Source organism: Methylobacterium ajmalii, from assembly GCF_016613415.1.
Lineage (GTDB): Bacteria > Pseudomonadota > Alphaproteobacteria > Rhizobiales > Beijerinckiaceae > Methylobacterium > Methylobacterium ajmalii.
On record NZ_JACWCT010000042.1, the window covers coordinates 25,697 to 83,367 of the forward strand.

Sequence of the window (57,671 nt, forward strand, 5' to 3'; positions counted from 1 at the left end):
GGTTTCCCCTCTCCCCGCGGGCGGGGAGAGGCCTTCACCCCCCTTGTCGGGGGTGAAGGAAGCCCGCAGGGCGAGGGTGAGGGGGTGTTTCCGGAGGAGTCTCTTCCGGGGCCACCCCCTCACCCTCGCTCCGGCTACGCCTGCGCTCACTTCATCGACGACAAGGTCGATGAAGTCCTCTCCCCGCCCGCGGGGAGAGGAGATTTCTTGCGCCATACTTTTTTTCAAACAGCCCTTCGCAGAGGGGGGAGGGTCATGGGCGGCGCCTCGCACTTTGCGGCGGCGATCGTTCTCCCCCTGGCGCTCGCCGGCTGCCTCGTCGGCCCCGACTATGCCCGCCCCACCGTCGAGACCCCGCCCGCCTTCAAGGAGGGCGGCGCGCGGCCGATGCCGCCGCGCAACTGGCGGCCGATCCGGCCCCGGGACGAGGTCGATCGCGGCGACTGGTGGCGGGTGTTCCGCGATCCCACCCTCGACCGGCTGATCCGCCTGGTCGACGTCGACAACCAGACCCTGCGCGGCCAGGTCGCCGCCTACCGGCAGGCCCGCGCCCTGGTGCAGGAGGCCCGTGCCCAGCTGTTTCCGACGGCGCTCGGCGCCCCCTCGATCGGCCGCACCAGCACCGGCGGGGTCGAGCGCACGGTCCTGACGCTGCAGGGCTCGGCGACCTGGGAGCTCGACCTGTTCGGCCGCATCCGCCGCACGATCGAGAGCGACGTCGCCGCCGCCCAGGCGAGCGCCGCCGACATCGCCTCGGTGCGCCTGGCGCTCCAGACCCAACTCGCCACCGCCTATTACCAGCTGCGCTACCAGGAGGCGCTGCAGCGGCTGCTGGAGCGCACCGCCCAGGCCTACCAGCGCTCGCTCGACATCGCGCAGAACCAGTACGCGGCCGGCGTCGCCGCCCGCTCCGACGTCATCACCGCCCAGACCCAGCTCCAGACCACCCAGGCCAACGCCATCGCGGTCGGGCTGCAGCGGGCGAACCTGGAGCACGCCATCGCGACGCTGATCGGCCGTCCGCCCTCCGAGGTGTCGCTCGCCCGCGGCACCCTGCCGTCGAGCCCGCCGGCCGTGCCGGTCAAGCTGCCCTCCGACCTCCTGGAGCGCCGGCCCGACGTGGCGCTGGCCGAGCGGACCGTCCAGGCGCAGAGCGCCCAGATCGGGGTCGCGGTCGCGGCGTTCTATCCCACCGTCACCCTGTCGGCGAGCGGCGGCATCACGGGCGATCCGGCGCGCAACTTCTTTGCCGCCGCGAACTCGTTCTGGTCGGTGGCGGCCTCCGGCAGCCAGGTGCTGTTCGACGGCGGTGCCCGCACCGCCGCCCTCCAGGCCGTCGAGGCGGCCTACGACGCGGCGGTCGCCAACTACCGCCAGACGGTGCTCACCGCCTTCCAGCAGGTCGAGAACGGGCTCGCCGGCCAGCGCATCCTCGCCCGCCAGCAGGGCGCGCAGGACCTCGCGGTGCAATCCTCGCGCCGGGCGGTGGAGATCGCGCTCAACGAGTACCGGGCCGGCACACAGAACTACACCACCGTCGTCACCGCCCAGGCGCTGGAACTCAACAACGAGGTCACGGCGCTCCAGGTCCGGCTCAACCGCTTCACCAACGCGGTGTCGCTGATCGGTGCGATCGGCGGCGGCTGGGACACCCGGAGCCTGCCGAGCGGCGAGGAGCTGAAGCAGTTCCAGCCCCTGCCGATCGACAGCGGCCAGGCGCCGCGGGTGGATGAGTGAGAGGGGGTCCACCTGATCCGCGCCGAGACCAGTTAAACGCGGGGTTCTCCTCTCCCCGCGGGCGGGGAGAGGCCTTCGCCCCCCTCGTCGGGGGTGAAGGAAGCCCGAAGGGCGAGGGTGAGGGGGTGTTGCCGGAGGAGCCTCATCCTGAAACACCCCCTCACCCTCGCTTCGGCTGCGCCTCCGCTCACTTCATCGACGACAAGGTCGATGAAGTCCTCTCCCCGCCCGCGGGGAGAGGGGTTTGCGGCGATTTACCTTTTCCGGACCGCTCCACCCCCCGGTTCCCGCCCGCGCGCGAATGACCTAAACCGGTCCACCGGCGCACCGCCGCCCTATCTCCGAGCCGATGACCGACCCGCTCCTCTCCGTCCAGGACCTCTCCGTCGCCTTCCGCCAGGGCGGGCGCGAGACCCGCGCCGTCGATCGCGTCTCCTTCGCCATCGCCCCGGGGGAGACCGTGGCCCTCGTCGGCGAGTCGGGCTCCGGCAAGTCGGTGACGGCGCTCTCGATCCTGCGCCTCGTCGACGGCGCGGTCCCTGAGGGACGCATCCGGTTCAAGGGTCGCGACCTGCTGACCCTCCGCGAGCCCGAGATGCGGGAGATCCGCGGCGCCGACATCACCATGGTGTTCCAGGAGCCGATGACCTCCCTGAACCCGTTGCACCGCATCGCCGAGCAGGTCGGCGAGGTGCTGCGGCTGCACAAGGGGATGAGCGGCGAGGCGGCTCGCGCCCGCACGCTCGAGCTCCTGACCCTCGTCGGCATCCGCGACGCCGAGCGCCGGCTCGGGGCCTATCCGCACGAATTGTCCGGCGGGCAGCGCCAGCGGGTGATGATCGCCATGGCGCTCGCCTGCGAGCCCGACCTGCTGGTGGCCGACGAGCCGACGACCGCGCTCGACGTCACCGTCCAGGCCCAGATCCTGTCGCTGCTGGCCGACCTGAAATCGCGGCTCGGCATGGCGATGCTGTTCATCACCCACGACCTCGGCATCGTGCGCCGCGTCGCCGACCGGGTCTGCGTGATGCTGCAGGGCCGCATCGTCGAGACCGGCCCGGTCGCCGAGGTCTTCGCCGATCCCCAGCACGACTACACAAGGCGCCTGCTCGCCGCCGAGCCGCGCGGCCGCGGCAACCCGGTCCCCAAGGGCGCGCCGATCCTGGTCGAGGCCGGGCCGATCCGGGTGCACTTCCCGATCAGGACCGGCCTGCTCCGGCGCACCACCGGCCACGTCAAGGCGGTGGACGGGGTGAGCCTGACCGTCCGCGAGGGCGAGACCGTCGGTGTGGTGGGCGAATCGGGCTCCGGCAAGACCACGCTCGGCCTCGCCATCCTGCGCCTCATCGCCTCGCAGGGACCGGTGGTCTATCTCGGCCGGCGCATCGACGGGCTCTCGTCGGGTGCGATGCGGCCCCTGCGGCGCGAGATGCAGGTGGTGTTCCAGGACCCCTACGGCTCGCTCTCGCCCCGGATGTCGGTGGCCGAGATCGTCGCCGAGGGGCTCGAGGTGCAGGGCAAGGGCCGCACCGACCCCGAGCGCCGGGAGATCGTCGCCCGGGCGCTCGCCGATGTCGGGCTCGATCCCGCCGCCATGGACCGCTATCCCCACGAATTCTCCGGCGGCCAGCGCCAGCGCATCGCCATCGCCCGCGCCATGGCGCTCGATCCGCTCTTCGTCGTCCTCGACGAGCCGACCTCGGCGCTGGACATGTCGGTCCAGGCCCAGATCGTCGAATTGCTGCGCGAGCTCCAGGCCCGGCGCCGCCTCGGCTACCTGTTCATCAGCCACGACCTCAAGGTGGTCCGCGCGCTCGCCAACCGCGTGATGGTGATGCAGGGCGGCCAGGTGGTGGAGGAGGGCGCGGCGGACGAGATCTTTTCCGCACCCCGCACCGCCTACACCCGGGCCCTGTTCGCCGCCGCCTTCGACCTCGCGGCGGCCCCCGCCGGGGCGGTGAGCGAATGACCCGCGCCCTTCTCATCGTGCTCGATTCCGTCGGCATCGGCGGCGCGCCGGACGCCGCCGCCTTCGGCGACGCGGGTGCCGACACGCTCGGCCACATCGCCGAGGCCTGCGCGGCGGGCCGGGGCGACCGGGCGTCCTTGCGCGCCGGTCCCCTGCGCCTGCCCCACCTCGCCGGCCTCGGCCTCGGGCTGGCCGCGCAAGGCGCGAGCGGCCGGATGCCGCCGGGCCTCGCGCCGGCCGGCCCCATCGCGGGCGCCCACGGCCACGCGGTCGAGAGTGCCGAGGGCAAGGACACGGTGTCGGGCCATTGGGAGATCGCCGGCGTGCCGGTGGATTTTTCGTGGGGCCACTTCCCGGCGACGCGGCCGGCCTTTCCGCCGGACCTCGTCCAGGCGCTGATCGCGGAGGCCGGGCTGCCGGGCATCCTCGGGGATTGCCACGCCTCCGGCACGGCGATCATCGACGAGCTGGGGGCCGAGCACGTCCGAACAGCCAAGCCGATCTGCTACACCTCGGTCGACAGCGTGTTCCAGATCGCCGCCCACGAGGAGGCGTTCGGGCTCGACCGGCTCCATGCCCTCTGCACCATCGCCCGGCGCCTGTGCGACCCCTACCGGATCGGCCGGGTCATCGCCCGGCCCTTCGTCGGCGACGAAACCTCGGGCTTCACCCGCACCGCGAACCGGCGCGACTACGCCGTGCCCCCGCCCGCCGACACGCTGCTCGACCGGCTCGACGCCGCCCGCCGGCCGGTGGTGAGCGTCGGCAAGATCGGCGACATCTTCGCCCACCGGGCGACCGGCCGCGAGGTCAAGCCCGGCGGCAACGACGCCTGCCTGACCGCCGCCCTCGACGCGCTGGCCGGCCTGCCGGACGGCGGGTTCGTGTTCGCCAACCTCGTCGAGTTCGACACCGAGTACGGCCACCGCCGCGACGTGCCGGGCTACGCCGCCGCGCTCGAGCGCTTCGACGCCAGGATCCCGGAGATCCGGGCCGCGCTCGGGCCCGGGGACCTCTGCCTCGTCACCGCCGACCACGGCAACGACCCGACCTGGACGGGCACCGACCACACCCGCGAGCAGGTGCCGGTGCTGCTGTTCGGGCCCGACGTGACGCCCGGCCCCCTCGGCCGGATGGGATTCGCCGCGATCGGGCAGCGGATCGCGGAGCATCTCGGGTTGGCGGAAGGATTGGCGGGAGCGGGGCCGGTCGCGTAAGCCTCCGGGGAGACGCCGCCGGAGACGCCCGCCCGTGACCCTGACGTTCGCCGCAGAGGCCTACGCGCCGCCGGTGCCGGACCTCGCCGAGCGGGTCGGCTGGCTCGGGCTCCTCGGCGCGTTCCGGCGCAACACCCTGGAGGCGTTTCCCCGCGCCTGCCTCGACGCCCCCGTGGTGACGATCCCGCTGCCCGGCGGCCGGATGGTGCTGCTCTCGACGCCGGCCGGCGCCCGCCACGTCCTGCTCACCGCCGCCGACGACTTCGAGCGCCTGCCCGCCGGCCGGCGGGTGCTCGGGCCGATCGCCGGGCGCGGCCTCGTGCTGGCCGACGGCGAGGCCTGGCGCCACCAGCGCCGGGTGCTGGCCCCCGCCTTCACGCCCCGCACCCTGCCGCTCATGCTGCGCTTCGTCGCCCGCAGCGCGGAGGAATCCTGCCGCCGGCTGGAGGCGGGCCTCGGCGCTCCCGTCGACCTGCGGGGCGAGATGCAGCAGGTCGCCCTCGACATCGCGACGACCTCGATGTTCTCCCTCGAGACCGGTCCCCTCGGGGCGGAGATCCGGGCGCTGATCTCGGGCTATCTCGGCCGGCTCGGCCGGCCGACCGTCGCCGACTTCCTGCTGCCGCCGGCCTGGCCGACCCCGTCGAGCCCGCGCCGGGCGCTGTTTCGCCGCCGCTGGCTGAAGACCGTGCGGGCGGTGCTGGCGGCGCGGCGCGGGCAAAGGCAGGGGCAAGGGCCAGGGCAGGAGGACGGGATGCGCCGCGACGCGCCGCGGGACCTGTTCGACCTCCTCGACGCGGCCCATGGCGACGCTCCCGGCGGGCTGCTCGCCGACGAGATCGGCACCCTGATCGTCGCCGGCCACGAGACCACCGCCTCGACGCTGTTCTGGGCCTGCACGCTGCTCGCCCGCGCGCCTGCCGTGCAGGACGCGCTCGCCGCGGAGGCGCGGGGCCTCGACCTCACGGAGGCGGGCGCCGCCGACGCCCTGCCGCATCTTCGCCTCGCCCGGGCCGTGGCGCAGGAGGCGCTGCGGCTCTATCCGCCGGTCTACGTCATCGCGCGGCGCGCGGCGCGGACGAGCACGGTCGAGGGCGTCACGGTCCCGGCGGGCAGCATCGTGATGGTCCCGACCTGGATCCTGCACCGCAACCCGCGCTGGTGGGACCGGCCGGCGGCCTTCGATCCCGGCCGCTTCCTCGACCGCCCGGAGCCGGACCGCTTCCTCTACCTGCCGTTCGGCGCCGGCCCCCGGATCTGCATCGGGGCGCAGCTGGCGCTGGCCGAGGCGACCCTGGTGCTGGCGCGGCTCGCGCGCGACTTCCGCCTCGCCCTCGACGGCAACCGTCCGGTCCTGCCGGTGGCGACGACGACCGTGCGGCCGGACCACGTGCCGCGCTTCCATCTGGCCCGCCGCGCCGGTTGAGCCTGCCGCCGGCGCCAAAATGCATTATGGCAGCGGGGACCGACCGGCCCGGCCCCGTGAAGAGACAGACATCACCGTGCGACCCTGGCGCAGCGACCCGTCCGACCGGCGCGGCTACCATCACGGCAACCTCAAGGAGGCCCTGATCGAGGCCGCGCGCCGCTTCATCGCGGAGCGGGGCATCGGCGGCTTCACCCTGGTCGACGCGGCCCGCCTCGTCGGCGTCTCGCCGGCGGCGCTCTACCGCCACTTCCGCGGCCGCGAGGCGCTCCTGGAGGAGGTCGCCGAGCGCGGCTTCACCGAGCTGGCCGAGCGGCTCGCCCGCGCGCTGCGCGGCCCCGGCACGCCGCTCGAACGCTTCACCCGCATGGGCGAGGCCTACCTGACCTTCGCCGAGGAGGAGCCGGGCTACTATGCGGCGATCTTCGAGGCCCGGCCCGTCGGCCCGGACGGCTGCAAGCCGGTCCAGGCGGCGCGGGACCGGAACGCCTTCGAGCTCCTGGTCGAGGCCCTGCGGACGACCTTCCCGGACGGGTTCTCGGCCGGCGTCGATCCGCGCTTCGTCGCCCTCGAGGTCTGGGCGCTCTCCCACGGCATCGCGACCCTCGCCGCCGCCGGCCGGCTGCCGACCGGGCCGGGCCTGCCGAGCAAGTACGACCTCCTGCGCGCCGGCGTCGTCGCCATGGTGCACGGGGCGACGGCGCGGGCGGGGTAGGCGGCTCGGATCGCGGGGCATTTTCAGCCCATTCGGCGCTCATCCTGTCCTCCACCTCATCCTGAGGTGCGGGTGGGCGGAAACCAAACCTCCCACCACGCGCTGCCGGATCAAGCGGCCGCTCAATGCCCCGAGGCGAGCGCCGCCCCCGGCTTGTCGTGGGTCCCGAGCTTCTCGACCAGCGTCGCCGAGGCCGCGTTGAGGCCGACGATCTCTACCGGCACGTCGTGGTGGCGGAACTTCAGCACCACCCGGTCGAGGGCGTTGACGGCGGTGAGGTCCCAGAAATGGGCCTGCGTCAGGTCGATCGCGACGCGCCCCAGGTCGTCCTCGCGGAAGTCGAAGCCGGCGTGGAAGGCTTCTGCCGTGGCAAAGAAGATCTGGCCCGTCACCCGGTAGGTGCGGACGGCGCCCTCGCGCGACGAGGTGATGGCGAAGAACCGCGTGACCTTGTGGGCGAAGAACAGCCCGCTCAGCACCACGCCGAACAGCACGCCCTTGGCGAGGTCGTGGGTGGCGACCACCACCGCGACGGTCCCGAGCATGACGATGCTCGACGTGGTCGGATGGGTGAGGAGGGTCCGGATCGAGCGCCACTGGAAGGTGTTGATCGACACCATGATCATCACGGCGACGAGCGCCGCCATCGGGATCTGGGCCACGTAGGGGCCGAGCACCACGATCAGGAACAGCAGGAAGGCGCCGGCCCACAGGGTCGAGAGCCGGCCGCGGCCGCCCGACGAGACGTTGATCACCGACTGGCCGATCATCGCGCAGCCGGCCATGCCGCCGAACAGGCCGGCGGTGACGTTGGCGAGGCCCTGGCCGGCGCATTCGCGGTTCTTGTTCGAGGTCGTGTCGGTGCGCTCGTCGACGATCGCGGCGGTCATCAGGCTCTCGAGCAGGCCGACCATCGACAGCGTCAGCGCGTAGGGCAGGATGATCCGCAGGGTCTCGAGGGTGAGCGGCACCTGGGGCAGGGCGAAGCTCGGCAACTCGCTCGGCAGCGCGCCCATGTCGCCGACGGTGCGGATGCCGAGGCCGAGGCTCATCGACAGCGCGGTGAGGAGCACGATGGTGACGAGCGCCGAGGGTACGGCCTTGGTGAGGTAGGGCAGGCCGTAGATCAGCGCGAGGCCGGCGGCGGTCATCGCGTAGACGATCGGCCCGCGGCCGAGCAGCTCGGGCATCTGGGCCATGAAGATCAGGATGGCGAGCGCGTTGACGAAGCCGGTGACGACCGAGCGCGAGACGAAGCGCATCAGGTTGCCGAGCCGGAGCGCGCCCGCGGCGAGCTGGATCAGGCCGGTCAGGATCGTCGCGGCGAAGAGGTAGCCGAGGCCGTGGTCCTTCACCAGCGTCGTCATCACCAGCGCCATCGCGCCGGTGGCGGCCGAGATCATCGCCGGGCGCCCGCCCGCGATGGCGGTGACGACCGCGATGCAGAACGAGGCGTAGAGCCCGACCTTCGGGTCGACCCCGGCGATGATCGAGAAGGCGATCGCCTCGGGGATGAGGGCGAGCGCCACGACGGTGCCGGCCAGGATTTCGCGCGTGACGTCGGGCGCCCATTCGCGCCGGAGGCGGACGAGATTCATGGAGTGTGAGCTTTCGGGACGAGGCGCGACGAGGCGCGCGAGGACGACCCGCCGCGCAGGGCGGACGGGCACAGAGAACGGGCGTGGAGAGAGGACGCGGGAGAGCGGGGCGCTACGGCGGCGTGGGCCGCGAGACCAGTCTGGCTCGATCCTGCATCATGGGTTGTGCCCTAGCACGGAGTTTCGCTGCGCCGCAACCGGAGGGCGGGAATAAACTCACGGCCCGCGGACGAAGCAACCGGGGCGATGATGGCGCGGGCCTTCGCCTCTCCCCGCGGGCGGGGAGAGGGCCGTGTCGCCGTGCAGGGGACACGGCAAGCGCAGGCGAAGCCGAAGCGAGGGTGAGGGGGTCTCTCCGAATGAGGCTCTTCCGGAAACACCCCCTCACCCACGGCTACCGCCTCGCTGTGTTCCTTGAACAGGAACACAGCCCTCTCCCCGCCCGCGGGGAGAGGCGAAACCCGCGCCATCATGGAAAAGCCCGCCCCTCGGCGGAGGGACGGGCCTTGTCGTTTGCTGAGCGGGCCGGCCCTCAGGCCGGGATCAGCGGATCCCGCCGCGCGGCATTCTCCGGCGCCCCGTCCTTGGCCTTCTGCTTCGGCGGCGGCCCGAGGAAGGCCGGGACGATGAAGAAGGCGGCCACCAGGGTGAAGAACAGCGACAGGGCGAGGAGCTTGCCCATGCTGGCGGTGCCCGGGTGGCTCGACAGGACCAGCGAGCCGAAGGCGGTGCCGGTGGTGAGCGCCGAGAAGAAGATCGCCCGGGTCAGGCTCGAGGCCAGCATGTCGGCGACGCCGGCCCGCCAGGCGATCACGTAGTAGATGTGGAACGCCACGCCCACCGCCAGCATCAGCGGCAGCGCGATGATGTTGGCGAAGTTGAGCGGCATGCCGATCAGGTAGAGCGCCTCCAGCGTCCACAGGGTGGCGAGCACCAGCGGGCCGAGCGCCATGGCGACGTCCCAGGGGCGGCGCAGGGCCACCGACAGGATGATGAAGATCGAGAGCAGGGCCAGGAGGCCGGCCTCGACGAAGGCGCCGAGGATCGTGTGGCTCGACCGCGTGGTGGCGACCGGCGCGCCGGTCGCGTGCGGGGCCACGCTCAGGACCTCCTTGGAGAACTGGCGCAGGACCGCGTTGTCGTTCGAGTTGCCCTTCGGCTGCACCTCGATCCGGGCCTTGCCGTCGGCGGCGATCCAGTCGGAGCGGATCTGCGCCGGCAGGTTCTCGAGCGTGACCTTCTCGGGCGAGAGCAGGCCGCGCAGGCGGGTGAGCAGCGCCTTGAGGTTCGGCACCGTCGCGGCGGCGGCGGCCTCGCGCACCGACGGCTCGGCGCCGGCGAGCCGGTCGAGGGTGTCGGTGAAGCCCTGGATGGTGGCGAGCGGACCGGAGGCGGCGGCGCCCTGCGGGGCGCCTTGCGTGATGCCGCGCAAAGCCGCGACCGCGTTGCGGATCGCCGTCACCACCTCGCGGTCGTTGGGGGCCGGGGCGACCCGGGGCGGGTTCAGCACCGGACCCATCACCTGGGCGGCGTCCTCGATGGTCGCGAGCTTCTGGTCCTGGTCGGGCGGGACGAAGGTGTCGATGTCGATCACCCCGGAGACGCTCGGCAGCGCGGTGAGCCGCTTCACCATCGGGGCGATGGCGTCGCGGTTGGGCACGATCACGTCGATGGTGTTGGGGCTGGTCTTCGGGTCCTTGGTCAGGTCGAGATAGGTCGCGACCGATTCCACCTTGGCGCTGCGCAGGTGCATCGGGTTCGAGTCGAACGGCAGCCAGTAGAGCAGCGGCAGGCCCGCCACCGTGACGAGGCCGGTGAGCACCAGGACGAGCTTGCGGTTCGCGAGGATCCAGTGGTCGACCGAGGCCATGCCGGCGGTGCCGACCTCCTGCTTCTCGCCCGGCGGCCGCAGCACGGCGATCAGCGCCGGCAGCATGGTGAGGGAGAACAGGTAGGCGACGATCATGCCGGCGCCGGCGATCAGGCCGAGCTCGGACACGCCGCGGAAGTCGGTCGGGAGGAACGAGAAGAAGCCGGCGAGCAGCGACACCGCGGCGAGCGTCAGCGACCAGCCGACGCCGCGGGCGGCCGAGCGGATCGCCCGTTCGAGGTTCTCCTCGGTGAAGCGGTCGGCGCGGTAGCGCACCGCGAACTGGATGCCGAAATCGATGCCGAGGCCGACGAACAGGGCCGCGAAGGCGACCGAGATCGGGTTCAGCTCGCCGACCATCAGGAGGCCGAGCGCCGCCGTGACGATGAGCCCCGCGAAGGTGGTGATCAGCACCGCAACGACGAGGCTGCCGGAGCGCAGCGCCAGCCACAGGAACAGCACGATGGCGCCGCCGGTGACCGAGTAGTTCAGCGCCGCGTCGTCGGCGAGCGTCGCGAACTCGTCGTCCGCCACCGCGACCTGGCCGGTCAGGCGCACCCGCACGCCGTTGGCCTCTGTCAGGCCGAGGCTCCGGGCGGTCTCGCGGATCAGCTGGCTCGCCTTCTCGCCGGGCTGGAGGGCGTCGTAGTCGAGGACCGGCTGGGCGATGACGAAGCGGCGCAGGTCGCCGGGCTCCGCCTTGCCGCCCGACAGGAGCAGCTGCCACGACAGCTGAGCCCGCTCGCCCTTGAGGACGCGGTCGAAGACCTCCTTCATCTGGCCCATCGGGCCGACGAGGTCGTCGGGCTTGGCCTGGCCGGCCTTCACCCCCTGCGCCCCCATCACCATCGCCTGCATGATGCCGCGCAGGGACGGGTCGGCCGAGAGCGGCCCGAGCAGGCCCTGCTGCTGGATCAGCTTCTCGGTCGTCTGCTCCAGGTCCTTCTGGGGCATCAGCAGGAGGCCGTTCTTGTCGAAGAACGGGCCGCCGTCGGGCCGGTAGACGACCGGCAGCAGGTCCTTGTGGGTCGAGAGCGCCTTGGTCAGGCGGTTCGCCGCCTCCTCGGCCTGTTCCGGGGTCTGCCCGTCGACCACCGCCACGAGCAGGTTGCTGCGCTGCGGAAAGGTCTTCTCGAACTGGATCTCGTCCTGGCGCCAGGGCACGTCCGGCGTGATCAGGCGCTCGACGTCGGTGTTGATGCGGAAGAGGTGCGCCGCCGTGCCGGCGCTCGCGACGGTGAGCAGCAGCGCGGCCACGAGGACGAGCCAGCGCCGGTGTACGGAAAACGCCACGAGCCGTTCGATCACGATGCGAAGCCTGCCTCTAGCTCGCGGGCCGCGCGGCGGAATGCGGCGGCCCGGTGGAATCCCCTGGATCGGTCCGGCCCGTCGGCCGGTGCGGCGACGGTCCCCGCGGGCCCGCGCCGGCCGGGACCAGTATAGCGCGCAGGGCGGCGGCGCCCATGGTCACGGCCCACAACCCGCCTCGCTCCTGTACCGGAAGCGCGTCAGTGGGGCGCTAGGTAATGACCCGCAGGCCCGATTGCAACGCGTTGGGCGCAAACGCATCCCCGGCCCGGACGGCCGTCCGGGCGCGCCGCCGCGGCGCGCCCGCGGCTTTACCGGGCCGCCGGCCCCACCCTACACCTCGGCGGGACGGCCGGGTTCCGCCCGGCGGGACAGGTCCCGGAACGGAGGCGCGGAGGGCGAGTGGCGGGGACGCGGGAGAACGGGATCGACCTCGTGCTGGCCCAGCCCAGGGGCTTCTGCGCCGGCGTGGTGCGGGCCGTGGAGGTGGTCGAGCGGGCGCTCGCCCAGGACGACGGCCGCCCGGTCTACGTGCGCCACGCGATCGTCCATAACGGCCGGGTCGTCGCCGACCTCGAGGCCAGGGGCGCCCGCTTCGTCGAGAGCCTCGACGAGGTGCCCGACGGCGCCGTCACGATCTTCTCGGCCCACGGCGTCGCGCGGGCGGTGGAGGCGGAAGCCGCCCGCCGCGGGCTCCCGGTGATCGACGCCACCTGTCCGCTGGTCGCCAAGGTGCACAGGCAAGGGCAGCTCTACGCCGCGCAGGGCCGCACCGTGGTGCTGATCGGCCATGCCGGCCACGCCGAGGTCGAGGGCACGCTCGGGCGGATCGACGGCGCGGTCCGCCTCGTCGGCAGCGTGGCGCAGGCCGAAGCCCTCGACCTGCCGGCCGACACGAAGCTCGCCTACGTCACCCAGACGACGCTCAGCGTCGACGACACACGGGCGATCGTCGCGGTCCTGCACCGGCGCTTCCCCGACCTCGTCGGGCCGGAGACCCGGGACATCTGCTACGCGACCCAGAACCGCCAGGCCGCCGTGCGGGCCCTCGCGGCGGTGGCCGACCTGATCCTGGTGGTGGGGGCGAGGACCTCCTCGAACTGCAACCGCCTGCGCGAGGTCGCCGCCGAGGCCGGGCGGCCGAGCCGCCTCGTCGAGGGGGCCGAGGACCTGGCGGAGGTCGACCTCGACGGGATCCGCACGCTCGGGCTGACCGCCGGCGCCTCGACGCCCGAGGCCTCGATCGCCGAGGTGATTGCTGCGCTGCAGCGTCGCACCCCCCTGCGGATCTCCAGTCTGCCGGGCATCGTCGAGGGCGTGAGCTTCCCGCTTCCGTCGAGTTTGGGCCACAGTTAGGCGCTTTGGCACCCAGCCTGGACCCTTTCGAACCTAGCTTGCTGGAAATCCGCCACTTTTCGGGCTAATCAGCCCGCTTGGCACAGCACCCGACACGAACCACGACACAAGGAGCCTTGGTCTTGGGCATTCCTCTCCGGTACGTCGCGAAGATCGGCGGCTACATTCTCAAGCAGCACCTCACCGGCCGCAAGCGTTACCCGCTTGTCATGATGATGGAGCCGTTGTTCCGGTGCAATCTCGCCTGCGCAGGCTGCGGCAAGATCGACTATCCGGACGAGATCCTCAACAAGCGCCTGCCGGTCGACGAGGCGCTCGAGTCGGTCCGCGAGTGCGGCGCACCGGTGGTGGTCATCGCGGGCGGCGAGCCGCTCCTGCACAAGGACCTGCCGCAGATCGTTGAGGGCATCATCGCCCAGAAGAAGTTCGCGATCGTCTGCACCAACGCGCTCCTCCTCGAGAAGAAGATCGCGCAGTACAAGCCGAGCCCGTACTTCACCTGGTCGATCCATCTCGATGGCGACAAGGAGATGCACGACCAGTCGGTGTGCCAGCGCGGCGTCTACGACAAGGCGGTGGCGGCGATCCAGAAGGCCAAGGAGATGGGCTTCCGGGTCACGATCAACTGCACCTTCTTCAACAACTCCTCGGCCGACAAGATCGCGGACTTCTTCGACAGCGTGACCCGGATGGGCATCGACGGCATCACCGTCTCCCCCGGCTACGCCTACGAGCGCGCCCCCGACCAGCAGCACTTCCTCAACCGCCGGGCGACCAAGGACCTGTTCCGCGGCGTGTTCCGCCTCGGCAAGGAGAAGGGCCGCGAGAAGTGGACCTTCCAGCAGTCGGGCCTGTTCCTCGACTTCCTGGCCGGCAACCAGACCTACCACTGCACCCCGTGGGGCAACCCGACCCGGACGGTCTTCGGCTGGCAGAAGCCGTGCTACCTGCTCGGCGAAGGCTACGCCAAGACCTTCAAGGAGCTGATGGAGACCACGGACTGGGATTCCTACGGCACCGGCAACTACGAGAAGTGCGCCGACTGCATGGTGCATTCCGGCTACGAGGCCTCCTCGGTGGTCGACTCGGTGAAGAAGCCGTGGAAGCCGGTGATCTATGCGCTGCGCGGGATCAAGACCGAGGGCGAGATGGCTCCCGAGATCTCCCTCGAGAACCAGCGCCCGGCCGAGTTCGTGTTCTCACGCAACGTCGCGCAGAAGCTCTCCGAGATCCGGGACGCTAAGGCCGACGCCAAGAAGCGCGCGACAGCGGCCTAACGCGGCGAAGGCCGCCGACGAGTCGCGGGCGAGGCGCACCAGCCCGCCCACGCTCGCCCGGCGGCGCGCCAGCGCCGCCAGAACGGCGAGGATGTCGGGCTCGCCGTCCGGCTTGAGGGCCTTGGCGATCGCCGCCGGAAGGGCGCGGTCGGCCGGGTCGCACACCACCCGCACGGCGCAGAACGGCAGCCCGTGCGCCTCCGCGAAGGCGGCCGCGACGTGGGATTCCATGTCGACCGCCGCCGCCCCGGTCTCCGCCCGCAAGGCCGCCTTGGCGTGCGGCGACAGGATGGCCGCCTCCACCCCCGCGACATCGGCGAGCACCACCCGCACCGGCGCGTCCGCGAGCCGGCGGGCGAGGGCCGCGACGACCTGCGGGTGCGCCGGGTGCCGGACGCCGCCGGCGCTCACCCCCGTCGCCACCACGACGTCGCCCGGCACGAGATCGGGCGCGAGCCCGCCGGCGATGCCGATGCTCATCACCGCCCGGCAGCCCGGGGCCGCGCGCCCCTTGAGCATCTCCCGCAGCCGCTCCGGGTTGCCCCCGGCCCCCACCGTCGCCACGCCGGGCCCCGCGGCGAGCCGCGCCTCGCGGGCGAGGCCCGTGACGGCGAGCACGGGATGGGGCCCGCGCGGGCCGGTGGTGTCCTCGACGACGGTCATGCGGGGCTCGGGGAACGCTGTGGGGAGGAGGGGTCAAGCTCTCCCATACCAGAGCGGGCGAGGCGAGCATGTGGCGCCGGTGACACGGGGCGACGGCGGCGCCGTCGCACCCCGTTTCACGGAGCTATACTCCGGTTTCGCGCCCGTGCGGCGTCGCGAGCGGGGCGAGCCCTGCACGCGCAAGCGCCTTCCTGCAGGTGTCGGATGACCGCGACGAACGATGACGCCGACCGGGCACTCGCCGCGCATGTAAGCGGCGTCTTGCGGCACATCTGGGACCCGATCGGCATGGGAATGGAGGGGCCGCCGGACGAGTATGACCGGTACATCCCGGGCATCGTCGCCCTGTTGCACGGCAGAACGGCCCACGACACCGCGATCGCCGAGCACCTCATTCGCATTGAGACCTTGGAGATGCGGCTTTCCCCTCGGACACGGGTGAGGTCGACTTCGACCCGGGCGGCCCGTGCCTTGCTCGGCCTGCGTGATGCCTGCCTCGACGCGCCCCACCTGCTCGTCGCTCAGATCATCAGCTGGAACGGGCTGCACTGCATCTGGATTTTCCGGCGGTCCGACGGACTGCACAATTACCAGCACGCCGTGTTCCGGAGCGAGAACGACGAGAACGGCGAATACGGCTGGTGGGCCGATGCCGGGGAGGGGCGACCGGGCCTTTTCTCGACCGCGACCGCCGCAGAGGCCGAAGCACGTGCGACGATAGGCTGGCTGCGGACGTGCGACGGCTGAATGGCGCGCCCGTCTCCGGATCGGCGAGGCGGCCGCCGTGCTCCTACGCCTCCGGATCCGCCCGGTTCGAGAACCGGTCCCGCGCCGTGAAGCGGTCGGCGGGCAGGCCGGAGGGCAGGGTGCCGCGGTAGATCTCGCGCGACAGGAAGGTGCGCTCGATCTCGATCTGCTCCTCGTCGAGGTCGACGTACCAGCAGCGGCGCCGGGGCGACCAGCGGTAGTTGCGGTCCTTGAGCCGGTCCTTGAGGGCGATCGGGGCGTCGGAGGCCCAGAGCCGCACGGTGGGGCGGCGCGCCGCCTCGAGCAGCGCCGTGAAGGCGAGGCGGCCGGAGGTGCGCAGGGGCCGGGCCAGGATGGCGAGCAGGGCCTCGCAATCGTCGATCGCCCGGTGGCCGTTGTGGAACCGGCCGTGGTCGGCGAGCAGGTGGCCGAGCCGCATCCCCTCGTGGCCCTCCGCCCGCCAGGGGATCTGGTGGCAGGAGCAGGCCCAGTTGCGCGAGACGAAGACCGGCCAGCGGCGCTCGCACATCTGCCGGTCGAAGCGGGCGTTGTGGGCGATGACGACCCGGGCCTCGGCGGCAAGCGCCTCGACCGCCGCGTCGTCGATGCGCTGGCCGGCGACGTCGGCATCGGTGATGCCGGTGAGGCGCACCACCGCCTCGGGGATCGGGATGGACGGCTGGTGGAGCTGGTTGAACCGCTCGAGCACCCGGTAGATCCGCCCGCTGGCGCCGTACTCGAACTTGATGATGCCGAGCTCGATCACCTCGTCGGCGGTCACGTCGATGCCGGTGGTCTCGGTGTCGAGGATCAGGCCGACGAAGGTCGGCTCGTCGGGCTCCGCGGCCGGGGGCACGAAGGGGCCGAGGCGGCGCAGCACCCGGTAGTCGCCGGTGCGCTCCAGGATGGCGGCGATGTCGTCGAGCGCGTCGGTCAAGCGGCGGTCACCCCGAAGCCCAGCGGCCGCGCGGCGGCGGCGCATGTCGTTGCTTGGGGCAAGGCTTACCCCCGGGCCGGCCATCCGGCCAAGAGCCCGGCCGCCACGCTCCACCGCAATCGCCGCCCGACAAACAAGACCCCGCGACCCTGTGGGCCACGGGGCAAGTGGAGGAGATCCGAGGAGCAGAAGCCCCCCGCCGGCCGGGGAGGACGCGTGGCGGGCGGGGGCGCCGGGCCCGCTCGCGCGGCCCGACCCACCCCCAACCGGCCGCCGCTTCCCCGGTTTCGGGGGCGGCAGAGAAAGCTCCGCGGGAGTAAACCTCGATCAAGCCGAGCCGTGCGAGACGCCGGAATTCGGCAGCAAGCGCCGGGATGCGGCGTGACGGCGACGAGGCCAGGATGACGCCATCGCCCGGACAGGAAGGCACGAGGCTGATGCGCAACCCGGACCCTGCCGCCGCTCCCCCGCCCCTCGACGACGCCGCGCGCTTCGCCGCGGTGGCCCGGCGCGACCGGGCGGCGGACGGCCTGTTCGTCTACGCGGTGCGCACGACCGGGGTCTATTGCCGGCCAAGCTGCGCCGCCCGGCCGGCCCGGCCCGAGAACGTCAGCTTCCACCCGACCTGCGCGGCGGCGGAGGCCGCGGGCTTCCGGCCCTGCCGGCGCTGCCGCCCGAACGAGGCGAGCCTGGCCGAGCGCCAGGCCGAGGCGGTGGCCCGGGCCTGCCGGCGGATCGAGGCGGCGGAGACACCGCCGGCGCTCGCCGACCTCGCGGCGGCGGCGGGCTTGAGCCCCTACCATTTCCATCGGGTGTTCAAGCAGGTCACCGGGGTGACGCCGCGGGCCTACGGCGCGGCCCGGCGGGCGGCGCGGGCGGCGGACGGGTTGCGGCAGGAGGACAAGACCGTGACGGATGCGATCTACGAGGCCGGCTACGGCGCGGCGAGCCGGTTCTACGACGCGGCGCCGGAGCGCCTCGGCATGACGCCGACCGCCTATCGCAGGGGCGGGGAGGGCGCGGCGATCCGCTTCGCGGTCGGCGCCTGCTCGCTCGGCCACGTCCTGGTGGCGGCGACCGAGCGCGGCGTCTGCGCGATCCTGCTCGGCGACGAGCCCGACGCGCTGCTGCGCGACCTCCAGGACCGCTTCCCGAAGGCGGCGCTGACGGGAGGCGACGCGGAGTTCGAGGCGACGGTGGCGCTGGCGATCGGCCTCGTCGAGGCCCCGGGCGCCGCCCCGGCCCTGCCGCTCGACATCGGCGGCACCGCCTTCCAGCAGCGGGTCTGGCAGGCCCTGCGGGCGATCCCGCCCGGGCGCACTGCGACCTACGCGGAGATCGCCCAGGCGATCGGCATGCCCAAAGCCGCCCGGGCGGTGGCGCTCGCGTGCGGCGCCAACCCGATCGCGGTCGCGGTGCCCTGCCACCGGGTGGTGCGCCAGGACGGCGGCCTGTCGGGCTATCGCTGGGGCGTCGCGCGCAAGCGGGCCCTGCTTGACCGGGAGCGCGACGCCGGGGACGGGCCGCGGGACAGGACCTAACGGCGCTTCACTCCCGCTGCGGAACTTTCCCGCAGGAGACAGGTTGTGGCGGCGAAGGGGCGTCAGGCTTTCGCAGTGCGGTCGTCCGTACGGCAAAGCTATACACGAATGGACTCTATTCAATGTCTCGCACTGCACTTCTGGCCGCGCTCACCGTGACGGTCGCCGGCAGCCTGCCGGCCGCGGCCCAGAACCTCGTGATCTTCCCGAACGACCGTCCGGCGGCCGAATCCACCGAGGCGTTCCGGGCCGAGGCCCTGCGCAGCGACGCCTACAACATCGAGGCGAGCCGCCTCGCGCTGCAGAAGTCGGGCAACCGCGCCGTGCGCGGCTACGCCGAGCAGACGATCGTCAACCGCCAGGCCACCACCGACGCGCTCCTGCCCCGCGGCACCTCGTTGAGCTCCTCCGGCACCGTGGTGGGCGATGCCGGCAACGGCGGCCTCCTCGGCTCGGGCGGCCTCCTGACGGCCCCGCTCGCCATCGCCACCGCGCCGATCGCGGTGGTCGGCAACGTGCTCCAGGGCCAGCCGGCCTTCGGCCGCTCGCTCGTCGACACCAACCCGGGCACCCCGGGCCGCCGCGTCGCCCTCGACCCGGCCCGCGAGCAGCGCCTGGCGCGCCTGCAGGCCGCTCCGAGCGGCAAGCGCTTCGACGCGCTCTACACCGCCGACCAGGCCCGGGCCCAGGGCGACAGCGTGCAGCTCTACGAGACCTACTCGCGCTTCGGCGACAGCCAGGTCGGCCGCACCTTCGCCAACGAGGCCAAGCCGATGCTGCGCGAGGATGCCGGCGAGGCCGACCGCCTGGCCGACCGCTACTCGAACGCCGACTCGCTGTTCTGATCGCACCGGGTCGACGGGACCGGCCGGGCGGAGGTTTTCGCCCGGCCCGGCCCGGGCCGCGCCCGGCCCTCCGGCGCCGCCCGTCCCCGGGGAGCATCACGGGAAAGATCCTGTCTCCGGGCGGGCCTCCGGGACCGAATTTACGCAGGGGACGGATCGTTGCGCGGAGATCGGCGTTCTCTCCCCGACCCCCTGCCGTCATCCTTCGGCGCCAGGCCCGATACCACTCCGTCGCGCGAGCTTCCCCGTGGAGCGCCAACCCATGTCGTGCCGCCACAACGCCGTCGCTCCCCAGCCGCACCTGATCGCGACCGCGCCGTCGCACCTGCGCAAGTGGCGCCGCTTTCCGAGCGCGCTGCCGCAACCGGCGAACGACAACGGCCGCGCCGGCTACAGTGCCGAGGCCGGCCTGTGGGCCGCGGCGCTCGGCGCCACCGCCACCATGGTGGCGGTGCTGATGGTCGGGATGATGCTGTAGGCCGGATCCCGGCTCAGCGCCCCGTCTTCTGCCGCCAGGCCGCGAAGTCGGCCTTCGCCCGCTCGTCGATCAGCGGGTAGAGGCCGATCACGCCGCGGCCGTTCTGCACCTCCTCCAGCACGAAATCCTCGAACACCGTCATCTCGGCGGCCTCCGCGGCGATCTCGTCGGCGATCTCCGCCGGGATCACGATCACCCCCTCGGCGTCGCCCACCACCACGTCGCCGGGAAACACCGCGACGTCGCCGCAGCCGATCGGCACGTTGATGTCGAGCGCCTGGTGCAGGGTCAGGTTGGTCGGGGCGGACGGGCGGTTGTGGTAGGCCGGGAAGGGCAGGGCGCCGATCTCGGGCGAGTCGCGAAAGCCCCCGTCGGTGACGACGCCGGCCGCGCCCCGCTTCATCAGCCGCGTCACCAGGATCGCCCCGGCGGAGGCCGCCCGCGGGTTCTTTCGGCTGTCCATCACCAGCACCGCGCCCTCCGGGCATCGGTCGACCGCGACGCGCTGCGGATGACCGGGATCGCGAAAGACCGCGAGCGTGTTCAGGTCCTCCCGGGCCGGGATGTAGCGCAGGGTGTAGGCTTCGCCGACCATCGCCCCGGCCTGCGGGTTGAGGGGGCGCACGTCCTGGATGAACTGGTTGCGCAGGCCGCGCTTGAACAGGGCGGTGGCCAGGGTCGCGGTGCTGACGGTCTTCAGCGTCGCGCGGGTCTCGGGGCTCAGGGGCATCGGGGCTCTCCGGTCGGGCGCCGAGGCAGCGGGCGGGGGAAAGCCCGTGGGACGCCGTGCCGCCACCGATCCTCCCCGCCACCCGGACGACTTCGCCGCTCCGCGGCCGCCGGTCCGGCAGCCTGTGAAGCGCCATTGAAGCACTAATGTTTTAGTACATCAACCGGTTTGCCAGAGCATTGTCGCAGCCGAAGTCCTCCCCCGCTGGGGGGAGGATCCGGGCAGGGGTACGTCTTACTTCTTGCGCGGCGCCGGGGGCGGGGGCGCCGGGGGCTCGTCGCCCCCTTCGTCGGCCTCGCCGCCGCCGATGGTGGTCTTGAGCGCGAAGGCGACCAGCGGGCTCGCGACGTCGACCACCTCGGCCTTGGTCAGGCCGTCCTTCGGGTCGTAGCTGCCGACCAGCATGACGGTGCGGTTCTCACTCTTGGCGAGGTCGAGACCGTCGCCGGAGACGGCCACCGGCTTGCCGGCGATCTCGTCGGCCTTGCGGTCGTTGGTGAACAGAACCGTGACCTTGCCGTCCTTGACCACGCCGACGTAGCAGATCTCCTCCGGCGTCCGGCACGGGAACAGCATCGCGGCGACGGGATCGGGCTGGGGTGCCTCCTTGGGCGGCGGGGGCTTGGGCGGGCCCTTCGGGGCAGGCTGGGCGGCGGCCGGGACGGCGGTGAGCGCGAGCAGCGTGAAGGCGAGCGCGGAGCGCATCAATCTCGTTCTCCAGGTGTTGCCCTATCGGAAGGCGCGAAGTGGCGCGCGGCCCCCGGCGGTTCAAGGGCGGGGCGGTCCGGGGCGCCTCACGCCTGCGCGAGGCCGCCGTCGAGGTCGGCGGCCGCCACGAGGTCCCGCGTATAGGCCTCGCGCGGGCGGGCCAGCACCGCGTCGGTCGGGCCGCGCTCGACCTCGCGGCCGGCGCGCAGGACCAGCACGGTATCGGCGAGCGCGCGCACCACCGCGAGGTCGTGGGAGATGAACAGGTAGGCGAGGCCGTGCGCCGCCTGGAGGTCGCGCAGCAGGGCGACGATGTCGCGCTGCACCGTGCGGTCGAGGGCCGAGGTCGGCTCGTCGAGGACGACGAGGCGGGGCCGCAGGATCATCGCCCGAGCGATGGCGATGCGCTGGCGCTGCCCGCCCGAGAAGGCATGCGGGAAGCGGTGGCGCCAGGAGGGATCGAGGCGGACCTCCGCGAAGGCCTCCGCCGCCCGGGCGTCGCGCTCGGCGGCGGCGAGGTGGGGGGCGTGGACCCGCAGGCCCTCCGCCACGATCTCGCCGGCGGTGAGGCGCGGCGAGAGCGAGCCCATCGGGTCCTGGAACACCGGCTGGAAGCCGCGGCGCAGGGGGCGGAGCGCCGCCCGGTCGAGGGCCGTCAGGTCGCGGTCCTCGAACCGCACCAGGCCGTGGGCGGCGGGTTCGAGGCGGATGAGCGCCCGGCCGAGGCTCGACTTGCCGGAGCCCGATTCGCCGACGACCCCGATCGTCTGGCCGGCCCGCAGGGTGAGATCGATGCCGCAGACCGCGAGCCGCGGCGGCTCTGCCCGGAGCAGGCGCCGCCGGCCGGGATAGCCGACCGACACGCCGCGCGCCTCCAGCACCACGGGGGCCTCCGCGGCCACCGGCGCCTTGCGGCCCGCCGGCTCGGCAGCCAGCAGATCGCGGGTCTCGGGCGCCCGCGGGTTCCGGAACAGCGCCCCGGTCGGCCCGGTCTCGACGAGGCGCCCGGCGCGCAGGACCGCGGTACGGTCGGCGATGCGCCGCACCAGCCGCAGGTCGTGGGTGATGAACAGGAGGGCGAGCCCGAGGCGCCGCTTGAGGTCGGCGAGCAGCGCCAGGATCTGGGCCTGGACGGTGACGTCGAGCGCCGTCGTCGGCTCGTCGGCGATGAGGAGATCGGGCTCGCCGGCGAGCGCCATGGCGATCATCACCCGCTGGCGCTCGCCGCCGGAGAGCTCGTGCGGATAGGCCGAGAGGCGCGCCGCTGCATCGCGGATGCCGACGAGGTCCAGGAGCTCGCGCGCCCGCGCCGCCGCCTGGCGCCGGCCCATGCCCTGATGGGCGCGCAACGGCAGGGCGATCTGGTGGCCGATGGTGAAGAGCGGGTCCAAAGCCGTCATCGGCTCCTGGAACACCAGGCCGATGCGGGCGCCGCGGATCCGGTCGAGGGCGGGGCGGTCCAGCGCCGTCAGCTCGGTCCCGTCGAAGCGCACGCTTCCCGAGACCCGCGCCGGGGACGGCAGCAGGCCGAGGATCGCGAGCGCGACCTGACTCTTGCCCGAACCGGATTCGCCGACGAGGGCCAGGGTCTCGCCGCGTGCGAGGTCGAGGTCGAGACCGTCGAGCGCCGTCACGCCGGCCTCGGGGTAGCGCACGGTCAGGCCGCGCAACTGCAGCAGGGTCATGTGCTCACCCCCGCACGTCGAGGGCGTCGCGCAGGCGCTCGCCGAGCAGCGTCAGGGCGAGCAGGCTGGCGACGAGGAACGAGGCCGGCACGATCAGCATCCACGGCGCGGTCTCGAGGGAGCGGGCGCCGTCGGCGATCAGGACGCCCCAGCTCGTCGCCGGCTCCTGCACGCCGAGGCCGAGGAACGACAGGAAGCTCTCGAGCAGGATCACCCGGGGCACCATCAGGGCCGCGAAGGCGACGACGGGGCCGAGCAGGTTGGGCACGACGTGCCGGCGCAGGATCGCGCCCGTCGAGAGGCCGAGCGCCTCGGCCGCCCGCACGTAGTCGCGCCGGCGGATGGCCTGCGCCTCCGCCCGGACGATGCGGGCCATGTCGAGCCACTCGACGGCGCCGACCGCGACGAAGATCAGCGCCACCGAGCGGCCGAAGAACACCACCAGCATGATGACGAAGAACACGAAGGGCAGGGAGTACAGGATGTCGACGAGGCGCATCATCGCCGCGTCGACCCGCCCGCCGAGCGTGCCGGCGAGCGCCCCGTAGACCACCCCGATGCCGAGCGCCACCGCGGTCGCCATCAGGCCGAGCGCCAGGGACAGGCGGCCCGCCGTGAGCGTGCGGGTGAGGAGGTCGCGCCCGAGCGCGTCGGTGCCGGCGAGGAACCGGAGCGCGCGCAACGGCGCCTCGACGGTGAGCCGCCGCCCGTCCTCGGAGCGCCCGAGGAGGCGGGCCTCGCCGAAGGTGTCGGAGCGGGAGAAGAAGGTGAGCACCCGGTCGTCGATCGGCCGGTCGGAGGCGAGCGTCAGGCGCACCGCCTCCCCGGTGACCGCGACGTCCTCGGCCCGCACCCGCATGCGGAGGGCGAGCCGGTCGAGGGCCGGGCCCACGGCCTCGGGCTTGGGGTAGAGCGCGAGCGAGGGCGGGACGCCCGGATAATCGTAGTAGAGCCGGTCGTAGGGGTGGCCGGTGACGAAGGGCCCCAGCAGGCAGGCGAGCGCGACCACGGCGAGGAGCGCCGCGCAGGCCCGCGCGAGCCCATCGCCGAGGAGGCGGCGCCGGGCGCGGGCGAGGAGCGAGGCCTCGGCGAAGGCGAGGCCGGACGGGGACGGGCTCACCCGAAATCCCTCAGGCGGGGATCGATGAGCGCGCAGGCGAGGTCGGACAGGAGGTTGAGCACGAGGACGAAGACCGCGATCAGCACCACCGTGCCGAGCACCAGCGTGTAGTCCCGGTTGATCGCCCCGTCGACGAAGTAGCGCCCGACCCCGGGCAGGCCGAACACCGTCTCGACCACCACCGAGCCGGTGAGGAGCCCGGCCGCCGCCGGCCCGAGATAGGACACGACGGGGAGCGCCGCGCCGCGCAGGCCGTGGAGCGCCAGGGTGCGGGGCGGCAGCCCCAGCGCCCGCAGGGTGCGCCAATGCGGCCGGTCGAACACCTCGACGAGACCGGCCCGGAAGAGCCGCGCCACCACGGCGACCTGCGGCAGCGCCAGGGTGACGACCGGCAGGACGAGGTTCTTCGGGCTGCCGTCGTCCCAGCCGCCGACGGGGAGCCAGTGCAGGGTCAGCCCGAAGGCGATCTGAAGGAGCGGCGCGACCACGAAGCCCGGCACGGTGAGCGCGAAGGTGCCGAGCGTCGTCACCGCGTGGTCGAGGGCCGAGCCCCGCCGCAGGGCCGACAGCCCCCCGAGCAGCGTGCCGAGGACGAGCGAGACGAGGAGGGCGAGCCCACCCAGCGTCATCGAGACCGGCAGGCCGCGGGCGAACAATTCGGCCACCGAGAGGTCGCGCACCGAGAAGGACGGCCCGAGATCGCCGCGCGCCAACGCCGCGAGGTAGCGGCCGTACTGGACGAGCAGCGGCTGGTCGAGGCCGTAGACCCGGCGCAAATTCTCCATCGCGGCGGCCGGCAGCGGCCGCTCCAAGTCGAACGGGCCGCCCGGCGCCAGCCGCACCAGGAAGAACGACAGGGTGACGACGATGAACAGCGTCGGGACGGCCTGGGCGAGGCGGCGCAGCACGTAAGGAATCATGCGCGGGGCATCACGCGAGCGACAGCCAGCGCGTCGGCGAGACGCCGCGCAGGTTTGGCCGGAAGCCGCGCAGGCGCGGGCCGATCAGGTGCTTGTGCCGGTAATGCAGCAGCGGGATCCAGGGCAGGTCGGCGAGGAAGAGTTCTTCCGCACGGTAGAGGATCCGGGCGCGCGCCGCGAGGTCGGTCTCGCGGGCGGCCTCGCGCATCAGGGCGTCGTAGGCCGGGTTGGCGTAGCGCCCGGAATTGAAGCCGTCGTTGCCGCTCTCGACCAGGAACAGGAAGTTCTGCGGGTCGGCGTAATCGGCGAGCCAGCTCATCCGGGCGATGTCGAACGGGCCGCCGTCGCGCAGGTAGGCGAAATGGGTCTTGGCGTCGGTGGCGGCGAAGGCCGTCGCGACGTTGAGCGGGCGCCACATGTCGGCGATCGCCACCATGGTGTTCCGGTTGTTGTCGGTGATGTTGTAGCGCAGCTCGACCGCGAGCGGCGTGCCGCCCGGGCCGTAGCCGGCCTCGCGCAGGAGCGCGACCGCCGCATCCTCGCGCTCGAGCGGCGAGAGGTCCCGGCCCGCCATCGTCGGCGGCGGGAGCGCGTTGTCGAGGCCGGCCGGCGTCAGCGAATAGGCCGGCAGCATCGTCTCGCCCCACACGGCGTCCGCCAGGAACTCGCGGTCGAGGGCGAGCGACAGGGCCCGGCGCACCCGGGCGTCGCCGAGGGGGCGCTTTCGCACGTTGACCATCAGCGCCAGCACGCCGAGGGCCGGATTGAGCACCACGCCCGCGCCGAAGCGGGCCTTGAGCGCCTTCACCTGATCGGCCGGCAGGTCCTCGAGGGAATCGATCTCGCCGGCGGCGAAGCGGCGCACCGCGGCGGCGAGGTCGGGGGTCGGGATGTACTCGACCCGGGGGATCGCGATGCCAGCGGCATCGCGGTGATGCGGGTTGCGGACCGCCGTGATCCGGTCGTTGGGCGAGAAATCCTTCAGCACGTAGGCGCCGTTCGACACGAGGTGGCCGGGCCGGGTGAAGGCGTCGCCGAAGCGGGCGAGCGACGGCCGGTGGAGCGGCGTGCTCGCCTGGTGCGCCATCAGCTCGACGAAGTAGGGGGTCGGCTGGGCGAGCCGGATCACCACCGTGAGCGGATCGGGCGCCGCGACCCCGACGGCGTCCACCGGCATCGCCCCGCGGTTGACCGCCTCGGCGTTCAGGATCGGCGCGAGCACGCTGGCGTACTTCGCCCCCGTCGCCGGGTCGAGCATGCGCCGGAAGCCGTGCACGACGTCGTCGGCGACGACCGGGTCGCCGTTCGACCAGCGCCCGTCGGGGCGCATCGCGAAGGTCCAGGTGAGGCCGTCGGCGGAGGTGGTCCAGCCCGCGGCCGCCCCCGGGACCAGGTCGCCGTCGGCGCCGTAGGTGCTCAGGCCCTCGTAGAGGTCGAGGAGGATCGTCGCCTCGGCCACGGTCGAGGTCTTGTGCGGGTCGAGGGTCTCGGGATCGGCGCCGTTGCCGCGCCGGTAGGCGGCGGGGCCGGCCGCGCGGGCGGGGGCCGCCGCGCCGAAGGGCACGGCGCCGAAGGATGCGGCGCCGAACCCCGCGAGGATGTCCCGGCGCCGCACGGCGCGGCTCAGGCGCCGGCCTGGGCCTGGAGGCCGGCGGCCTCGATGCCGGCGAGCGCCGCCTTCTCGTCGTTGTCCGAGGTGTCGCCCGAGATGCCGACCGCGCCAAGGAGCACGCCGTCGCGCTTGATCAGCACGCCGCCCGGGACCGGGATCAGGCCGGCGGGGCCCGCCACATGGGTCACGGCGGCGATGAAGTAGGCCTGCTCCTCAGCCCGCTTGGCGATGGCGCGCGAGCCGAGGCCGAGCGCCAGGGCGCCGTTGGCCTTGCCGAGGGCGATCTCGGCCCGCTTGAGGCTGGTGCCGTCCTCGACGGAAGCCGCCTTGAGGGCGCCGCGGGCGTCGAGCACCACCACCGCCAGGGGCTTGAGCCCGAGGTCGCGGCCGGCCTTCAGGGCGGCGGTCACGAGGGTCGAGGCGGCGTCGAGGGTGAGGTCGGACATGGTGTCGGGAACTCCGGGTCGTCGGGTCGGCGGACCGCGCGGGCGGGCCGCCATCCTCGGGTCCCCGGGGCTTAACCTGCCGGGCCCGGGGATGCCAGGGCTAGGGGATGCCAGGGCCGGGGTGCCGGCCGCCGGGGCCCCGCGTTGCCGCAGCGGGACCGCCGTGATACCCGCCCCGCGCACCATCGGCGCCTTGAGGGACATGTCGGACCGCGACCCCGCTGCCGCGGGCCTCTCCGAGGGCCTGCACCTCACGCACACGATCGACCTGCCCGGCCACGGGACGCTCGCGGGCGAGATCGACCTGCGCGAGAATTTCTCGGCCTGCCTCGGCGACGTGCCGCTGCGCGGCCGGCGGGTGCTCGACGCCTGCGCGCTCAGCGGCTTCACCAGCTTCGCCATGGAGGCCCTGGGCGCCGAGGTGGTGTCCTACGACCGGGCCGGGGGCCGGCACTGGGACCTGGTGCCGTTCTGCGACGGCGCTCCGGCCTCCCACCTCGTGCCGCTCCTCGACGAACACCAGGCCCGGATCGCCCGCGCCTACCGCCACTGCCACGCCGCCCTGGGCTCGCGGGCCGAGCGGATCGAGGGCGACCTCTGCGCCGTGCCCGAGGCGATCGGCCCCGTCGACCTCGCGGTTCTGGGGGCGCTGGCGCATGTCCGCGACCCGTTCCGGGCGCTGCACAGCGCGCTGCGCCTCGTCCAGGAGACCGCCGTGGTCACCGGCATGCTGCCGCGCCGGCCGTGGTACGACCCGGGCCGGCTCGTCGACGACGGCTGGCTCGGCGACGCCCGGCACGGGACGTTCGCGCGCGAGCGGCTGGCGGACCGGCGCGCCGACGCCCCCCTGGCCTTCCTGCCCCGCAGCGGCCAGGGCAACCCGTTCGCGGCCTGGTGGCAGATCCCGCCGCGGACGGTCGTGCGCTGGCTTGAGGTCATCGGCTTCGGCGAGACGCGGATCGCCTATCACCGCCGCCCGCTCGCCGGCCGGATGCGCACGCTCTACGCGGTGGTCGGCCGCCGGACGCAGGCGAACCACGCGGCGATCTGAGAAGGACGGCGATGTTCCATATCGGGCAGGACGGCTGGCTGTTTCTGACCGTCGGCACCAACCGGGCGGCGGACCTCTACGCCGACACCCCGGAGGTCTGGCGCATGCTGCGGGGCTGGCGCCGGCTGCTGCTCGCCCGCGCCGACAAGGCCGCGCGGCTCGACGCCTGCTACCTGCACCTGTCCTCGCCCGAGAAGCTGAGCGTATACGACCACAAGTTCTTCGGTCCGGGCCCGGTCCGGGCCTCGCGCTCGCCGACGCGCCGGCTGGGGCAGTTGCTACGTCTCACGCCCAGGGGGCGCCGGCTGTGGGTCGACGCGCTGACGCCGCTCCGGGCCGGGCGCGACGCGGCCGAGCTGTACTACCGGACCGACACGCACTGGACCTCGCAGGGCACCTTCGTCGCCTACCGGGCGATCTGCGTGGCCTGCGGCGCGACACCGATCGCCGACCTCCTGGAGACGCGGCCGGCCCATGCCGCGACCCGCCGCATGGATCTCGGCGAGAAGCTGCAGTTTCCGGTGACCGAGACCTCGACCTACCGGGCGATCCGCCGCACCGCCTGGGTCGCGGAAGCAGGCCGCCTCTACGGGCTGGCGGAAGCCCACCCGGAGCTCGCGCTCCATACCGGCGTGCGGGTCGGATTCCGCAACGGTGACCCGGCGGCGGATCCGCGCTCGCTGCTCGTGTTCGGCTCGTCCTATTCGGGCTACGGGGGCCTGGGGCTCACCAGCATGCTCGCCGAGACGTTCCGGCGCGTCGACTTCGTCTGGTCGGCGGAGGTCGACTGGGGCCTCGTCGCAAGGCTGCGCCCGGCGATCCTGCTCACGGAATCGGCCGAGCGCTACATGGCCCGGCTGCCCGACGACGATCGCTTCGACGTCGGGCGCTACGAGGACGAGAAGCTCGCCCGGCTCGCCGCCGAGCATCCGGGGCTCGACATCCTCCCGCGCGTGCGCTCGCGGTAGGCGTCCCGCAGCGGCCCCAGGACACGGCGCAGGTCGCGGGAGCCGAGGTCGTAGCGATGCGCCCCGATGCGCGCCACCGGGACGACCTCGTAGGCCGTGCCCGTTGCGAACGCGCCGTCGAACGCGGCGACCCCGGCGAGCGGCACCTTCGCGATCTCGACCCGGATCGACAGGGCCGAGGCCAGGGCGACGATCTCCTGCCGGGTCAGGCCGTCGAGGGCGGAATCCGCAGGCGGCGTCACGAGGCCGCCATCCCGCACGAAGAAGATGTTGGCGCCGGTCAGCTCGGCCACGTGCTCGCCGTCGGGCGCGCAGACGAGGGCGTCGTCGAAGCCCTCCGCCCGGGCCGCGGCGGCGTTCATCGACCCGATCGCGTAGAGCCCCGACAGCTTGGCCTGGAGCGGCCACATGGTCGGTGCCGGGCGCCGCCAGGGACCGAGGCCGAGCGACAACCCGGCCTCGGCGGCATCGGGATGAGGGCCAGACCACTCCCAGCCCGCCACGGCGAGGTGGCAATCGCCGGAGCGGCCGACGATTCCGAGCGCGTCGGCGCCCCGCCACGCGATGGGCCGGATGTAGGCGTCGCCGAACCGGCACGCTTCGGCATAGGCCTCGATCTCGGCGACGAGCTGATCCACGCCGTAGGGAAGCGCGATACCGACCGTCCGGCACGAATAGGCCAGCCGCTCGCAATGCTCGCGCAGCTTGAACGGCCGCCCGTCATAGACCCGCACCCCCTCGAAGGCGGCAGTCCCGTAATGCAGCCCGTGGCTGAGGACGTGCAGCCTCGCCTCGGGCCAGGCGACGTGGCGCCCATCGAGCCAGATCGCGCCGTCGCGCAGGTGGAGGGGGATCATCGCGAGGCCTGCCGTGAGAGGAGGGAGCGGTCGAACGTCGACATGGCGACGCCGCCGAGCGCCAGGCATCCACCCAGGATCTGCTGCGCCGTGGGCGCGTGGCCGAGGACGAGGGCCGCCAGGGCGACCGCGAAGGGCGGCATCAGGAAGGTGAAGATCCCCGTCCGCGACGCGCCGAGCGCCTTCACGGCCTGATTCCACCACAGATAGGCCAGCAGCGTCGCGAAGATCGCCAGGTAGGCGATCGACAGCCAGAAGGTCGTCGAGGCGTTCGCAAGGTCGACAGGCTCGCCGAGCAGGAACGGCATCGGGAGCAGAAAGACCATCCCGAACCCGAACGACAAGGTGGTCGTCTCGAGCGAGTCCAGCCGGTCCGGGGAGAACTTGGCGGAGACGGCGTAGCAGGAGAACGCGAAGGCGGACAGGACGATCAGGACGTTGGACGACAGGGCGACGGAACCGCCCGCATCGTGCGAGATGACGAGGATCGCCCCCACGAGGCCGAGGCCGAGGCCGAGCCACAGCTTCGCCGGCGGCCGCTCCCCGAGCACGGCTGCGCCCAGGAGGGCGGTGAAGACCGGCTGCGTCGTCGGGATCAGGAGCGCGGCGTTCGCCGCCGTGGAGTGGCGCAGTCCGAGATGCAGCAGGATCGTGTAGGCCGCCACGCCGAAGAACCCCATGGCGGCCAGCACGGCCCAGTCCCGCACCGGAAGATCCCGCAGGCGCGGCCACAGCGGCTCCCGCTGCCTTGCGGAGACCAGGCACAGCGCGACGTAGCACGCCGTCGTGACGACGAACCGCACGGCCGCCGTCGTCGCGGCGGGCTGCTCGTGAAGCGCGATCTCGCTCGCCACGAAGGTTCCCGCCCAGAAGATCTGCACCAGTACCAGCTTGAGAACAATGCTCGTTTTTTTGCCGAGATCCACCATCTTATCGATCCTATGGCAATAACAACGCAATATTACCTAGGGTAATATAAAATTGCCAGGGGATTTTCACAAATCATGTTCATGCCAGCAGGCCGCCATCGACGGATAGGCAGGCGCCGGTGGTGAAGGAGGCTCGCGCCGAGGCGAGGAAGTACACCGCCTCCGCAACCTCTCCGGCCTGCGCCAGGCGGCCGAGGGGATGAAGCCGCTCTCGCCGTCGCCGCCCCTCGACCGCGTCGGGCTCCACGGCCAGCGCGCGGTCGGTCATGGGCGTGTCGACGATGGCCGGCGCGACGGCATTCACGCGGATGCCGGAGGCCGCGAGTTCCGAGGCGAATGCCCTGGTCAGCGACAGCACGGCGGCCTTGGTCGCGCTGTAGACCCCGTCTCCGGGCCAGGTCCGGAACGACGCCACGGAGGCCAGGTTGACGATGCTGCCGCCGCCCGCCCGGACCAGATCCGGCACCGCAGCGCGCGAGCACAGGAACACCGACCGGACGTTCACCGCGAACAGTCTCTCGTAATCCGCGAGGCTGAAGCCGGTCAGCGGGCCGGTGATCTCGATGCCGACATTGTTGACGAGCGTATCGACGGGGCCGCAGGCCGACGCGATGCAGCCGAAGGCGCGTTGCACGCCGGCCTCGTCGGACACGTCGGCCGCGAATGCATCGGCGCGCCCGCCGTGGGCTTCGATCTCCGCGACGACCGCGGCGGCCGCGCCCTCGTCGATGTCGATGGCGGCGACCCTGGCGCCGCGTCCGGCGAAGCAGAGCGCAGTCGCGCGCCCGATACCGGATCCGGCACCCGTGACGATGACGGTCCGGGCGGGTCATGCGCGCTCCCGCTTCGGGCGGAGGTTCCACCGGGGCGGGATGAAGACGTTCAGCGAGGTGGCGTCCCGGCTCTCGTCGTTCCAGCCCGAATGCGGCACGTATTCCGGCGCATGGTAGACCACCTCCGGCCCGAATGGCCGGATCTCCTCGCCAACCTGCATCGTGTAGGTGCCGCTCACGCCGATTCCGATCTGTATGCCGCGATGGGAGTGGAGCGGCATCCTGGCGCCGGGCTGCAGGCTGGAGAGCATGATCTCGAACCACGGGCCGACGAAGAAGCTGACCCCCAGGCCGCCCTTGACCGCGCGCATCTCGGTGAGCGACAGGGCGACGGCGCCCGGCGAGCTGCGGGTCAGCTGCCCCTCCTCGCCCGGGACCGGCTTGCGCCTGATGTCTACCGTCACGGCCGTCGCTCCGCTCTCGTTGCGCGCTGCATGCGGCGTGCCACCTGGCGCGAAGTAGGCCGTCTCGAGCGCGGGGATGGGATAGTCGCGCCCGTCGACCTCCATGATGAAGCCGCCGCGGAGACACAGGCCGATCTGGTGCTCGTCGTGGACGTGCTGAGGCACGACGGCGCCCGGAGCGACCTCGTTGATCATGACGACGGTCCCGGCCGGATCGTCGAGCGCGTACAGAGACGTGCCCACTCCTGGAAAGGGCTGGATGTTTCGCCCCTCGGGAAAGTAGACGCTCATGCCTTCCGCCCCCTCTGCGCGAAGACATTCCAAGTCATCTGAATGACGATGCCGGTCGTCGAGTGTTCGAGCCCGAGTTCCTCGATGGTCGCGAGGTTGCACAACGCCATGTCGGCCTCGCGCGTCAAGACGGCCCGCGCCGCGGCGGCGGTGGAACGGCGATGCGCGACGCGGTATCGCGACCCCACCGGCAAGATCCGGGGAATCAGGTCGAACGGGGCGGGGTGGCTCGCGATGAGGGGGCCGCTCTCCGGCTGGGCCGACCCGGAGCCGCCGAAGACACCACCCTCGCCGCTGCGCCACGCGAGGTGATAGGGCGGCGTGTCGTGACAGAAGCACCCGATCACTTCCAGGCGCGCATCCATGAAGAATGTGTTTGCGCCTGCAAATGCACTCGGGACGATGATGAGACGGCCACCATCGCGAGCGTCGCCCCGAAGCGCGTCTTGAAAGTCTTCGTGGAGGACGATCGGCATCTCACGGGACATGACCGCAAGAAAATGTTTAGCGGCAATGTGGCCGCTGGTCGATTCCGGTCCCAGCGTGTGCAGGGACTCGAATAATCCCATATCCGTGCCGCCCTTACGCCGGCCGAACCCGACTTCGACGGGCTGCTACCTGAACAACATGCTTGTCGGCAATGATTCCCTTGAATTGTCATGCATCTCGTCAGAGCTTTCGAGCCAGGACTTGATGCAACCAACGATGTGATATCCATTATTAAGTGTCAAATTTAAATATTGGAAATCTGATTTTCTAAAAATAAGATTATTTATGATTATTTTTTCAGCGCCAGCGCATAATTTATCGATATTCTGCCGCTTTTTTTCGCCGACCGCGAAGGATCTTCGATCGCAATCGGGATCTACCGCTGGGTCATCCGGGATGCTGACGCATCGGTTCGATCTCGGGCAGGCCCGAGATCGACGGAGCCGTCAACCCATCTCGAATGTTCGACACCAAGCCCCGAAGTCCGAGCCATTGGACTTGGCTAAGGGCTTGGCGAAAATTCGAGAACGGAACCAAAGGTCGTTTTCTTTTGACCGTTGGTATCAGTTGTTCACCGGCTTCGCGGCCCCTGGCGAACGAAACCGTTTCGCGAGCCACGGCGGTAAATACCACCCTGGATAGCGAGTTTCTATTTAGTCGGTGAACACCACGGTCTTGCGGCCGTTGGCGATCACCCGGTCCTCCAGCACGTAGCGCACCGCGCGGGCCAGCACCCGGCGCTCGATGTCCCGGCCCTTGCGCACGAGGTCGTCCGGGGTGTCGCGGTGCGAGATGCGCTCGACGTCCTGCTCGATGATCGGCCCCTCGTCGAGATCGCCGGTGACGAGGTGCGAGGTGGCGCCGATCAGCTTCACGCCGCGCTCGTGCGCCTGGTGGTAGGGCCTGGCGCCCTTGAAGCCGGGCAGGAACGAGTGGTGGATGTTGATGCAGCGGCCCGCGAGCTTGTGCGAGAGGTCGTCCGACAGGATCTGCATGTAGCGGGCGAGGACCACGAGCTCGGCGCCGGTCTCCTCGACGAGGCGCCACAGGGCGGCCTCCTGCTGGGGCTTGGTGTCCGGCGTGATCGGCAGGTGGTGGAACGGCACCCCGGCGAGATCCGCCGCGCCGTAGATCTCCCGCGGGTAGTTCGAGACCACCGCGCAGACCTCCATCGGCAGTTCGCCGATGCGCCAGCGGTAGAGCAGGTCGTTGAGGCAATGGTCGAAGCGCGAGACGAGCAGCATCACGCGCCGCCGCTCGGCCCGGTCGCGTAAGCTCCAGTCCATGCCGAAGCGCTGGGCCACCGCCTCGAAGCCGGACGCCAGCGCGTCCCGCCCCGGCGCGCCCTGCACGGGGTTGAACACGATTCGCATGAAGAAGCGGCCGGTCTCGACGTCGTCGAATTGCTGCGCGTCGAGGATGTTGCACCCGGCCTCGAACAGGTAGGCCGAGACGCCGGCCACGATCCCCGGGACGTTGGTGCAGGAGAGGGAGAGGACGTAGGAGGGGGTGGTCATGGGTGCCCGGGCCGGAAACGAGAATCGGCCTCCGCCCTAGGCGATCGTCTCAGGCGCGTGAAGCCCCCGGGCCCGCTTCCCTGACGAAAGCGACCCGGTCCCAGGTCACGCCGGGCCGGCCGAGCTGCGCATCCTCGTCCGTCCGGCACAGGACGCACCGCAGGCCATGCACCCGCGCGAGGTCGATCGTCTCGGCCGCCGACACGTCGAACATCCGCCGCCCCTCCGGCACGGGGCCGTGGCGCAGCGACAAGGCCATCACGCCCCCGACCCGCATCAGGGCCACGAGACGCGGCATCGCGCGCCGCCGCTCGGCCTCGTCGAGATGCATCCAGACGGCGGTGAGCATCACGACGTCGACGCTGTCGCCGCGTCCGGAGAGGGCGGCGAGGTCCGGCAGGCCGTCATCCACCCAGTCGATCAGCGGGGACGGATGCAGGGCGACCGCCTGCCGGCGCAATTCGAGCGTGGGCTCGACGGCGGTGACGCGGTAGCCGAGGGCGGCGAAGCCCGCGGCATCCCGCCCGGTCCCGGCGCCGATGTCGAGGACGTGCGCCGGCGGCGCCGGCAGCAGCGGCAGGATCGCCGCGTGGATGTCCGCGAAGGCGATACTTTCGTATTGCGAGACCAGCCGCTCGGCCTCGGCGGCGTAGCCGGCCGTACCCCGGGGAGCGCTCCCGTCCGTCACGCCTCCGCCTCCAGTTCCCCGCTCACCTCCAGCCACTCCTCCTCGGCGCTGCCGAGAGCCGCGGCGGCCTCGGCCCGCATGCGGGCGAGCTCGCCGGCCTTGGCGGCGTCGGTGCGGAAGGCGGTGCCGTCGGCGAGCGCCGTGTCGATCTTGGCGATGGCGGCCGAGAGCTTCGCCATCCTGGCCTCCACCGCCTCGAGCTTGCGGCGCAACGGCGCGAGCGCCGCCCGGCGCTCGGCGTTGGAGCGGCGCTCCACCGCCTTGGCGCCGCCGGTCGGCTCCTGGGCCTTGGCGGTCTCGGCCTCGGGGCCGGCCAGCACCAGGCGGCGGTAATCGTCCATGTCGCCGTCGAACGGCTTCACGGTGCCGTTGCGCACCAGCCACAGCCGGTCGGCGCAGGCCTCGACCAGGAAGCGGTCGTGGCTCACCAGGATGACGGCGCCCTCGTAGTCGTTGATCGCCTCGACCAGCGCTTGGCGGCTCTCGATGTCGAGGTGGTTGGTCGGCTCGTCGAGGATCAGGAGGTGGGGGCCGTGGAAGGCGGCGAGCCCCATCAACAGCCGCGCCTTCTCGCCGCCGGAGAGCTGCGAGACCGGGGTGTCGGCCTTGTGGCCGGGAAAACCGAGGCGCGCCGCCGCGGCACGCGCCTTCGCCTCCGGCACGTCCGGCATCAGGTCGCGGACATGGGCGTAGGCGCTCTCGGCCGGGCGCAATTCGTCGAGCTGGTGCTGGGCGAAGTAGGCGACGTTCATCTTGCCCCAGCGCCGCACCTCGCCCGAGAGCGGATCGAGCCGGCCGCCGATGAGCTTGCAGAAGGTCGACTTGCCGTTGCCGTTGGCCCCGAGCAGGGCCACCCGGTCATCGGGGGCGAGGGTGAGGTTGAGGCCCGTCAGCACCGTGCGGTCGGGATAGCCGGCCTGGACCCGCTCCATCGCGACCAGCGGCGGGGACAGGGCGCGCTCCGGGCTCGGCAGGTGGATCACCGGCACGTCGTCCTCGATGAGCGCCGCGATCGGCTCCATCTTGGCGAGCCGCTTCATCCGCGACTGGGCCTGGCGCGCCTTGGTGGCCTTGGCCTTGAAGCGGTCGACGAAGCTCTGGAGGTGGGCGCGCTCGGCCTCCTGCTTCACCCGCGCCTTCGCTTGCAGCATGCGCTTCTCGGCGAGCTGGCGGGCGAACGAGGTGTAGCCGCCGCGATAGAGCGTGAGCTTGCCGCGATCGAGGTGGAGGATGTGGTCGACGGAGGTGTCGAGGAGGTCGCGGTCGTGGCTGATGATCACCGCGGTGCGCGGATAGCGCTCGAGGTAGTCGTAGAGCCAGAGCGTGCCCTCGATGTCGAGGTAGTTGGTCGGCTCGTCGAGGAGCAGGAGGTCGGGCTCGGAGAACAGCACGGCGGCGAGCGCCACCCGCATCCGCCAGCCGCCGGAGAAGTCGGAGCAGGGCCGGGCTTGCGCTTCCGCATCGAAGCCGAGGCCGTGCAGGATCGCGGCGGCCCGCGCCGGGGCCGAATGGGCGTCGATGTCGACGAGCCGGGTCTCGATCTCGGCCCGGCGCAACCCGTCGGCGGTCTCGGCCTCCGCCATGAGGCGCGTGCGCTCGGTATCGGCGGCGAGCACCACCGCGTGCAGGGTCTCGGGGCCGGCCGGGGCCTCCTGCGCCACGCCGCCGATCCGCGTGCCCTTCGGCAGGCCGATCGAGCCGCCCTCGGTCGGGATCTCGCCCTGGATGATGCGGAACAGGGTGGTCTTGCCGGCGCCGTTGCGCCCGACGATCCCGACCCGCGCCCGCTCGGGCAGGGCGAAGCTGGCTTGGTCGAGGATCAGGCGGTCGCCGATCCGGTAGGTGAGGTCGTTCACGCGGAGCATGGCGGCGTTGTGGGGGCGGCGCGACCGGGTGGCAAGGGGCAGACCGGTGAGGGGCCCCGTGTTGACAGCGCCGCCCCGCGCACCGTGTAAGCGGAGCCATGAGAGCCGACATGACCGCCGAGCCCGGATCCGCGATGACGCTCCCCTCCGAGACGACGTCCCCCGCCGGGACCCTCGGCCGGCTCCTCGCCGAGCGCCGGGCCCTGATCGGGATCGTCGGCCTCGGCTATGTCGGGCTGCCGCTGGCGCTCGCCGCCCTCCGGGCCGGCTTCTCCGTGCTCGGCTTCGACGTCGATCCCGGCCGCGTCGCGGCGCTGAACCGGGGCGAGGGGGCGTTCCACCATATCCCGGGCGACGCGCTCGGCCCGGCGCTGGCCGCCGGCACCTTCGCGGCCACCGGCGACATGGCGCGTTTGTCCGAGCCCGACGCGGTGCTGATCTGCGTGCCGACGCCGCTCACCCGCCACCGCGAGCCGGACCTGTCCTACGTCGAGGCCACGGCCCGGGCCATCGCCGCGCGCTTGCGGCCCGGCCAGCTCGTGGTGCTCGAATCGACCACCTATCCGGGCACCACCGAGGAGGTGATGCGGCCGATCCTCGAGACGGGGGGCCTGCGCTCCGGCCACGACTTCTTCCTCGCCTACTCGCCGGAGCGCGAGGACCCGGGCAACGACCAATTCGACACCGCCCGCATCCCCAAGGTGGTGGGGGCCGACGACGATGCCGCGCGCACGCTCGCGGAGGCGCTCTACGGTGCGCTGGTGGTGCGCACGGTGCCGGTCTCCTCGGCGGCGGCGGCGGAGGCCGTGAAGCTCACGGAGAACATCTTCCGCTCGGTCAACATCGCCCTCGTGAACGAATTGAAGCTCGTCTACGACGCGATGGGCATCGATGTCTGGGAGGTGATCCAGGCCGCCGCCACGAAGCCCTTCGGCTTCATGCCGTTCCAGCCCGGACCGGGCCTGGGCGGCCACTGCATCCCGATCGACCCGTTCTACCTCGCCTGGAAGGCGCGGGAATTCGACGTGCCGGCCCGGTTCGTGGAGCTGGCCGGCGAGGTCAACACGCGGATGCCCTACCACGTGGTCGAGCGCCTGGCGGCGGCCGTCGACCGCACCGGGCGCGCCTTCTCGGGCGCGAGCGTGCTGGTCCTGGGCCTCGCCTACAAGCGCAACGTCGAGGATACCCGCGAGAGCCCGGCGCTGAAGCTCATCCGGCTGATCGAGGGGCGCGGCGCGACCGCGCTCTACCACGACCCCCTGGTGCCGGTGCTGCCGGCGACCCGCGAGCACCCGGAGCTCGCCGGGCGGGCCTCGCAGCCCCTGACGCCCGAGACCCTGCGGGCCGTCGACGCGGTGCTGATCGCCACCGACCACGACGGCGTCGATTACGGGCTGGTGGCGCGCGAAGCCCGCCTCGTCGTCGACACCCGCAACGTCATGGCGCGCCATGGTCTTACAGGTGCGACGATCGTGAAGGCGTAATCCCGGGAAAAGCCCCGGCTTTATCGGCACATGACCCCGGTGCGAGCCCCCGCGCCCTGGCGAGCGCGGCCGGGCCGGGCTAAGAACGCGGGAGCAACACCCGCGACGCCTCCGCGGGGTCGAGGGCATGTGATGGGTCGGCTCGCAGGGTTTCCGTTCTTCAAGGACGCGGGCGTCGACCTGACCTCCTACGAATCGCGCTGCATCTGGCGGCGGTTCGACGCCAACGAGATCCTAGTCGATTTCGACGACGCCTCGACCGACGTCTACCTGCTCGCCTCCGGCGAGGTGCGGATCCTCAACCGGACGCAGTCCGGCAAGGAGGTGATCCTCGGCGAGATGCGGGCCGGCGAGTTCTTCGGCGAGCTCGCCGCCATCGACGGGGTCAGCCGCTCGGCCAACGTCACGGCGCTGACCCGCGGCGAGCTCTGCGTGGTGCCGGCCGCGGTCTTCCGCGAGATCGTCTTCGCGGCGCCGCCGATCGCCGACAAGCTGCTGCGGCTGCTGGCCAAGCGCGTGCGGATGCTCAACGCCCGGCTGATGGAGCACGCGGTCCTCGACCTGCGCCACCGCCTCTACGCCGAATTGCTGCGCCTCTCGGCGCCCCGGCCCGGCACCGAGGGCGAGCGCGCGGTGAGTCCGCCGCCCTACCACCACGTGCTCGCCGCCCGCATCGGCTGCCGCCGCGAGCAGGTGACGCGGGAATTCACCGTGATGGCCCAGGAAGGTCTCGTCGACCGGACCCGCGGCGCGCTGATCCTGCGCCGGCCCGACATCCTGGAGGCGCGGGTGGCGGAGGCGCTGCGGGAGGATTCCTGAGGCGCCCCCTTCACAAGACCGTCCATGCATAAGACCTTCACGGCCCATCGCGAGGACCGCCCCGGCGCGGCGTGGCTCGCGCGCTTCCGGGCCGGGCGGGACGAGGCCGCGCGGTGGTATCTCGGCGACACAGCCGCCCCGCTCCCGCCGGAGGCCTGCCGCGCCGCCCTCGTCCGGCACATGCCCGAGCTCGTCCGGCATTACGATGCGGCCTGCGGGCTCGTCGGCGACGACGACCTCGCCCACAGCATCCTCAGCCATTACCGCCCCGCCGCCCACCGGCAGGGCTGCAGCCAGGCGGTGTGGCTCGGCGAGGACGGGCCGGCTTTGGTGCGCAACTACGACTACCCGCTGACCTCGATCACCGGCCGGATCGAGCGCACCGCCTGGTCGGGCCGGCAGGTGATCGGGATGGGGCAGCGCCCCTGGGGCGGCTGCCTCGACGGGATGAACGACGACGGGCTCGTCGTCAGCTGCACCCTCGGCGGCATCGCCCGGCGCGGGGAGGGCTTCGCCATCATCCTGATCCTGCGCTACCTCCTGGAGACCTGCGGCTCGGTGGCCGAGGCGACCGAGGCGTTGCGCGGCCTGCCGCCGACGCAGCTCCACAACGTCACGCTCCTCGACCGCACCGGCGACCACGCCACACTCTTCCTCGGGCCGCGGCGCGAGGCGGCGGTGACGCGCCAGCGCACCTGCACCAACCACCAGGAGCGGGCCTCGCCCGCCTCGCGCTCGGCCCTGCGCCAGGGGGTGCTGGACGAGGCGCTCGCCGACCCCTCGACCACGCTCGCCGGCCTGACCGCGCGGTTCTTCGATCCGCCGCTCTACTCGCGCAAGGCGGCCTTCACCACCGCCTACACGGCGGTCTACCGGCCGGCCGAGGGGCGCGTGGACTACCTCTGGCCCGGCCATCGCTGGAGCCAGAGCTTTTCCCGGTTCGAGGAGGGGGCCTACACGCACGATTACGGCGAGCTGGAGCCGTAGCGGCGGACCCGCGCGGACGGGATCGGGGACCGGACGGTCCGGCGGATCGGGGACGGCGCATGCGGATGCTGGTGCTCGGCGGCACGCAATTCCTGGGTCGGGCGGTCGCCGCGCGGGCGGTCGGGCGCGGCCACGCCGTCACCTGCGCGGCGCGAGGACGCTCCGGCGCCGCCCCGCCGGGCGCCCGCTTCGTCGCGATCGACCGCGACCGGGCGCACGGGCTCGACGCCCTGAGGGGGGAGACCTTCGACGCGGCGGTGGACGTGGCACGCGATCCGGGCCGGGTCCGGCGGGCGCTGGCGGCGCTCGCGGGCCGGGTCGGGCACTGGACCTTCGTGTCGACGACGAGCGTCTACGCCGACACGGCCACGCGCGGGCAGACGGCCCGCACCGCGCCGCTCCTGGCGCCGTCCGACGACGGACCCTACGGGGCCGCCAAGGTCGCCTCCGAGCGGGCCTTCGACCGCGACGCCCTGATCTGCCGGGCGGGCCTGATCGTCGGCCCCGGCGATCCGACCGGGCGGTTCTCGTACTGGATCGCGCAGCTCGCGCGGCGGGGAGGTGCTGGCGCCGGCAGAGCCCGACGATCCGGTCCAGTGGATCGACGTCCGCGACCTCGCGGCCTGGATCGTCCACGCGGCGGAACGTGGTCTCGCCGGGCCGTTCGACGCGGTCGGGCCGCCTTGCACCCGTCGCGCCTTCATCGACACCTGCGCTAACGCCCTCGGCTCGGCCTGCACCTCTGCGTGGGTGGATCCGGCCTTCCTCGACCGCCACGGGGTAGGGCGCGAATCCGGCCCGTTCTCCCTGCCGCTGCCCCTGCCGGACACGATCGGCGACGCCTCGCGCGACGTCGCGGCGACGCTGGCGGCGGGCCTGAGCGTGCGGCCCCTGGGGGAGACCGCCCGCGACACGCTTGGCTGGCTGGAGGCGACCGGCGGTCCCATCACGGGTCTGACGGCGGGCGAGGAGGCGGCCCTGCTGGCCGCCCGGCACGCGGAGCGGGGCTACCGCCCCTCCGGCCCGTAGGCCGCGAGGAAGACCCGCACGGCTTCCGCCACCCAGTAGGTCGTCTCGGCCTCGGTCGGCGGGTCGCCGACGGCGAAGAGCAGGCGGCGCATCGTGGTGGCGGCGCAGAGGTCGAAGAAGTGGCGGGCGGCGAGGTCGGAATCCATCGCCCGCAGGCGGCCGGCGGCGACCTGGGCGTCGAGATAGGCCCGCAGCCGCGTGCGGCCGAGCAGCGGCCCCGCCTCGTAGAAGGCCCGGCCGAAGCGCGGGAATTTTTCCGCCGCGCCGATCACCATCCGCACCGAGGCGATGTGGTCGGGCCGGACCATCGCCTCCATCAGGCTGGTGCCGAGGCGGCGCAGGACGGCGGCGATGTCGGGGTCGTCGTGGTCGAGCCGGCAGATGTTTTCCGCGAGGCTGCGCTTCTCCTCGATCGTCAGCGCCTCGAACAGCGATTCCTTGCTCTCGAAATAGACGTAGAGCGTTCCCTTCGAGACCCCGGCCGCCTTGGCGATCGCCCCCATGCTGGCGCCGTCGAAGCCGCTGGCGAGGAACACCTCGCGGGCGCCGTCCAGGATCTGGCGGCGCTTGTCGGTCTCGGCGGGGCCCGCCTCGGCGAGCGGGTCGGCGGTGGTGCGGTCGATGCTCATGGTCGGAGCCATTGTGGGGGCGCGGCCGCCGCGGTCAACCGGGCGTGTGCGCTGCACACGGCCTCGATTGACCGAACGGTTCGGTCAACGTAGTATCGTGACCGTTCGAGAGCCGTCAATCGATTCGAATCGGGCGATTCGGGTCGGTGCGGCTGGGACGGATGACGACGATGGCGTTTCGAGACGATTACGCGCAGGGCCGGCCCGCCGGCGAGGCGCCCACCAAGGCGGCTCCCCAGGCCGAGGCCCCGGCGCCTATCCCGCCCGCGGGCGCGCCCGCCAAGGGCAAGCGTCCCTTACGCCGCCTGGTCCTGCTCGCGCTGCTGCTCGGCGGCGGCGCCTACGGCGCCTCGGCGGGCCACGAGTGGTGGACGACCGGCCGCTTCTTCGTCACCACCGACGACGCCTACGTCCAGGCCGACATCTCGACCCTGGCCGCCAAGGTCTCGGGCTACCTCGAGGCGGTGCCGGTGGTGAACGGCCAGGCGGTCAAGGCCGGCGACGTCGTCGCGCGGATCGAGGACGGCGACTACCGCCTGGCTCTCAAGGCCGCCGAGGACAAGCTGGCGACGCAGGGCAGCGTGATCGCCCGCATCGCCCGCCAGGCCGAGGCCGCCCGGGCCCAGGTGCTGCAGGGACGGGCCCAGATCGACGCCGCCAAGGCCGACCAGGTCCGGGCCGCCGCCGACTACCAGCGCCAGACCCAGCTCGCCCTGTCCGAATTCGCCGCCAAGTCGCGCCTGGAGCAGTCGCGGGCCGACCGCGACCGCTCGGACGCCACCGTCAAGGGCGCCGAGGCCAACCTGATCGCGCTCCAGGCCAACGTCGCGGTGCTGGAGGCCCAGACCCTCGAGGCCGAGAACCTCGCCGCCGAACTGCGCACCGCCGTCGACCGGGCGAAGCGCGACCTGTCCTTCACGGTCCTGCGCGCGCCCTTCGACGGGGTGATCGGCAACAAGGCGACGGAGGCCGGCGCCTATGTCGGGCCGGGCTCGCGCATCGCCGCGCTCGTGCCGCTCCAGAGCGCCCGGGTCGACGCCAACTTCAAGGAGACCCAGCTCGGCCGGGTCCGGGTCGGCCAGCCGGTCCACATCCGGGTCGATGCCTGGCCCGACCGCGACATCCTCGGTACCGTCGAGAGCCTGTCGCCGGCCTCCGGCTCGGTGTTCAGCCTGCTGCCGCCGGACAACGCCACCGGCAACTTCACCAAGATCGTCCAGCGCCTGCCCGTCCGGGTGCGGGTGCCCGAGGAGGTCGCCCGCGAGGGCCTGCTGCGGCCGGGCCTCTCGGTGGTGGTGCGGGTCGATACCCGCGGCCTCGACGAGACCAAGCCGCCGGCCCCGATCGACCCGCACCGGGCGGTGTCGGAGGGTGGGGCGGCGGCGTCGGTGCGCACGGCGGGTCGTTGAGGCGGAAACGCGCGCGCCCCGAGGCCCGTCCACCAGATGTGACACCCTCGGCGTCATCCTGGGGCTCGCCGAAGGCGAGAACCCGGGATCCGTAAACGCCGAGGGCGCCGAACGAGGCGGGACGCGATTTGCTCCATCCTGCAAGGGCGGCGGTTATGGATCCCGGGCTCCGCTGCGCGGCCCCGGGATGACCCTGTGAGGTGGAAACGCCTCCGCACACTCGATGATTTTCTCCCTTGGCAGGCTTATCCGACATGGTCGCGCCCCCCGCGCCCGCCGACGCGCCGATCGACCGCCGCCGCATGGTGGCGTTCGTCTGCATGGTGTTCGGGATGTTCATGGCGATCCTGGACATCCAGATCGTCTCGGCCTCGCTCGCCGAGATCCAGGCCGGCCTCTCGGCCTCGGCCGACGAGATCCCGTGGGTGCAGACGAGCTACCTCATCGCCGAGGTGATCTCGATCCCGCTGTCGGGCACCCTGTCGCGGGTGCTCTCGACCCGCTGGATGTTCGTGATCTCGGCCGGCGGCTTCACCCTGATGAGCCTGATGTGCGCCACCTCGTCGACGATCGGCGAGATGATTTTCTGGCGCGCCCTGCAGGGGTTCATCGGCGGCGGCATGATCCCGACGGTGTTCGCCTCGGCCTTCACGATCTTCCCGGCGTCCAAACGCAGCATCGTCTCGCCGATGATCGGGCTGGTCGCGACGCTCGCCCCGACCATCGGCCCCACTGTCGGCGGCTACCTCACCGACCTGTTCAACTGGCACTGGCTCTTCCTCGTCAACATCGTGCCGGGCATCTTCGTCACGGTCTCGACCTACCTGCTGGTCGATTTCGACAAGCCGAACTTCGACCTCCTCAAGCGCTTCGACTGGGCCGGCCTCGGCCTGATGGCGGCCTTCCTCGGCTGCCTCGAATACGTGCTGGAGGAGGGCCCGACCCACGACTGGTTCCAGGAGGAGGCGATCTTCGCCGCGGCCATCGTCTGCGGCATCGCCTGCATCGGGTTCTTCTGGCGCGCGCTCACCGCCGAGCAGCCGATCGTGGACCTGCGCGCCTTCTCGGACCGCAACTTCGCCGGCGGCTGCCTGTTCAGCTTCGTCATGGGCATCGGCCTCTACGGCCTGACCTACCTCTATCCGGTGTATCTCGGCCGGGTGCGCGGCTACTCGGCGCTGCAGATCGGCGAGACAATGTTCGTCTCGGGGCTCTGCATGTTCGCCACCGCGCCGATCGCCGGGCGCCTCTCGGCCAAGGTCGATCCGCGGATCATGATGGCGATCGGGTTCTCAGGGTTTGCCGCCGGCACCTGGATCGTCACCGGCATCACCAAGGACTGGGACTTCTACGAGCTGCTGTGGCCGCAGGTGCTGCGCGGCTGCTCGCTGATGCTGTGCATGATCCCGATCAACAACATCGCGCTCGGCACCCTGCCGCCGGCCCGGATGAAGAACGCGTCGGGGCTCTACAACCTCACCCGCAACCTCGGCGGCGCGGTGGGGCTGGCGCTGATCAACACCGCGCTCAACGACCGCTGGGACCTGCACCTCGCCCGCCTGCACGAGCGCTTCACCTGGACCAATCCGATGGTGCTGGAACGCCTCGACAGCATGGCCAAGGGCTTCTCGGGGCTCGCCGGCAACCCGGACGCCATGGCGCTGAAAGCCATGATGAACACCGTGCGGCTGCAAGGCCTCCTGATGAGCTTCTCCGACGTTTTCCTGATCCTGACCGTGCTGTTCGTGCTGATGGCCTGCGCCACGCCGATGATCCGCCGGCCGCGCCCGGGCGGGGCGGGGGCCGACGCGCATTAGACGCGGCACGGCACACGAGAAAAGGCGCCCCTGCCCGGGATCGGGGCAGGGGCGCCAAGTCTATGACACGTCTCGGGAGGAGATGCGGAGGCCGCCCGGGTCGAAGGACGCGGCGGGCGGAATCAACGCGTGTCGGAGGCAAAGCTACACCCGGTTTTCCCGGTTCCACAAGTCTCCGCGGCCCTCGACCTTGGTCCGGGGCGGGTGACCGGGGGTTACTTCTGCGTCAACCGGGCGCCGGGAACCGGCCGCGCGGCACCCGGGCAGGGCGCCAGGCCGTTGATTCCCGAAGCCTTTTCCACCCGCGGCCGGCCGTTTCGGCGACGGAGGCGACCGGCGGTCCTTCCCAGGCGGGCCCGACCCGCGATAAGTGTGGCGCTCCCGCCCGCCCGCGCCGCCCGGACGACGTGACGACGCCTCATCCCTGCGCGATCCCGCCCGCCACCGGCCACCTCCGCTTCGAGGCGGTCACGAAGCGCTTCGGCGCCCATCCCGCCGTCGACGGCGTCGACCTCGACCTCGCGGCGGGCGGCGTGTTCTGCCTGCTCGGCCCGTCGGGCTGCGGCAAGTCCACGCTGCTGCGCCTGACCGCCGGCTTCGAGGAACCGAGCTCCGGAAAAATCCTCCTCGACGGGCGCGACCTCGCCGGGGTGCCGCCGCACCGCCGGCCGGTCAACATGATGTTCCAGTCCTACGCCCTGTTCCCGCACCGGGATGTGGCGGGCAACGTCGCCTACGGGCTGGAGCGGGAGGGCCTGGGTCGGTCCGAGATTACTGAACGGGTCGCCGAGATGCTGCGCCTCGTCCAGCTCGAGGCCTTCGGCGCCCGCCGGCCCGACCGGCTCTCCGGCGGCCAGCGCCAGCGGGTCGCGCTCGCCCGGGCGCTGGCCAAGCGGCCCCGGGTGCTGCTCCTCGACGAGCCGCTCGGCGCCCTCGACCGGGCCCTGCGGGAGGAGACGCAAGCCGAGCTGCGGGCGTTGCAGCGCCGGCTCGGCACCACCTTCGTGGTCGTCACCCACGATCCCGCCGAGGCGATGGTGCTCGCCGACCGCATCGGTGTGATGGCGGCGGGTCGGCTGGTCCAGGCCGGCGCGGCGGCCGACCTCTACGAGCGACCGGCCACCCGCTACGTCGCGGGGCTCCTCGGCGACGTCAACCTGATCGAGGGACGCCTCGGGGCGGGCGGGGCCGGAACCGTGCGCGGCCTCGACACGCCGCTGGGACCGCTCCGGGCCTTCGACCATCACGGCGCCGGTGAGGCCGGATCTCCCGGCCTCCTGGCGCTCCGGCCCGAGCGGCTGGCGCTGGCGGCCGAGGGGCTGCCGGGCACGCTCCTGGACACGACCTATCTCGGCGACCGGATCGTCTGCCGGGTCGGGATGGCGGACGGGCGGGTGCTGCGCGCCGCCCTGCCTCCCGGTGCCGGACCGGCCCCGGGTGCGGGCGTGCACCTCGCCTTCGCGCCCGAGGCGGCCTCGCTGCTGCCGGGCGGGCCGGCCTCGTGAGCGGGCGGCTGCGCGCCTCCCTGCGGCGGCTGGCGCTGCCGGCGGCGCCGCTCCTGTGGCTCCTCGCCTTCTTCGGCCTGCCCTTCGCGGTGGTGGTGAAGATCAGCCTGTCCGATCCGGCCACCGCCCTGCCGCCCTACACCCCGGTGCTCGACTGGGATGCGGGCCTGGCGGCCTGGGCCGACGTGCTCGCCGCCCTCGACTTCGAGAACTACCGCACGCTGATCGCGGATCCGCTCTACCTCGACGCGGGGCTGACCTCGCTGAAGGTCGCGCTCGGCGCCACCCTGCTGCTGGCCCTCGTCGGATACCCGATCGCCTACGCGATGGCGCGGGCGCCGCGGGCCTGGCAGCCGCTCCTCGTCGCCCTGATGGTGATCCCGTTCTGGACGAGCTTCCTGATCCGGGTCTACGCCTGGATCGCGATCCTGAAGCCCGACGGGCTCCTCAACCAGGCGCTGATCGGGCTCGGGCTCGTCGCGACGCCGGTCGAGATCCTCAACACCCCGGCGGCGGTGATGATCGGGATGGTCTACGCCTACCTGCCGTTCATGGTGCTGCCGCTCTACGCGGTGCTGGAGCGCCTCGACCGCGGCCTCGTCGAGGCCGCCCGCGACCTCGGCGCGAGCCGGCTCGCGGCGTTCCGCACCGTGACCCTGCCGCTGTCGCTGCCCGGCCTCGTCGCGGGCGCGCTCCTGTGCTTCATCCCGATCACCGGCGAGTTCATCATCCCGGACCTGCTCGGCGGCACCGACACCCTGATGCTCGGGCGGGTCCTGTGGAGCGAGTTCTTCTCCAACCGCGACTGGCCGCTCGCGTCGGCGATCGCGGTGGTGCTGCTCGCCGTCGTCGCCGGCCCGGTGGTCCTCTTTCGCGAGGCCGAGGCCCGGCGCCTGGAACGACCCGAGACGGGCGATCCGCGATGAGCCGCCCGCATCCCCTCGCCTGGGCCGCGCTCGCCCTGGGGCTGGCCTTCCTGTACGGGCCGATCCTGCTGCTCGTCGCCTACTCGTTCAACGCCTCGCGGCTCGTCACGGTCTGGGCCGGGTTCTCGACCCGCTGGTACGCGGGCCTCCTCGACAACGGCCCCCTGGTCGACTCCGCCCTCGTCACCCTCAAGGTCGCCTTCGCGTCGGCGAGCCTCGCGACGTTGCTCGGCACGCTCGCGGCGCTCGCCCTCGACGGGCGCCGCCGCTTTCCCGGCCGGCCGCTGCTCACCGGCCTCGTCTACGCCCCGATGGTGATGCCGGAGGTGATCACCGGCCTGTCGCTGCTGCTGCTGTTCGTCGGCCTCGGCATCCCGCGCGGGTTCTGGACCATCGTGGTCGCGCACGCGACCTTCACGCTGTGCTTCGTCGCCGTCGTGGTGCAGGCCCGCCTGCGCCTCCTCGACCGCGCGCTCCTCGACGCCGCCGCGGATCTCGGCGCCGCGCCCGTCACGGTCTTCCGCACCGTGACCCTGCCGCTGATCGCGCCCGCGGTGATCGCCGGCTTCCTGCTGGCCTTCACCCTCTCGATGGACGACCTCGTGATCGCGAGCTTCGTCTCGGGGCCGGGCGCCACCACCCTGCCGATGCGGCTCTACAGCCAGGTCCGCCTCGGCGTGACCCCGGAGATCAACGCCATCTCGACGCTACTGATCGGGGCGGTGAGCCTCGCGGTGCTGGGGGCGTCCGTGCTGACGGCGCGGGGTCGTTAGCCGGGCGCGCCGAGCGTGACCCGAAAACGGCCCCGATCCTGCAACGCCCCGTCCGGACGGCCTCCCGCCGCCCACCGGAACCCGGAGCCTTGCGCATGGATGTCGGCGTGTTCATCCCGATCGGCAACAACGGCTGGCTGATCTCGGAAGCGGCCCCGCAATACAAGCCAAGCTTTGCCCTCAACAAGGCGATCGTGCAGAAGGCGGAAGCGCATGGGCTCGATTTCGCCCTCTCGATGATCAAGCTGCACGGTTTCGGCGGCAAGACCGAGTTCTGGGACTACAACCTCGAATCCTTCACCCTGATGTCCGGCCTCGCGGCGGTGACCGAGCGGATCAGGCTGTTCGCCTCGACCGCGGTGCTGACCCTGCCGCCGGCCCTCGTCGCCCGGATGGCGACCACGATCGACTCGATCGCCCCCGGCCGCTTCGGGGTGAACATCGTCTCGGGGTGGCAGAAGGCCGAGTATTCCCAGATGGGCTTGTGGCCCGGCGACGACTATTTCGGCTACCGCTACGACTACTCCACCGAATACGTCAGGGTGATGAAGGAGCTGTGGGAGACCGGACATTCCGACTTCCAGGGCGAGCATTTCCGGATGGAGGGCTGCATGATGAAGCCCGCGCCCTCCGGCCCGATCCCGATCGTCGCCGCCGGCCAGAGCGGGCGCGGCATGGACTTCGCCGCGCGATATGCCGACTACAACTTCGTGCTGGGCACCGGCCTCAACACGCCGACGGCCTGCGCGCCGACCTGCGCCCGGCTGATCGAGGCCGCGGCGAAGACCGGGCGCGACGTCGGCTCCTACGTCCTGATGATGGTGATCGCCGACGAGACCGACGCGGCGGCCGAAGACCGCTGGATGGCCTACCGCCAGGGCGCCGACGTCCAGGCGCTCGCCTGGATGCTCGACCAGAGCAACCAGGACAAGAACGCCTCCGCCGATTCGACCGCGACCTGGATGAACCTCCCCGAGGGCGCGGTGAACTTCAACATGGGCACGCTGGTCGGCTCCTACGCCAAGGTGGCGCGGCTGCTCGACGAGGCGGCCACCGTGCCGGGCGTGAAGGGCATCATGCTGACCTTCGACGACTTCCTCGCAGGCCTCGACGCGTTCGGCACCCGGATCCAGCCGCTCATGGCCTGCCGCCGGGATCGTCGGGAGATGGCCGCATGAGCGTGTCCGACGCGCTCATCGCCCGCACCATCCTGGCCGGCACGGTGGCGGAAGGCGCCCCGGCCCGGGACCTGCCCTCGGCCTGGGACCGGGACGCGCCCGAGCCGGCCCAGGCCGAGCGGTGCCTGCGGCAGGCCGCCGAGGCGACCGGGGCGGCGGCGCCCGCCCCGTCGCCCCTGCCGCCGGTCGAGGCGGGCCCGCTCCACGCCCTCGGGATCGGCGCCCTCCAGGCCGTCTTCGCGGCGGGGGCCACCGACCCGGTGGCGCTCGTCGCCGCCTTGCGGGAACGCATCGCCCGTCACCCCTCCGGCCGCGACGCGGTCCTGGCCCCGGTGCCCGGCGCGGACGACGCGGCGGCGGAGAGCGCCCGCCGCATCCGGACCGGGGAGGCTCGCCCCCTCGAGGGAATCCCGTTCGGCATCAAGGACATCATCGACTGCGCCGGCGCGCCCGTGACCTGCGGCTCGCGCCTCACCGGGGACCGGGTGGCGGAGGCCGACGCGACCGTGGTGGCGCGGCTCAGGGCCGCCGGGGCCATTCCGCTCGCCATGCTCGCCACCACCGAGTTCGCCTGCGGCTCGGCCCACAACCCGCGCTACGGCGCGGTCGCCAACCCGTGGGACCGGACGCGGTGGACCGGCGGCTCCTCCACCGGCTCCGGCGCCGCGCTCGCGGCCCGGCTGATGCCGCTGGCGCTCGGCACCGACACGGGAGGGTCGATCCGGGTGCCGTCCGCCTGGTGCGGCGTCACCGGCCTCAAGGCCACCCGGGGGCTCGTGCCCCGCACCGGCGTCGCGCCCCTGTCCTGGACCCTCGACCATGTCGGCCCGACGGCCCGCTCGGCCGCGGACCTCGCCCGGGTGATGCCCTGGATCGCCGGCCCCGACGGGGCCGACCCGCACGCCGCCGGCCGCTACGACGCCTCACGCGCCCGGGACCTCGCGGGCCTGCGCGTCGGCGTGCCGGACGGCTGGTTCACGGCGATGCAGGACGACGCGGTGCTGGCCGCCTGGGAGGCGATGCTGCGGGTGCTGGAGCGCCGCGGCGCCCGCCTCGTGCCGGTCGATCTCGGCACCGTCGCGACCGCGCACCAGGACGGCTACACGATCGTGATGGCGGAACTGGCCTCGCTCCAGGAACCCGACCTCGACCGCGCCGCGGCGCTCGATCCCGGCACCCGCGCCCGGCTGGAGCAGGGCCGGCTCTTCTCCGCCACCGACTACCTGCGCGCGCTGCGCCGCCGCCCCGTGGTGCTGGCGCAGGTGCTCGACGCGCTCGCGGACGTCGACGTGCTGGTGACCCCGGGCCTCGGCGGCGAGGCGGCGGCGCTCGACACCCTGACGGTGGAGGTGAACGGCGCGGCTCACCCGCTCCAGGCGGTGCTGCCGCGCAACACGATGCTGTTCGACTATACCGGCCTCCCGGCCCTGATGCTGCCGACCGGACGCGGCCGCACCGGGCTGCCGGTCGCCGCGCAGGTGGTGGGGAAGCCCTACGACGACGCGTTGTGCCTCGCGGTGGGGGCGGTTTTCCAGCGCGAGACGGGGCATCATCTCGCGGCGCCGCCGGAGGCGGGGTGACGCGATTATCCGAGCATCGACCCTCACGGAGGGCTCGCTGTCCCCGAGAGCGCCAACCAATTCCAACGGCATCCCAGCACCACACAACGGAGCTGGGGAGGGCGCGGATATATCGAATCCTGTTCGCACCAACCGAGCGAGCTTGGATAGGTGTTGTCACCCAGCCGCCTTCACCCGCTCTGCGATCCACCGCAGAGCGTCGATGACTTTCTCGGTCCCTCGTGGATCGGCAGCGATCCGCGCTAGGGGAATGGAGCCCCAGCCTTCGACGGCGGCCTCGGTCAAGCCTGAGGCTTCGACTTGCGCGAAGCGTTTCACGATCTCGCGTCGCTCTTCGACGCTGTTGAGAAAGGGCCTGGTCTCAAGGTGCCTTAGTTGCAACCACACCTTACCCTCGCCCTCAGTCGAGAGGTAAGCCGGGTTGATCGTGACGCCCTTCGCCCGCAGCAGCGGGTAGACCGATCCACTGCTGCGGCCGGAACCAAAAACGATCGGCAGCCCGAGCCCTTTCATTCCATTGAGGATTGCTCGCGCGGCTGCAGCATCGGCCGCGGAGAACTTCGCGTCGCATTCCGCGAGAAGACGCTCCTCGGTCCAGCGCTCGCCCTTGATCGGCTCCTTGCGGCCTACCGCCTCCTGGGTCTGGCCGAACACCATCGGGACGATCGTCCGCAGGCCCTGGCCGGTGAATTGGCGCAGCTCGATCGCCAGGACTTCGACAGGCTGCATATACTTGTTCAAAAATTCGACAATACGGCGAAGCTCAGATGGGATATCGTCGGCGACGAACAGCAGGCGCAACTTGCCGGAGCCGATGTTCTTGTCGACGTCGGCCCAGAATCGGTCGGCTGAGATCTCCGGGCCCATGAACTCGGCCAACGTAGCGTCGCAATCAGCCTTGGCAGATGCGCAGGTCGCCTCGAACGCTGACCGCATGCTGTCAGCAGTCCAGGATGACTGAAAGTTCGAGGCATAGTCGAGCATCTGCCCGACCACCTCGCGGCGGAGCCGACCATCGGATTGCCGTTTCACCTCGACCAGGGTCGGTACGCCGTCCTGATCGAGAAACAGGTGATCGAGCGACCATCGGCGGGTCGCGTCCTCGTGCCCGATCGGCAGTTCCTGCTGTACGAGCAGGAAACGGCGAGGATCGTCGGCATCGATCTGATCGCCAACCAGCAGCGCGGGAAACTTCGAGAGCAGAGCCTGAAAATCGACTTCGGCCGCGAACTGCTCCGGCTGCATCGGTACCAGGGTATCTTTATCCTGCAACACGAACACGCCAGCTCTAAGCGTCATGTGTTCCTCGCCTGAAAGGTGCGCCAGCCGGAAAAAGCGGAAGCGCTACTAATACTCCCACTCCGCACCCACGCCCACGGCCGTCCGCCCGTCGGCCCCGGCCTCGCCCTGCACCTTGATCCGCCCGGTCACGTCGTACGTGATGGTCGCGGCGCTGTCCTCGGGCCGGGCGCCGGCGCGCACGCCGACATTGACCCGCTCGCCGAGCGCCCGCGACAGGCCGACCGCGGCGCCGCCCTTGGCGCCGGCCTGGATGTCGAGGCTGTCGAGGCCCAGGCCCTTGCGGGCGCTCTCGAACACGTCGGGGCCGCCGGCGCCGCCGGAGAGCTGGGCCACGGCCTGCGCCAGTTGCAGCGCCTGGAACGGCGAGAGGCCGCCGGACGCCTTCTTGAACAGGAGGCGCGACAGCACCTCGTCCTGCGGCAGCGGCGGCTCGGAGGAGAGCGCGAAGTCGGGCTGGTTGGCCGGGCCGGTGACGGCGATCTTGGCGGTCACGTCGCCGGCCTGGGACTGGGCCAGGAAATCGAGCTCCGGCGCCGTCAGGTCGCCCGCGAAGGTCAGGCGGCCGCGGGTGAAGTCGAGGCGCTGGCCGACGACCTGGATCCGGCCGCGGCGCATCGCGAAGGCGCCATTGGCCACCGGCGCCGCCGAGGTGCCGGTGAGCCGCAGGGACCCGCCGAGCTCGGCGTCGATGCCGCGGCCGCGCACGGTGATGCGGCCCGGCGCGTTCACCGTCAGGTCGAGGGCGGCGAGGAAGGGCGGCGCCTTGCGGCCGCGCCGCGCCGCCGCCGCGCGCTTGGCCCGCGCGTCGAGGCGCGCGCGCATCTGCGGCGGAGTGTTGACGTGGCGGATGCCCGGCAGCGGCTGGACGGTCGCGGGCAGGCGGTCGGGCACCGAGACGTCGAGGGAGACGACGTCGACCTGGCCGCCGACCCGCGGCGTGCGGGCGAGCGGCCCGGTCAGCGACAGGTTGAGGCCGGAGACGAGGGTCATCAGCGGGCTCGCGACCAGCTCGGCCCGATCGGCCCGGATGGTCAGGTTGCCGGGGAAGCCGGCGGCCGGCTCGACCGCGACGCGGCCCTGGACCTGGAGGGTGCCGCCGTTGCGGGTCGCCGCGGTCAGGCGCTCGATCACCAGGCTGTCGCCGCGGCCGGTGACGCGGCCCTGGATGTCGGTGAGGCGCACGCCGTTCAGCGGGTCGGTGAAGCTGCCGCCGGTGAGGACCGCCGAGCCGTCGATCCGCGGCGCCTGGAGGGTGCCGGTGACGCCGGCATCGAGGGCGACCCGGCCGGTCACCCGCTGGCCGCCGGTCGCCAGCATCGAGTTGGCCAGAGCCGCGTCGAGGGTCCCGCGGGCGCGCAGGGCGAGCGCGCCGCCGGGCTCGACCGGCACCGTGCCGGAGAGCGCGAGCTGCACGCCCTTTCCCGCCGTCACCGTGCCGTCGAGGCCGGCGCGGCCGTCCTCGATCCGCCCCGAGGCCCTGGCGTCGATCGGCGGCAGGCCGGCGGAGCGGGTCTCGGGCGTCACGAGGCGCGACACGCTCAAGGAATAGCGGCCCTCCGGGCTCGCCGCCGGTCCGGCGAGCGCGGCCTCGCCGTCGAGGGTGCCGGAGAGCGCCAGACTCGGCGCAGCGATCCGGGCGAGCGACAGCGGCACGGCCTTGAGGCCGAGGCGCACGTCGAGGCGCTTGCCCAATGTCCCGTCGAGGCTGGCCCGGCCGGATCCGGCGGCGATGGCGAGCCCCGAGACGCTCACGCCGTCGTCGCCGAAGGTGATCCGGGCCGGACCGGCGAGCGCCAGCCGGTCGGCCCCGCGCACGGCCGTGAGGCGCGCGAGGTCGAGGCGCGGGGGCTCGGCCGGAACAAGCCGGGCGGCGCCGTCGAGGGCGAAGCCCCGGGCCCGGGCCTGGAGCACGAGGTCGCTGCCGTCGGAGGCCGGCTTGGCGTCGAGGCGGATCGCCTCGATCGTCTCCGAGCCGGCGACGAGCCGGTCGGCGTTGAGCCTGCCCGAGACCCGCGGGCTCGCCCACAGGTCGGTGCCGGCGAGGTCGGCGTCGAGGCGCGACAGCGCCAGGGAGGCGGCGCGCACGCCCTCGCCGGTCGCCCGCACCCGGGCGTCCTGGCGGCCGCCGGCGCGGCTCAGGGTGATCGCCGCGTCGAGGCGGCCGGAGAGGCGGGTCAGCGCCAGGGCCGAGAGGTCGTCGAGGTTGCCGGCCTTGAGCGCCACCTCGCCCTCGGCGAGGCGCGAGGCCGGATCGACGGTGGCGCGGCCGGTGAGCGCGACCGAGCCGAGGCCGAGATCGAGCCGGTCGAGCAGCCAGTCGGCGCCGCGTCGGGCGAGGTGGAGGTTGCCGGCGAGCGGCTTGCCGTCGACCCGGCCGGACAGGGTGAGCGTGCCATCCAGGGCGCCGGTGGCGTCGGTCACGCTCGCCTTGGCGAGAAGGTCGCGGACCGGACGGCCCATGGCGCGGGCCTCCGGCGCCGCGAGCGCCAGGGCGAGGTCGGGGTGCTCGAGCGAGCCGGTGAGGCGGGCGTCGAGGCCGGCCTTCCCGGCGAGCTCGGGGTCGAGGGTGGCGAGGTCCGTGAGATCGACCCGGCCGGTCATGTCGGCCTTGGTCTCGGTGGCGCGGCCGTCGAGCGTCGCGGTGAGGGCCTGCCCGGTGAGCCGCGCCGCCTGGACGGCGTAGCCGTCGGGCAGCCGCGTCAGGCGGCCGGCAAAGCGCAGGTCGCGCCCGAGCGTCCGGTCGAGGGCGGGGGTGCCGAGATAGAGCTTCTCGGTGCTCGCCTCGACGTCGGCGGTGACGCCGGCCCGCCCCGGATCGCCGGAGAGCAGCGCCTTGGCGGCGACGCGGCCGCCGAGCGGCCGCCCGGCAGCGAGCGAGAACGCCGCGAGGTCGGGCAGGTCCGCCGTGAGCGTGCCCGCTACCACGTCGCGGCCGATCCGGCCGGTGTAGCGGGCGCTGGCGGTGGGGGCCTCGATCGTCACCGCGTCGAGGTCGGCGACGCCGTTCGGGTCGAGGCGGCCGACGAGGCGGAACGACGCCTTCGGGCCGACCGCGCGGCGCAAGGCGGGGTCGACGAGGTGCAGGCCGTCGACCTCGGCCTCGGCGGCGAGCCGGAAGGCCTGGCCCTCCTTGGTGCGCGGCAGGGGCGCGACCGTGAGGTCGGCGCTCGCCCGGCCGAGGCGGCTGCCCGCGGCCGAGAGGCCGGCGGCCTTCAGGGTGCCGCGCACGGCCGGCGCGTCGAGCGGCCCCTTCAGGGTCGCGTCGAGCATCAGCGATTCGAGAGTCGACTCGCCGGCCTTGGTCACGCCGCCCTCGGTCGGCAGCGCCCGGGCCTGGAGGGTCAGGTCGGCGTTGCGGGCGGCGTCGACGGCGCCGGCGAGCGCCAGCCGGGCGGTGCGGGAGGTGAGGTCGAACCGGTCGACCCGCACCGCCCCGTCGTCGGCGAAGCGCAGGGAGCCGTCGAGGCGGGTGGTGCCGGAGAAGACCGCGGCGAGGGGGCCGGGCATCAGCCCCTCGACCCGCGAGGCGAGGTCGAGGGTCATGCGCCGCTCGGGGCCCGCCCGGTCGATGCGGGCCCGGCCGTCGGCGCCGATGCCCTCGCCGGCCTTGAAGGCCAGGGTGGCGTTCCAGGCGTCGAGGGTGCCGTTGCCGTCGAGGTCGAGGGTCACCGGCGGCAGGCCGGGCAGGTTCATCAGCCGCGCCGCGAGCCCGCCGGCCGGCTCGTCGTGGGCGAGCTTCAGCTCGAGGCGCGCGGTGTCCGGCACGTAGGCGAGCTTGAGGGTGACGGTGCCGGGCTTGTCGAGACGGCGCAGGCCGAATCCGAGGTCGAGGCCCTCGCGCGGGTCGCCGAGGGTCGCCTGGCCGGCCCCGCCGATGCGGGCGGCCTCGCCGAGGACCGGCTCGCCGATGACGAGGTCGGTGAGCGCGAAGGCCTTCACCACCACCTTCACCGGCAGGTCGGGCAGCAGGGCCTCCTTGTCCTGCGCGGGCGGGGTGGCCGAGGGCACCGGCCGGCGCAGGACCTCCAGGCGCCCGATCTCCAGCCGGTCGATCTCGAGCCGGCGCGACAGGAGCGCCGTGCGCCGCCAGATCAGCCGCGCCCTGTCGAGCCGCAGCCAGACCCCGTCGCGGTCGGCGATGGCGACGTCGCGGATGGTCGCGTCGGACGACAGGGCCCCGTCGACGCCGCCGATCGAGACCCGCGAGGTCGGGGTCGAGAGGGCGCGCGACAGGAGGTCGCCGAGGATCGTGGTCTCGCCCTCGGCCGCCTCGCCGGTGGCGGCGTGGCCGAGCCAGGCCAGCGCCAGCAGGACGGTCGCGACGGCGGCGGTGAGGAGGCGCGAGGCCCGCATCTGCATCATTCAGAAGGCCTGGCCGAGGCTGATGTAGAGGGCGACCGGCGGCTGCTTGAGCTGCTTGTCGGGGTTGAGCGGCACCGCGAGATCGACCCGGATCGGGCCGATGCCGGTGTAGTAGCGGAGCCCCAGGCCCGCCGCGACGCGGATGCGCTCGTCGAAATCCGGCAGCGACCCGGCGAACGCCGTGCCGGCATCGACGAAGGGCACGATGCCGATCGTGTCGGTGATCTTGATCCGGCCCTCGACGGAGCCCTCGAGCAGCGAGCGCCCGCCGATCGGCAGCTGGTAGGGGCCGATCGGCCCGACGGTGCGGTAGGAGTAGCCGCGGATCGAGCCGCCGCCGCCGGCAAAGAAGCGCAGCGAGGCCGGCACGTCGGCGAGGTTGGCGCCGCTGATCGAGCCGAAGCCGAGGCGCGCGGCCAGGATGTAGCGGCCCGCGTCGTCGAACGAGTAGTAGGTCGAGCCTTGCGCCTTGGCGAGGAGCAGGTCCGGGCTGTTGCCGAGACCCGCATAGGGCGTGAGCGAGGCGGTGACGCGAAACCCCTTTGTCGGGTCGAGGAGGCTGTCGGTCGAATCGTAGGTGACGCCGGCATTCAGGCCGACGAGGCCGTAATCGACACGGCCCAGCGCGTCCCGGTCCGAGCCGAAGCGGCCGTCGAGCCCGACCTGGGCCGAGAACGCGTCGGCGAAGCGGCGCCGGATCGCCACCGTGCCGCCGGCGGCGTCGCTGAGATAGGATTGCTGCACCTCGCGGCCGACGAAGGCGCTGGCGAGCAGGTCGTTGCGGGTGCCGAACAGGGCGGGCTTGACGAAGGTGGCGGCGAGCCGGCCGCCCAGCCCGTTGGTCTCGATGCCCGCGAGCTTGCGGCGCCGGGCGTAATAGTCGGTGCCGAGCCCGAGATAGGACAGGTCGGCGTCGATCCGCAGGGTCTCGCCGCCGCCGAACAGGTTGCGGTCGGCCCAGTAGGCGCGCACGCCCGGCCCGTCGACGGTGGAGTAGCGCGCCGAGACGCCGACGATGTGGCGCGCCCGCTCCGTCACGTCGACGAAGACCGGCAGCGTGCCGTCGGGGTCGAG

At 72.5% G+C, this 57,671-nt stretch carries 48 protein-coding genes (1 of these 48 cut by a window edge); 25 read left to right on the forward strand and 23 right to left on the reverse strand.

Features of this window, described 5'->3' with window-relative positions; genetic code table 11:
* Positions 1-255 precede the first annotated feature (255 nt).
* The 5 genes from HPY23_RS07845 to HPY23_RS07865 all read left to right on the forward strand — a co-directional run bounded on the left by HPY23_RS07845 (position 256) and on the right by HPY23_RS07865 (position 7,064).
* Positions 256-1,737, forward strand: a complete 1,482-nt coding sequence (locus HPY23_RS07845) for an efflux transporter outer membrane subunit (protein WP_091882271.1) — start codon at positions 256-258, stop codon at positions 1,735-1,737.
* 349 nt (positions 1,738-2,086) lie between these two features.
* Complete coding sequence (locus HPY23_RS07850) at positions 2,087-3,706, forward strand: ABC transporter ATP-binding protein (RefSeq protein WP_091882274.1); 1,620 nt, start codon at positions 2,087-2,089, stop codon at positions 3,704-3,706.
* Entirely contained in the window at positions 3,703-4,923 is a 1,221-nt protein-coding gene (locus HPY23_RS07855) for a phosphopentomutase (protein ID WP_091882277.1), read from the forward strand. Before HPY23_RS07850 ends, HPY23_RS07855 begins: the two co-directional genes overlap by 4 nt.
* Positions 4,924-4,957: 34 nt before the next feature.
* The gene (locus HPY23_RS07860; protein ID WP_175539852.1) at positions 4,958-6,349 is read left to right on the forward strand and encodes a cytochrome P450; all 1,392 of its coding nucleotides are present in this window, start codon (positions 4,958-4,960) and stop codon (positions 6,347-6,349) included.
* A gap of 76 nt (positions 6,350-6,425) precedes the next feature.
* On the forward strand, positions 6,426-7,064 hold the full coding sequence (locus tag HPY23_RS07865; RefSeq protein WP_060847870.1) for a TetR/AcrR family transcriptional regulator: 639 nt from the start codon (positions 6,426-6,428) through the stop codon (positions 7,062-7,064).
* 122 nt (positions 7,065-7,186) lie between these two features.
* On the opposite strand, the gene HPY23_RS07870 is transcribed toward HPY23_RS07865, so the two are convergent.
* Positions 7,187-8,662 carry a SulP family inorganic anion transporter gene (locus HPY23_RS07870; RefSeq protein WP_091882280.1) on the reverse strand — a complete coding sequence of 492 codons (1,476 nt, stop codon included), beginning with the start codon at positions 8,660-8,662 and terminating at the stop codon, positions 7,187-7,189.
* Between the two features lie 532 nt (positions 8,663-9,194).
* Positions 9,195-11,840: an MMPL family transporter gene (locus HPY23_RS07875; RefSeq protein WP_060847868.1), complete on the reverse strand. Its 2,646-nt coding sequence runs from the start codon at positions 11,838-11,840 to the stop codon at positions 9,195-9,197.
* A 402-nt stretch (positions 11,841-12,242) separates the two neighbouring features.
* Here HPY23_RS07875 and ispH point away from each other — a divergent pair, with 402 nt between their 5' ends.
* A complete protein-coding gene (gene ispH / locus HPY23_RS07880) occupies positions 12,243-13,196 on the forward strand; it encodes a 4-hydroxy-3-methylbut-2-enyl diphosphate reductase (RefSeq protein ID WP_244537487.1) in 954 nt (317 codons plus the stop codon).
* 122 nt (positions 13,197-13,318) lie between these two features.
* Complete coding sequence (gene hpnH / locus HPY23_RS07885) at positions 13,319-14,473, forward strand: adenosyl-hopene transferase HpnH (protein WP_048428969.1); 1,155 nt, start codon at positions 13,319-13,321, stop codon at positions 14,471-14,473.
* Here hpnH and HPY23_RS07890 read toward each other — a convergent pair.
* Positions 14,396-15,136 carry a phosphorylase gene (locus HPY23_RS07890; protein ID WP_091882283.1) on the reverse strand — a complete coding sequence of 247 codons (741 nt, stop codon included), beginning with the start codon at positions 15,134-15,136 and terminating at the stop codon, positions 14,396-14,398. The genes hpnH and HPY23_RS07890 overlap by 78 nt on opposite strands.
* Before the next feature lie 204 nt (positions 15,137-15,340).
* Here HPY23_RS07890 and HPY23_RS07895 point away from each other — a divergent pair, with 204 nt between their 5' ends.
* Positions 15,341-15,883, forward strand: coding sequence for a hypothetical protein (locus tag HPY23_RS07895; protein ID WP_091882286.1), 543 nt, complete (start codon positions 15,341-15,343; stop codon positions 15,881-15,883).
* Between the two features lie 43 nt (positions 15,884-15,926).
* On the opposite strand, the gene HPY23_RS07900 is transcribed toward HPY23_RS07895, so the two are convergent.
* Positions 15,927-16,820, reverse strand: a complete 894-nt coding sequence (locus HPY23_RS07900; protein ID WP_060847865.1) for a 3'-5' exonuclease — start codon at positions 16,818-16,820, stop codon at positions 15,927-15,929.
* Between the two features lie 437 nt (positions 16,821-17,257).
* Here HPY23_RS07900 and ada point away from each other — a divergent pair, with 437 nt between their 5' ends.
* From ada to HPY23_RS07915, 3 genes are all read left to right on the forward strand, one after another.
* On the forward strand, positions 17,258-18,361 hold the full coding sequence (ada, locus tag HPY23_RS07905; RefSeq protein ID WP_091882289.1) for a bifunctional DNA-binding transcriptional regulator/O6-methylguanine-DNA methyltransferase Ada: 1,104 nt from the start codon (positions 17,258-17,260) through the stop codon (positions 18,359-18,361).
* Positions 18,362-18,483: 122 nt separating this feature from the next.
* Positions 18,484-19,206: a DUF4142 domain-containing protein gene (locus HPY23_RS07910; RefSeq protein ID WP_091882292.1), complete on the forward strand. Its 723-nt coding sequence runs from the start codon at positions 18,484-18,486 to the stop codon at positions 19,204-19,206.
* A 262-nt stretch (positions 19,207-19,468) separates the two neighbouring features.
* Positions 19,469-19,684 (forward strand): hypothetical protein, encoded by a 216-nt coding sequence (locus HPY23_RS07915; protein ID WP_060847862.1) that lies wholly within the window; start codon positions 19,469-19,471, stop codon positions 19,682-19,684.
* Positions 19,685-19,697: 13 nt separating this feature from the next.
* Here HPY23_RS07915 and HPY23_RS07920 read toward each other — a convergent pair whose 3' ends face one another.
* The 7 genes from HPY23_RS07920 to HPY23_RS07950 all read right to left on the reverse strand — a co-directional run bounded on the left by HPY23_RS07920 (position 19,698) and on the right by HPY23_RS07950 (position 26,905).
* Positions 19,698-20,414: a ribonuclease activity regulator RraA gene (locus tag HPY23_RS07920; RefSeq protein WP_060847861.1), complete on the reverse strand. Its 717-nt coding sequence runs from the start codon at positions 20,412-20,414 to the stop codon at positions 19,698-19,700.
* Positions 20,415-20,648: 234 nt separating this feature from the next.
* The gene (locus HPY23_RS07925) at positions 20,649-21,119 is read right to left on the reverse strand and encodes a hypothetical protein (RefSeq protein WP_060847860.1); all 471 of its coding nucleotides are present in this window, start codon (positions 21,117-21,119) and stop codon (positions 20,649-20,651) included.
* A gap of 89 nt (positions 21,120-21,208) precedes the next feature.
* Positions 21,209-22,807, reverse strand: a complete 1,599-nt coding sequence (locus HPY23_RS07930; protein WP_091882295.1) for an ABC transporter ATP-binding protein — start codon at positions 22,805-22,807, stop codon at positions 21,209-21,211.
* Between the two features lie 4 nt (positions 22,808-22,811).
* Complete coding sequence (locus tag HPY23_RS07935; protein WP_091882298.1) at positions 22,812-23,927, reverse strand: ABC transporter permease; 1,116 nt, start codon at positions 23,925-23,927, stop codon at positions 22,812-22,814.
* Positions 23,924-24,847 (reverse strand): ABC transporter permease, encoded by a 924-nt coding sequence (locus HPY23_RS07940; protein ID WP_060847857.1) that lies wholly within the window; start codon positions 24,845-24,847, stop codon positions 23,924-23,926. Before HPY23_RS07940 ends, HPY23_RS07935 begins: the two co-directional genes overlap by 4 nt.
* A 10-nt stretch (positions 24,848-24,857) precedes the next feature.
* A complete protein-coding gene (locus HPY23_RS07945) occupies positions 24,858-26,447 on the reverse strand; it encodes a peptide ABC transporter substrate-binding protein (protein ID WP_244537496.1) in 1,590 nt (529 codons plus the stop codon).
* Positions 26,448-26,470: 23 nt separating this feature from the next.
* Positions 26,471-26,905, reverse strand: a complete 435-nt coding sequence (locus HPY23_RS07950; protein WP_060847855.1) for a GlcG/HbpS family heme-binding protein — start codon at positions 26,903-26,905, stop codon at positions 26,471-26,473.
* A 202-nt stretch (positions 26,906-27,107) separates the two neighbouring features.
* Here HPY23_RS07950 and HPY23_RS07955 point away from each other — a divergent pair, with 202 nt between their 5' ends.
* Positions 27,108-27,956: a class I SAM-dependent methyltransferase gene (locus tag HPY23_RS07955; RefSeq protein WP_091882304.1), complete on the forward strand. Its 849-nt coding sequence runs from the start codon at positions 27,108-27,110 to the stop codon at positions 27,954-27,956.
* Positions 27,957-27,967: 11 nt separating this feature from the next.
* Positions 27,968-28,924, forward strand: a complete 957-nt coding sequence (locus tag HPY23_RS07960; protein WP_091882306.1) for an alginate O-acetyltransferase AlgX-related protein — start codon at positions 27,968-27,970, stop codon at positions 28,922-28,924.
* Here HPY23_RS07960 and HPY23_RS07965 read toward each other — a convergent pair.
* The 8 genes from HPY23_RS07965 to HPY23_RS08000 all read right to left on the reverse strand — a co-directional run bounded on the left by HPY23_RS07965 (position 28,846) and on the right by HPY23_RS08000 (position 36,797).
* Positions 28,846-29,781, reverse strand: coding sequence for an aminotransferase class IV (locus tag HPY23_RS07965; protein ID WP_200601604.1), 936 nt, complete (start codon positions 29,779-29,781; stop codon positions 28,846-28,848). The two genes, HPY23_RS07960 and HPY23_RS07965, sit on opposite strands and share 79 nt — an antisense overlap.
* The gene (locus HPY23_RS07970; protein WP_091882309.1) at positions 29,778-30,710 is read right to left on the reverse strand and encodes a DMT family transporter; all 933 of its coding nucleotides are present in this window, start codon (positions 30,708-30,710) and stop codon (positions 29,778-29,780) included. Before HPY23_RS07970 ends, HPY23_RS07965 begins: the two co-directional genes overlap by 4 nt.
* A gap of 79 nt (positions 30,711-30,789) precedes the next feature.
* Entirely contained in the window at positions 30,790-31,524 is a 735-nt protein-coding gene (locus HPY23_RS07975) for an SDR family NAD(P)-dependent oxidoreductase (protein ID WP_091882312.1), read from the reverse strand.
* 15 nt (positions 31,525-31,539) lie between these two features.
* The gene (locus HPY23_RS07980) at positions 31,540-32,142 is read right to left on the reverse strand and encodes a cupin domain-containing protein (RefSeq protein WP_200601605.1); all 603 of its coding nucleotides are present in this window, start codon (positions 32,140-32,142) and stop codon (positions 31,540-31,542) included.
* 92 nt (positions 32,143-32,234) lie between these two features.
* Positions 32,235-32,714, reverse strand: a complete 480-nt coding sequence (locus tag HPY23_RS07985; protein WP_139234871.1) for a hypothetical protein — start codon at positions 32,712-32,714, stop codon at positions 32,235-32,237.
* A gap of 666 nt (positions 32,715-33,380) precedes the next feature.
* On the reverse strand, positions 33,381-34,244 hold the full coding sequence (gene purU, locus HPY23_RS07990) for a formyltetrahydrofolate deformylase (RefSeq protein ID WP_091882321.1): 864 nt from the start codon (positions 34,242-34,244) through the stop codon (positions 33,381-33,383).
* A 49-nt stretch (positions 34,245-34,293) separates the two neighbouring features.
* Positions 34,294-34,932 carry a class I SAM-dependent methyltransferase gene (locus HPY23_RS07995; protein ID WP_091882324.1) on the reverse strand — a complete coding sequence of 213 codons (639 nt, stop codon included), beginning with the start codon at positions 34,930-34,932 and terminating at the stop codon, positions 34,294-34,296.
* Positions 34,929-36,797 carry an ABC-F family ATP-binding cassette domain-containing protein gene (locus HPY23_RS08000; protein ID WP_091882327.1) on the reverse strand — a complete coding sequence of 623 codons (1,869 nt, stop codon included), beginning with the start codon at positions 36,795-36,797 and terminating at the stop codon, positions 34,929-34,931. Before HPY23_RS08000 ends, HPY23_RS07995 begins: the two co-directional genes overlap by 4 nt.
* 110 nt (positions 36,798-36,907) lie before the next feature.
* Between HPY23_RS08000 and HPY23_RS08005 the strand changes: the two genes are divergently transcribed.
* The 5 genes from HPY23_RS08005 (at position 36,908) to HPY23_RS32905 (ending at position 41,116) form a co-directional block, all read left to right on the forward strand.
* Positions 36,908-38,281 (forward strand): nucleotide sugar dehydrogenase, encoded by a 1,374-nt coding sequence (locus tag HPY23_RS08005; RefSeq protein ID WP_280142892.1) that lies wholly within the window; start codon positions 36,908-36,910, stop codon positions 38,279-38,281.
* A 132-nt stretch (positions 38,282-38,413) separates the two neighbouring features.
* Positions 38,414-39,100, forward strand: a complete 687-nt coding sequence (locus tag HPY23_RS08010; protein ID WP_060847844.1) for a Crp/Fnr family transcriptional regulator — start codon at positions 38,414-38,416, stop codon at positions 39,098-39,100.
* A 24-nt stretch (positions 39,101-39,124) separates the two neighbouring features.
* The gene (locus HPY23_RS08015; RefSeq protein WP_091882329.1) at positions 39,125-40,087 is read left to right on the forward strand and encodes a C45 family autoproteolytic acyltransferase/hydrolase; all 963 of its coding nucleotides are present in this window, start codon (positions 39,125-39,127) and stop codon (positions 40,085-40,087) included.
* Between the two features lie 59 nt (positions 40,088-40,146).
* On the forward strand, positions 40,147-40,806 hold the full coding sequence (locus tag HPY23_RS08020) for an NAD-dependent epimerase/dehydratase family protein (protein WP_236012546.1): 660 nt from the start codon (positions 40,147-40,149) through the stop codon (positions 40,804-40,806).
* 31 nt (positions 40,807-40,837) lie between these two features.
* Positions 40,838-41,116, forward strand: coding sequence for a hypothetical protein (locus tag HPY23_RS32905; RefSeq protein ID WP_236012547.1), 279 nt, complete (start codon positions 40,838-40,840; stop codon positions 41,114-41,116).
* Here the strand turns inward: HPY23_RS32905 and HPY23_RS08025 are convergent.
* Positions 41,095-41,757, reverse strand: a complete 663-nt coding sequence (locus HPY23_RS08025) for a TetR/AcrR family transcriptional regulator (RefSeq protein WP_407942791.1) — start codon at positions 41,755-41,757, stop codon at positions 41,095-41,097. The two genes, HPY23_RS32905 and HPY23_RS08025, sit on opposite strands and share 22 nt — an antisense overlap.
* 158 nt (positions 41,758-41,915) lie before the next feature.
* Here HPY23_RS08025 and HPY23_RS08030 point away from each other — a divergent pair, with 158 nt between their 5' ends.
* The 7 genes from HPY23_RS08030 (at position 41,916) to HPY23_RS08060 (ending at position 50,933) form a co-directional block, all read left to right on the forward strand.
* Positions 41,916-43,154 carry an HlyD family secretion protein gene (locus HPY23_RS08030; protein WP_091882335.1) on the forward strand — a complete coding sequence of 413 codons (1,239 nt, stop codon included), beginning with the start codon at positions 41,916-41,918 and terminating at the stop codon, positions 43,152-43,154.
* Positions 43,155-43,408: 254 nt separating this feature from the next.
* Complete coding sequence (locus tag HPY23_RS08035) at positions 43,409-44,971, forward strand: DHA2 family efflux MFS transporter permease subunit (RefSeq protein ID WP_175539853.1); 1,563 nt, start codon at positions 43,409-43,411, stop codon at positions 44,969-44,971.
* Between the two features lie 407 nt (positions 44,972-45,378).
* The gene (locus HPY23_RS08040; protein WP_244537488.1) at positions 45,379-46,476 is read left to right on the forward strand and encodes an ABC transporter ATP-binding protein; all 1,098 of its coding nucleotides are present in this window, start codon (positions 45,379-45,381) and stop codon (positions 46,474-46,476) included.
* Positions 46,473-47,402 (forward strand): ABC transporter permease, encoded by a 930-nt coding sequence (locus HPY23_RS08045; RefSeq protein ID WP_091882344.1) that lies wholly within the window; start codon positions 46,473-46,475, stop codon positions 47,400-47,402. Before HPY23_RS08040 ends, HPY23_RS08045 begins: the two co-directional genes overlap by 4 nt.
* Positions 47,399-48,175: an ABC transporter permease gene (locus tag HPY23_RS08050; RefSeq protein WP_060847836.1), complete on the forward strand. Its 777-nt coding sequence runs from the start codon at positions 47,399-47,401 to the stop codon at positions 48,173-48,175. Before HPY23_RS08045 ends, HPY23_RS08050 begins: the two co-directional genes overlap by 4 nt.
* Before the next feature lie 95 nt (positions 48,176-48,270).
* On the forward strand, positions 48,271-49,353 hold the full coding sequence (gene rutA / locus HPY23_RS08055; protein ID WP_091882349.1) for a pyrimidine utilization protein A: 1,083 nt from the start codon (positions 48,271-48,273) through the stop codon (positions 49,351-49,353).
* Positions 49,350-50,933, forward strand: coding sequence for an amidase (locus tag HPY23_RS08060; protein WP_091882352.1), 1,584 nt, complete (start codon positions 49,350-49,352; stop codon positions 50,931-50,933). The genes rutA and HPY23_RS08060 overlap by 4 nt, the downstream gene beginning before the upstream one ends.
* A gap of 156 nt (positions 50,934-51,089) precedes the next feature.
* Here HPY23_RS08060 and HPY23_RS08065 read toward each other — a convergent pair whose 3' ends face one another.
* The 3 genes in view from HPY23_RS08065 to HPY23_RS08075 are tightly spaced (at most 48 nt apart) and all read right to left on the reverse strand, a layout consistent with a single transcriptional unit that may run on beyond the window.
* The gene (locus HPY23_RS08065; protein ID WP_091882356.1) at positions 51,090-52,232 is read right to left on the reverse strand and encodes a hypothetical protein; all 1,143 of its coding nucleotides are present in this window, start codon (positions 52,230-52,232) and stop codon (positions 51,090-51,092) included.
* A gap of 48 nt (positions 52,233-52,280) precedes the next feature.
* A complete protein-coding gene (locus HPY23_RS08070) occupies positions 52,281-56,588 on the reverse strand; it encodes a translocation/assembly module TamB domain-containing protein (protein ID WP_334318786.1) in 4,308 nt (1,435 codons plus the stop codon).
* A 9-nt stretch (positions 56,589-56,597) separates the two neighbouring features.
* On the reverse strand, positions 56,598-57,671 hold the 3' portion of the coding sequence (locus tag HPY23_RS08075) for an autotransporter assembly complex protein TamA (protein WP_091882362.1). The gene runs 942 nt beyond the window's last position; only the last 1,074 of its 2,016 coding nucleotides appear in the window; the start codon falls outside the window, past its right edge; the stop codon is at positions 56,598-56,600.

Coding starts and splice junctions, on each gene's coding strand:
- HPY23_RS07845 (WP_091882271.1), top strand. CDS start 256: ATGGGCGGCGCCTCGCACTTTGCGGCGGCGATCGTTCTCCCCCTGGCG.
- HPY23_RS07850 (WP_091882274.1), top strand. CDS start 2,087: ATGACCGACCCGCTCCTCTCCGTCCAGGACCTCTCCGTCGCCTTCCGC.
- HPY23_RS07855 (WP_091882277.1), top strand. CDS start 3,703: ATGACCCGCGCCCTTCTCATCGTGCTCGATTCCGTCGGCATCGGCGGC.
- HPY23_RS07870 (WP_091882280.1), bottom strand. CDS start 8,662: ATGAATCTCGTCCGCCTCCGGCGCGAATGGGCGCCCGACGTCACGCGC.
- HPY23_RS07890 (WP_091882283.1), bottom strand. CDS start 15,136: ATGACCGTCGTCGAGGACACCACCGGCCCGCGCGGGCCCCATCCCGTG.
- HPY23_RS07895 (WP_091882286.1), top strand. CDS start 15,341: ATGACCGCGACGAACGATGACGCCGACCGGGCACTCGCCGCGCATGTA.
- ada (WP_091882289.1), top strand. CDS start 17,258: ATGCGCAACCCGGACCCTGCCGCCGCTCCCCCGCCCCTCGACGACGCC.
- HPY23_RS07910 (WP_091882292.1), top strand. CDS start 18,484: ATGTCTCGCACTGCACTTCTGGCCGCGCTCACCGTGACGGTCGCCGGC.
- HPY23_RS07915 (WP_060847862.1), top strand. CDS start 19,469: ATGTCGTGCCGCCACAACGCCGTCGCTCCCCAGCCGCACCTGATCGCG.
- HPY23_RS07920 (WP_060847861.1), bottom strand. CDS start 20,414: ATGCCCCTGAGCCCCGAGACCCGCGCGACGCTGAAGACCGTCAGCACC.
- HPY23_RS07925 (WP_060847860.1), bottom strand. CDS start 21,119: ATGCGCTCCGCGCTCGCCTTCACGCTGCTCGCGCTCACCGCCGTCCCG.
- HPY23_RS07930 (WP_091882295.1), bottom strand. CDS start 22,807: ATGACCCTGCTGCAGTTGCGCGGCCTGACCGTGCGCTACCCCGAGGCC.
- HPY23_RS07940 (WP_060847857.1), bottom strand. CDS start 24,847: ATGATTCCTTACGTGCTGCGCCGCCTCGCCCAGGCCGTCCCGACGCTG.
- HPY23_RS07950 (WP_060847855.1), bottom strand. CDS start 26,905: ATGTCCGACCTCACCCTCGACGCCGCCTCGACCCTCGTGACCGCCGCC.
- HPY23_RS07955 (WP_091882304.1), top strand. CDS start 27,108: ATGTCGGACCGCGACCCCGCTGCCGCGGGCCTCTCCGAGGGCCTGCAC.
- HPY23_RS07960 (WP_091882306.1), top strand. CDS start 27,968: ATGTTCCATATCGGGCAGGACGGCTGGCTGTTTCTGACCGTCGGCACC.
- HPY23_RS07965 (WP_200601604.1), bottom strand. CDS start 29,781: ATGATCCCCCTCCACCTGCGCGACGGCGCGATCTGGCTCGATGGGCGC.
- HPY23_RS07970 (WP_091882309.1), bottom strand. CDS start 30,710: ATGGTGGATCTCGGCAAAAAAACGAGCATTGTTCTCAAGCTGGTACTG.
- HPY23_RS07980 (WP_200601605.1), bottom strand. CDS start 32,142: ATGATCAACGAGGTCGCTCCGGGCGCCGTCGTGCCTCAGCACGTCCAC.
- HPY23_RS07985 (WP_139234871.1), bottom strand. CDS start 32,714: ATGCCGATCGTCCTCCACGAAGACTTTCAAGACGCGCTTCGGGGCGAC.
- purU (WP_091882321.1), bottom strand. CDS start 34,244: ATGACCACCCCCTCCTACGTCCTCTCCCTCTCCTGCACCAACGTCCCG.
- HPY23_RS08000 (WP_091882327.1), bottom strand. CDS start 36,797: ATGCTCCGCGTGAACGACCTCACCTACCGGATCGGCGACCGCCTGATC.
- HPY23_RS08005 (WP_280142892.1), top strand. CDS start 36,908: ATGACCGCCGAGCCCGGATCCGCGATGACGCTCCCCTCCGAGACGACG.
- HPY23_RS08010 (WP_060847844.1), top strand. CDS start 38,414: ATGGGTCGGCTCGCAGGGTTTCCGTTCTTCAAGGACGCGGGCGTCGAC.
- HPY23_RS08015 (WP_091882329.1), top strand. CDS start 39,125: ATGCATAAGACCTTCACGGCCCATCGCGAGGACCGCCCCGGCGCGGCG.
- HPY23_RS08020 (WP_236012546.1), top strand. CDS start 40,147: ATGCGGATGCTGGTGCTCGGCGGCACGCAATTCCTGGGTCGGGCGGTC.
- HPY23_RS08025 (WP_407942791.1), bottom strand. CDS start 41,757: ATGGCTCCGACCATGAGCATCGACCGCACCACCGCCGACCCGCTCGCC.
- HPY23_RS08030 (WP_091882335.1), top strand. CDS start 41,916: ATGGCGTTTCGAGACGATTACGCGCAGGGCCGGCCCGCCGGCGAGGCG.
- HPY23_RS08035 (WP_175539853.1), top strand. CDS start 43,409: ATGGTCGCGCCCCCCGCGCCCGCCGACGCGCCGATCGACCGCCGCCGC.
- HPY23_RS08050 (WP_060847836.1), top strand. CDS start 47,399: ATGAGCCGCCCGCATCCCCTCGCCTGGGCCGCGCTCGCCCTGGGGCTG.
- rutA (WP_091882349.1), top strand. CDS start 48,271: ATGGATGTCGGCGTGTTCATCCCGATCGGCAACAACGGCTGGCTGATC.
- HPY23_RS08060 (WP_091882352.1), top strand. CDS start 49,350: ATGAGCGTGTCCGACGCGCTCATCGCCCGCACCATCCTGGCCGGCACG.
- HPY23_RS08065 (WP_091882356.1), bottom strand. CDS start 52,232: ATGACGCTTAGAGCTGGCGTGTTCGTGTTGCAGGATAAAGATACCCTG.
- HPY23_RS08070 (WP_334318786.1), bottom strand. CDS start 56,588: ATGCGGGCCTCGCGCCTCCTCACCGCCGCCGTCGCGACCGTCCTGCTG.